Annotated in this window: 47 protein-coding genes, 1 tRNA gene and 1 pseudogene; 23 read left to right on the top strand and 26 right to left on the bottom strand. The window is 66.6% G+C overall.

What is annotated here, in order from left to right; all coding sequences use genetic code 11:
* Positions 1-120 precede the first annotated feature (120 nt).
* The 3 genes from ACFW3F_RS19400 to ACFW3F_RS19390 form a co-directional block, all read right to left on the bottom strand.
* Positions 121-828 (bottom strand): methionine ABC transporter permease, encoded by a 708-nt coding sequence (locus tag ACFW3F_RS19400; RefSeq protein ID WP_086536661.1) that lies wholly within the window; start codon positions 826-828, stop codon positions 121-123.
* Positions 825-1,880, bottom strand: a complete 1,056-nt coding sequence (locus tag ACFW3F_RS19395; protein WP_388060247.1) for a methionine ABC transporter ATP-binding protein — start codon at positions 1,878-1,880, stop codon at positions 825-827. The genes ACFW3F_RS19400 and ACFW3F_RS19395 overlap by 4 nt, the downstream gene beginning before the upstream one ends.
* A gap of 116 nt (positions 1,881-1,996) precedes the next feature.
* The gene (locus tag ACFW3F_RS19390; protein WP_388060251.1) at positions 1,997-3,400 is read right to left on the bottom strand and encodes an LLM class flavin-dependent oxidoreductase; all 1,404 of its coding nucleotides are present in this window, start codon (positions 3,398-3,400) and stop codon (positions 1,997-1,999) included.
* A gap of 117 nt (positions 3,401-3,517) precedes the next feature.
* On the opposite strand from ACFW3F_RS19390, the gene ACFW3F_RS19385 reads away from it, so the two are divergent.
* Positions 3,518-4,021, top strand: a complete 504-nt coding sequence (locus tag ACFW3F_RS19385; protein ID WP_388060245.1) for a DinB family protein — start codon at positions 3,518-3,520, stop codon at positions 4,019-4,021.
* Positions 4,022-4,109: 88 nt separating this feature from the next.
* Here ACFW3F_RS19385 and ACFW3F_RS19380 read toward each other — a convergent pair whose 3' ends face one another.
* A complete protein-coding gene (locus ACFW3F_RS19380; protein ID WP_388060243.1) occupies positions 4,110-4,523 on the bottom strand; it encodes a DUF6764 family protein in 414 nt (137 codons plus the stop codon).
* 128 nt (positions 4,524-4,651) lie between these two features.
* On the opposite strand from ACFW3F_RS19380, the gene ACFW3F_RS19375 reads away from it, so the two are divergent.
* The 3 genes from ACFW3F_RS19375 to ACFW3F_RS19365 all read left to right on the top strand — a co-directional run bounded on the left by ACFW3F_RS19375 (position 4,652) and on the right by ACFW3F_RS19365 (position 6,919).
* On the top strand, positions 4,652-5,581 hold the full coding sequence (locus tag ACFW3F_RS19375) for an LLM class F420-dependent oxidoreductase (RefSeq protein ID WP_388060241.1): 930 nt from the start codon (positions 4,652-4,654) through the stop codon (positions 5,579-5,581).
* An 89-nt stretch (positions 5,582-5,670) separates the two neighbouring features.
* Complete coding sequence (locus ACFW3F_RS19370; protein ID WP_388060239.1) at positions 5,671-6,060, top strand: hypothetical protein; 390 nt, start codon at positions 5,671-5,673, stop codon at positions 6,058-6,060.
* A gap of 22 nt (positions 6,061-6,082) precedes the next feature.
* Entirely contained in the window at positions 6,083-6,919 is an 837-nt protein-coding gene (locus tag ACFW3F_RS19365; protein WP_388060237.1) for an alpha/beta hydrolase, read from the top strand.
* A 16-nt stretch (positions 6,920-6,935) separates the two neighbouring features.
* On the opposite strand, the gene ACFW3F_RS19360 is transcribed toward ACFW3F_RS19365, so the two are convergent.
* From ACFW3F_RS19360 to ACFW3F_RS19340, 5 genes are all read right to left on the bottom strand, one after another.
* Positions 6,936-7,382: a hypothetical protein gene (locus ACFW3F_RS19360; RefSeq protein WP_388060235.1), complete on the bottom strand. Its 447-nt coding sequence runs from the start codon at positions 7,380-7,382 to the stop codon at positions 6,936-6,938.
* A gap of 110 nt (positions 7,383-7,492) precedes the next feature.
* On the bottom strand, positions 7,493-8,974 hold the full coding sequence (locus ACFW3F_RS19355) for an alpha/beta hydrolase (RefSeq protein WP_388060233.1): 1,482 nt from the start codon (positions 8,972-8,974) through the stop codon (positions 7,493-7,495).
* A gap of 75 nt (positions 8,975-9,049) precedes the next feature.
* Complete coding sequence (locus ACFW3F_RS19350; protein ID WP_388060231.1) at positions 9,050-9,850, bottom strand: alpha/beta fold hydrolase; 801 nt, start codon at positions 9,848-9,850, stop codon at positions 9,050-9,052.
* Positions 9,851-9,894: 44 nt separating this feature from the next.
* The gene (locus ACFW3F_RS19345; RefSeq protein ID WP_388060229.1) at positions 9,895-10,872 is read right to left on the bottom strand and encodes an alpha/beta hydrolase; all 978 of its coding nucleotides are present in this window, start codon (positions 10,870-10,872) and stop codon (positions 9,895-9,897) included.
* Positions 10,873-11,127: 255 nt separating this feature from the next.
* Positions 11,128-12,552, bottom strand: coding sequence for an aldehyde dehydrogenase family protein (locus ACFW3F_RS19340; RefSeq protein ID WP_388060227.1), 1,425 nt, complete (start codon positions 12,550-12,552; stop codon positions 11,128-11,130).
* Positions 12,553-12,736: 184 nt separating this feature from the next.
* Here ACFW3F_RS19340 and ACFW3F_RS19335 point away from each other — a divergent pair, with 184 nt between their 5' ends.
* On the top strand, positions 12,737-13,057 hold the full coding sequence (locus ACFW3F_RS19335) for a putative quinol monooxygenase (RefSeq protein ID WP_388060225.1): 321 nt from the start codon (positions 12,737-12,739) through the stop codon (positions 13,055-13,057).
* Between the two features lie 6 nt (positions 13,058-13,063).
* Here ACFW3F_RS19335 and ACFW3F_RS19330 read toward each other — a convergent pair whose 3' ends face one another.
* The 3 genes from ACFW3F_RS19330 to ACFW3F_RS19320 all read right to left on the bottom strand — a co-directional run bounded on the left by ACFW3F_RS19330 (position 13,064) and on the right by ACFW3F_RS19320 (position 17,217).
* A complete protein-coding gene (locus ACFW3F_RS19330) occupies positions 13,064-15,424 on the bottom strand; it encodes an MMPL family transporter (protein WP_388060223.1) in 2,361 nt (786 codons plus the stop codon).
* Position 15,425: 1 nt separating this feature from the next.
* On the bottom strand, positions 15,426-16,109 hold the full coding sequence (locus ACFW3F_RS19325; protein WP_388060221.1) for a TetR/AcrR family transcriptional regulator: 684 nt from the start codon (positions 16,107-16,109) through the stop codon (positions 15,426-15,428).
* 94 nt (positions 16,110-16,203) lie between these two features.
* Complete coding sequence (locus ACFW3F_RS19320) at positions 16,204-17,217, bottom strand: LacI family DNA-binding transcriptional regulator (RefSeq protein WP_388060219.1); 1,014 nt, start codon at positions 17,215-17,217, stop codon at positions 16,204-16,206.
* 119 nt (positions 17,218-17,336) lie between these two features.
* On the opposite strand from ACFW3F_RS19320, the gene ACFW3F_RS19315 reads away from it, so the two are divergent.
* Positions 17,337-18,794 carry an MFS transporter gene (locus ACFW3F_RS19315; RefSeq protein WP_388060217.1) on the top strand — a complete coding sequence of 486 codons (1,458 nt, stop codon included), beginning with the start codon at positions 17,337-17,339 and terminating at the stop codon, positions 18,792-18,794.
* Positions 18,795-18,867: 73 nt separating this feature from the next.
* On the opposite strand, the gene ACFW3F_RS19310 is transcribed toward ACFW3F_RS19315, so the two are convergent.
* The gene (locus ACFW3F_RS19310) at positions 18,868-19,833 is read right to left on the bottom strand and encodes an AraC family transcriptional regulator (protein ID WP_388060215.1); all 966 of its coding nucleotides are present in this window, start codon (positions 19,831-19,833) and stop codon (positions 18,868-18,870) included.
* 81 nt (positions 19,834-19,914) lie between these two features.
* Here ACFW3F_RS19310 and ACFW3F_RS19305 point away from each other — a divergent pair, with 81 nt between their 5' ends.
* On the top strand, positions 19,915-20,751 hold the full coding sequence (locus tag ACFW3F_RS19305; protein ID WP_388060213.1) for an NAD(P)H-binding protein: 837 nt from the start codon (positions 19,915-19,917) through the stop codon (positions 20,749-20,751).
* A gap of 83 nt (positions 20,752-20,834) precedes the next feature.
* Here ACFW3F_RS19305 and ACFW3F_RS19300 read toward each other — a convergent pair whose 3' ends face one another.
* From ACFW3F_RS19300 to ACFW3F_RS19275, 6 genes are all read right to left on the bottom strand, one after another.
* A complete protein-coding gene (locus ACFW3F_RS19300; protein ID WP_388060249.1) occupies positions 20,835-22,073 on the bottom strand; it encodes an alpha-hydroxy-acid oxidizing protein in 1,239 nt (412 codons plus the stop codon).
* 20 nt (positions 22,074-22,093) lie between these two features.
* Positions 22,094-23,581, bottom strand: a complete 1,488-nt coding sequence (locus tag ACFW3F_RS19295) for a rhamnulokinase family protein (protein ID WP_388060212.1) — start codon at positions 23,579-23,581, stop codon at positions 22,094-22,096.
* Positions 23,578-25,614: a bifunctional aldolase/short-chain dehydrogenase gene (locus ACFW3F_RS19290; protein WP_388060210.1), complete on the bottom strand. Its 2,037-nt coding sequence runs from the start codon at positions 25,612-25,614 to the stop codon at positions 23,578-23,580. The genes ACFW3F_RS19295 and ACFW3F_RS19290 overlap by 4 nt, the downstream gene beginning before the upstream one ends.
* A 46-nt stretch (positions 25,615-25,660) precedes the next feature.
* Positions 25,661-26,821, bottom strand: coding sequence for an L-rhamnose isomerase (gene rhaI / locus ACFW3F_RS19285; protein WP_388060208.1), 1,161 nt, complete (start codon positions 26,819-26,821; stop codon positions 25,661-25,663).
* Between the two features lie 112 nt (positions 26,822-26,933).
* Positions 26,934-28,307: an MFS transporter gene (locus ACFW3F_RS19280; protein ID WP_388060206.1), complete on the bottom strand. Its 1,374-nt coding sequence runs from the start codon at positions 28,305-28,307 to the stop codon at positions 26,934-26,936.
* Positions 28,308-28,437: 130 nt separating this feature from the next.
* Complete coding sequence (locus tag ACFW3F_RS19275; protein WP_388060204.1) at positions 28,438-28,785, bottom strand: L-rhamnose mutarotase; 348 nt, start codon at positions 28,783-28,785, stop codon at positions 28,438-28,440.
* Positions 28,786-29,032: 247 nt separating this feature from the next.
* Here ACFW3F_RS19275 and ACFW3F_RS19270 point away from each other — a divergent pair, with 247 nt between their 5' ends.
* The gene (locus ACFW3F_RS19270; RefSeq protein ID WP_388060202.1) at positions 29,033-29,890 is read left to right on the top strand and encodes an SDR family NAD(P)-dependent oxidoreductase; all 858 of its coding nucleotides are present in this window, start codon (positions 29,033-29,035) and stop codon (positions 29,888-29,890) included.
* Here the strand turns inward: ACFW3F_RS19270 and ACFW3F_RS19265 are convergent.
* Entirely contained in the window at positions 29,887-30,105 is a 219-nt protein-coding gene (locus tag ACFW3F_RS19265; protein ID WP_388060200.1) for a hypothetical protein, read from the bottom strand. The genes ACFW3F_RS19270 and ACFW3F_RS19265 overlap by 4 nt on opposite strands.
* Before the next feature lie 101 nt (positions 30,106-30,206).
* Entirely contained in the window at positions 30,207-31,646 is a 1,440-nt protein-coding gene (locus ACFW3F_RS19260) for an MFS transporter (protein WP_388060198.1), read from the bottom strand.
* Between the two features lie 115 nt (positions 31,647-31,761).
* Between ACFW3F_RS19260 and ACFW3F_RS19255 the strand changes: the two genes are divergently transcribed.
* Positions 31,762-32,328: a TetR/AcrR family transcriptional regulator gene (locus tag ACFW3F_RS19255; RefSeq protein ID WP_388060196.1), complete on the top strand. Its 567-nt coding sequence runs from the start codon at positions 31,762-31,764 to the stop codon at positions 32,326-32,328.
* Between the two features lie 53 nt (positions 32,329-32,381).
* Here the strand turns inward: ACFW3F_RS19255 and ACFW3F_RS19250 are convergent, their stop codons facing one another.
* A complete protein-coding gene (locus ACFW3F_RS19250) occupies positions 32,382-32,942 on the bottom strand; it encodes a hypothetical protein (RefSeq protein ID WP_388060194.1) in 561 nt (186 codons plus the stop codon).
* A 5-nt stretch (positions 32,943-32,947) separates the two neighbouring features.
* Entirely contained in the window at positions 32,948-33,841 is an 894-nt protein-coding gene (locus ACFW3F_RS19245; protein WP_388060192.1) for a DNA/RNA non-specific endonuclease, read from the bottom strand.
* Between the two features lie 701 nt (positions 33,842-34,542).
* Between ACFW3F_RS19245 and ACFW3F_RS19240 the strand changes: the two genes are divergently transcribed.
* Genes ACFW3F_RS19240 through ACFW3F_RS19230 form a run of 3 tightly spaced genes read left to right on the top strand, consistent with a single transcriptional unit; the run spans position 34,543 to position 36,292 of the window.
* Positions 34,543-35,745, top strand: coding sequence for a hypothetical protein (locus tag ACFW3F_RS19240; RefSeq protein ID WP_388060190.1), 1,203 nt, complete (start codon positions 34,543-34,545; stop codon positions 35,743-35,745).
* A gap of 56 nt (positions 35,746-35,801) precedes the next feature.
* On the top strand, positions 35,802-35,936 hold the full coding sequence (locus tag ACFW3F_RS19235) for a hypothetical protein (RefSeq protein WP_388060189.1): 135 nt from the start codon (positions 35,802-35,804) through the stop codon (positions 35,934-35,936).
* Positions 35,933-36,292, top strand: coding sequence for a hypothetical protein (locus ACFW3F_RS19230; RefSeq protein WP_388060187.1), 360 nt, complete (start codon positions 35,933-35,935; stop codon positions 36,290-36,292). The genes ACFW3F_RS19235 and ACFW3F_RS19230 overlap by 4 nt, the downstream gene beginning before the upstream one ends.
* Before the next feature lie 305 nt (positions 36,293-36,597).
* On the opposite strand, the gene ACFW3F_RS19225 is transcribed toward ACFW3F_RS19230, so the two are convergent.
* On the bottom strand, positions 36,598-37,068 hold the full coding sequence (locus ACFW3F_RS19225) for a hypothetical protein (RefSeq protein ID WP_388060185.1): 471 nt from the start codon (positions 37,066-37,068) through the stop codon (positions 36,598-36,600).
* A 679-nt stretch (positions 37,069-37,747) separates the two neighbouring features.
* Between ACFW3F_RS19225 and ACFW3F_RS19220 the strand changes: the two genes are divergently transcribed.
* The 7 genes and pseudogenes from ACFW3F_RS19220 (at position 37,748) to ACFW3F_RS19190 (ending at position 45,156) form a co-directional block, all read left to right on the top strand.
* A complete protein-coding gene (locus ACFW3F_RS19220) occupies positions 37,748-37,885 on the top strand; it encodes a hypothetical protein (RefSeq protein WP_388060183.1) in 138 nt (45 codons plus the stop codon).
* A 1,284-nt stretch (positions 37,886-39,169) separates the two neighbouring features.
* Positions 39,170-41,218: a bifunctional DNA primase/polymerase gene (locus tag ACFW3F_RS19215; protein ID WP_388060181.1), complete on the top strand. Its 2,049-nt coding sequence runs from the start codon at positions 39,170-39,172 to the stop codon at positions 41,216-41,218.
* Between the two features lie 289 nt (positions 41,219-41,507).
* Entirely contained in the window at positions 41,508-42,314 is an 807-nt protein-coding gene (locus tag ACFW3F_RS19210; protein WP_388060179.1) for a hypothetical protein, read from the top strand.
* Positions 42,315-42,534: 220 nt separating this feature from the next.
* Positions 42,535-43,248, top strand: coding sequence for a recombinase family protein (locus ACFW3F_RS19205; protein WP_388060177.1), 714 nt, complete (start codon positions 42,535-42,537; stop codon positions 43,246-43,248).
* Positions 43,248-43,397, top strand: a pseudogene (locus ACFW3F_RS19200) (GIY-YIG nuclease family protein); the annotation flags it as partial. The gene ACFW3F_RS19205 and the pseudogene ACFW3F_RS19200, both read left to right, overlap by 1 nt.
* A gap of 33 nt (positions 43,398-43,430) precedes the next feature.
* Complete coding sequence (locus ACFW3F_RS19195; RefSeq protein ID WP_388060253.1) at positions 43,431-43,727, top strand: hypothetical protein; 297 nt, start codon at positions 43,431-43,433, stop codon at positions 43,725-43,727.
* A 1-nt stretch (position 43,728) separates the two neighbouring features.
* Positions 43,729-45,156, top strand: coding sequence for a tyrosine-type recombinase/integrase (locus ACFW3F_RS19190; protein ID WP_388060175.1), 1,428 nt, complete (start codon positions 43,729-43,731; stop codon positions 45,154-45,156).
* On the opposite strand, the gene ACFW3F_RS19185 is transcribed toward ACFW3F_RS19190, so the two are convergent.
* Both ACFW3F_RS19185 and ACFW3F_RS19180 read right to left on the bottom strand, forming a co-directional pair.
* Positions 45,142-46,197, bottom strand: a complete 1,056-nt coding sequence (locus ACFW3F_RS19185; protein ID WP_388060173.1) for a DUF4062 domain-containing protein — start codon at positions 46,195-46,197, stop codon at positions 45,142-45,144. The genes ACFW3F_RS19190 and ACFW3F_RS19185 overlap by 15 nt on opposite strands.
* Positions 46,198-46,328: 131 nt before the next feature.
* Positions 46,329-46,402, bottom strand: a tRNA-Leu gene (locus ACFW3F_RS19180).
* Positions 46,403-46,595: 193 nt separating this feature from the next.
* On the opposite strand from ACFW3F_RS19180, the gene ACFW3F_RS19175 reads away from it, so the two are divergent.
* The 4 genes from ACFW3F_RS19175 to ACFW3F_RS19160 all read left to right on the top strand — a co-directional run bounded on the left by ACFW3F_RS19175 (position 46,596) and on the right by ACFW3F_RS19160 (position 51,930).
* The gene (locus tag ACFW3F_RS19175) at positions 46,596-47,849 is read left to right on the top strand and encodes an oxygenase MpaB family protein (RefSeq protein ID WP_388060171.1); all 1,254 of its coding nucleotides are present in this window, start codon (positions 46,596-46,598) and stop codon (positions 47,847-47,849) included.
* Positions 47,850-47,903: 54 nt separating this feature from the next.
* Positions 47,904-50,177, top strand: a complete 2,274-nt coding sequence (locus tag ACFW3F_RS19170) for an MMPL family transporter (RefSeq protein WP_388060169.1) — start codon at positions 47,904-47,906, stop codon at positions 50,175-50,177.
* Between the two features lie 55 nt (positions 50,178-50,232).
* On the top strand, positions 50,233-50,919 hold the full coding sequence (locus tag ACFW3F_RS19165; protein ID WP_388060167.1) for a TetR/AcrR family transcriptional regulator: 687 nt from the start codon (positions 50,233-50,235) through the stop codon (positions 50,917-50,919).
* A 144-nt stretch (positions 50,920-51,063) separates the two neighbouring features.
* The gene (locus ACFW3F_RS19160) at positions 51,064-51,930 is read left to right on the top strand and encodes a Bax inhibitor-1/YccA family protein (protein ID WP_388060165.1); all 867 of its coding nucleotides are present in this window, start codon (positions 51,064-51,066) and stop codon (positions 51,928-51,930) included.
* Positions 51,931-51,954 lie beyond the last annotated feature (24 nt).

The following is a 51,954-nucleotide window of genomic DNA, read 5'->3' as shown; positions in this document are numbered from 1 at the left end:
GGCTCGCAACGTGTCTCACCCGGCCCTTCGAGGCTCGTCGCTTGCGCTCCTCGCACCTCAGGGAGCAGGGGTTGTGCAGTTCTTTCGGATCAGGGACCGCAGGGGTCGTCGGTTGGGGGCTCAGTGGTTGACCCGACGGGAGGTGACCGGGTTGAGGCTGCGGGCGAGCGCGTCGCCCGCGACCTGGATGATCGCCACCGTCACGATGAGCACGATGATGGTGGCGACCATGACTCCCTGGTCGAATCGCTGGTATCCGTAGGTCACCGCGACGTAGCCGAGTCCGCCGGCGCCGATGGTGCCCGCGATGGTCGAGTACTCGATCATCGCGATCGTGTTGATCGTCAGACCGCCCACGATGCTCGGCAGTGCCTCGGGAACCTGTGCCTTCCAGATGATCTGCGCGTTGGAACCACCGGAGGCGCGCGCCACGTCGATGGTCGACGCCGGGACCGACCGAAGCGAGTTCTCGACAATGCGTGTGAAGAAGGCGATTCCGGCGATCGACATCGGGACCACCGCCGCGGCGATGCCGATGTTGGTGCCGGTGATCAGACGGGTGAACGGGATGATCGCCGTCATCAGCACCAGGAACGGCAGCGAACGACCGATGCTGATCACCCACGACAGGGGAGTGTGCAGCGACCGTCTCGCGAACAGACCGCCGGGAGCCAGATTGTGGATGAGCGCACCCAGCGGGACGCCCACCACGAGAACGACGACCATCACGATGCTCACCATCAGGACCGTGTCGATCGCCGCCGGGATGAGCAGGTCGGGAATCTCATCGAGCGGCACCGTGATGTTGGCCGAGTACGTAGTGCTCACGCCGCCACCCCCGCGTCCTTGGTGGCGGCCCCGGTCTTCGCCGCAGCGAGGCGATCGTCCGGCGGGGTGTCGGCGAGAAGTCTTGCCGCCAAGCCGAGTTCGCCCGCGGCGCCGATGAACGCCGACGCGTGCCCGGTCGGCACCGACACGGTGAGGTCGCCGAGGACGGTTCCGTCGATCGTCTGGACAGTGGCGCCGAGCACCGAGATCGACAGGTCGAGTCGCTTGCCGAGCAACGTCAGCCAATCTGCGGGGACCGTGGACGAGTTGTAGACCACCGACACCGGTGTCTCCGCGGGCGCCGGTTCGGCGCTCGGACCACGGGGTCGGAGTGCCCGCCCCAGAACGGAATCCGGGTCCAGGACGAGTTGTTCCAGACGGCCGTGCTCGACGATGCGGCCATGGTCGAGACGGCCGACCGTGTCCGCGACCCGCACGATCGTGTCCATCTCGTGGGTGATGAACACCACCGCGAGGTCGAGTTCGTCCCGCACGTCGGTGAGGAGTCGCAGGAAGGTGTCCGTGGCCGCGGGGTCCAGACCCGAGGTCGCCTCGTCGGACAGGAGGACCGAGGGTTTGAGCGCCAGGGCCCGCGCGATGCCGACCCGTTGTCGCTGCCCCCCGGACAGCTGATGCGGATACAAGTCGGCCTTGTCGGCGAGGCCGACCAGGTCGAGCAACTCGCCCACTCTCGCCGTGGTCGATCGCTTTGTCGCGCCCAGATATTCGAGCGGCAGCGCGACATTCTGCGCTGCGGTCCGGCGGGACAACAGACTCGCCGACTGGAACACCGTCCCGATTCGACGACGGGCATCGCGCAGTCCCGAGGTGCCCAGGGCGGTGAGGTCCTCGCCGTTGACGACGACCTTTCCCGACGTCGGGCGCTCCAGCAGGTTCAGGCACCGGGCCAACGTGCTCTTGCCCGCCCCCGACGGCCCGACGACGGCGAAGATCTCCCCGGCATCGACGGTGAAGTCGACTTCGTCGAGCACCGTCGTCGGGTTGGGTGAACCGACCCCGAACACCTTGGTCAGTCCGACTACCTCGATCACGTGAAATCCCCCCTCACATCCATCCCCCTGTCCACCTATTCGGCACTATTCGGCCCGCTCGCTACGCTCCCGGCGCCGGTTCACTTCGGCCCGCTCGCTACGCTCCCGGCGCCGGCTCACTTCGGCCCGCTCGCTACGCTCCCGGCGCCGGCATACCGAATGGAATCATCGATGGTCGAGTTGACCCCGCCGACCCGGTACGTGGACCCGCGATGGTTCTCCGGCAGCTGATCTCCGCGCCCGAAGAGCTTGTGGCGCAGGGTGCCCGGGGCGTAGGCGCGGTCGTAGAGTCCGCGTCGTTCGAGAGCCGGCACCACGTGGGTGATGATGTCCTGGAACGATCCGGGCGTCACCGCGTAGGCGACGTTGAAGCCGTCGACGTCGGTCTCGCTCACCCAGTCCTGCAAGGCGTCGGCCACCTCGTCCCCGGAGCCGATCAGGACGGGACCCATCCCGCCGATCCCGCCCCACTCCGCGATGTCGCGTACGCGCCATTCCTCGCCGGTGTCACTGGCCTGCTGGAATGCCGCCACCGCCGACTGGATCGCGTTGCTGTGCACGTTGCCGATCGGTTCGTCGATCTCGTAACTCGCGAGGTCGATACCCATCCAGCCCGACATGAAGACCAGCGCGCCCTCGTCGCTGGCATACGACCGGTACTCCTGCGCCTTGGCCCGCGCCGCCTCCGGAGTGGAATCGGTGATGATCGTCAGCAGCGTGTAGATCTTCGCGTCGTACGGGTCGCGCCCGGCGAGGATCAGCTCGTCGCGCACCTTGCTCACGACATCGCGCAGGATGGCCTTGGTCGGCGCCGCGACGAAGATGGCCTCCGCGTTCTCCGCGGCGAAACGCCGCCCGCGCGGTGAGGCGCCGGCCTGGTAGATGACCGGTGACCCCTGAGGCGACGGCTCGGCGAGATGGATACCCGGCACGGTGAAATGCGTGCCGCGATGCCCGATGTGATGGACCCGGTGCGGGTCGGCGAAGATGCCGGCCTCGCGATCCCGACGGACCGCATCGCGCTCCCACGAACCCTCCCAGAGCTTGTACAGCACGGTCAGGTACTCGTCGGCCTGGTTGTACCGCTCGTCGTGTTCGAGCTGGTCATCGGCACCCATGTTGCGGGCCGCGGCGGGCAGGTATCCCGTCACGACGTTCCACCCGATGCGACCGCGGGTGAGGTGATCCAGCGTCGAGAGGCGTCGCGCGAATGGATACGGATGCTCGAAGCCGGTACCGGTGGTGACCCCGAAACCGAGGTGTTCGGTGGCGTGCGCCATCGCCGAGACGAGCAGCAGGGGGTCGTTCACCGGGATCTGCGCACCCTGGCGGATCGCGGCTTCGTCGTTGCCGGCGAAGACGTCGTAGGTGCCGAGGACATCGGCGATGAACAGCCCGTCGAATCCGCCGGTCTCCAACAGTCGGGCGAGATCCACCCAGTAGTCGATGGCGTTGTAGTCCCATGACCGGTCGTCGGGGTGACGCCACAGACCAGGCGACTGGTGCGCAACGCAATTCATGTCGAAGGCGTTGAAGCGGATCTTGCGTGGGGTGTTCGGTTCTGACACCGGAGGAATGATGCTGCGGGAACGGTGGAGTCGCCATCGTTGCGCCCACGGCGAACCTAAACTTGCTCCATGCGATCTTCAGAGGTGTTGCTCGACGGTCTGGGACGAGTGGCCGAGAACGTTCACGCTGTACTCGACGGGGCCACGCCGGAGCTGCTGAACACCCCGCCGGCGCCCGGTGCCAACACCATCGCGTGGCTCGTCTGGCATCTGACCCGCGTGCAGGATTCCCATGTCGCCGACGTCGCCGGGACCGACGAGGTCTGGGTCACCGCGGGATGGGCCGACCGTTTCGGGCTGCCGTTCCCGCCGGAGGAGATCGGGTACGGGCACTCGGCGGATGAGGCGGCGCAGGTTGTCGTCGACGACGCCGGACTTCTCCGCGATTATTATGCCGCGACACACGCGGTCAGTGTCGACTACATTGGCGCGCTGACGGATTCAGATCTCGACCGCATCGTCGACCACAACTGGGACCCGCCGGTCACGCTGGGCGTGCGGTTGATCAGCGTGATCGACGATGACACCCAGCACATCGGTCAGGCGGCGTACGTGCGGGGTTTGCTGTCCTGAGCTTCGGGTCCCCCCACCAGGATTTCGTAGCGAAAGATGATAAATAACACGGACTTTCGCTACCGAATCCCGGTGGGGTGCGAGCCGGTCAGGACAGGCAGCCCTTGAGGGTCTGGAAGTCGCCTGCGAAGGCCGGCCCCTTGCAGGTCGGCCCGTTCTTGCCGTCGACGACGACCTCACCGCCGGGGCCGGCGATGCCGATGGCCAGGCCGGGGCGGACGCCGTTCATGGTGACCGTCGCGCCGGGGCCGAGGGCGATCGCGGCGGGTCCGGCGAAGTTGTCGGCGGTGGAGGTGGCGACGCCTCCGTTGTCGGTGATGGCGAGCGAGAGGCCGGTGGGGCCGGATTCCGCGCTGCAGGAAGCGGCCGAGGCGGACTGACCGGGCAACGCCGGGCAGATGGTGGGTGCAGCACTCGCGGACGGGGCGGCGGCCAGGGACACTGCGGCCGCACCGGCGGACGCGACGACGAAACCGAGGGCTGTGCGTGTGACTGTCTTCATGATCGGACTCCTTGTCGAGGAACGATGTGTCATGCGTTGAGCGATTCGGAGTGACCGTAGGGCTGGATGGGAGCGATAGGGGCCCCGCCTCGCAAGGCACGGGTGCCCATTCGGCGTAGGTTGAAAACGTGCAGCTGCGAATTTTCACCGAGCCCCAGCAGGGTGCCACCTACGATGACCTGCTCACCGTTGCCAAGGCGACCGAAGAACTGGGTTACGACGCCTTCTTCCGTTCCGACCACTTCACGGGGATGGGGGGTGACGGCCTTCCCGGACCCACCGACGCGTGGATCACGTTGGCGGGCTTGGCGCGTGAGACCTCGCGTATCCGGCTGGGAACCCTGGTCTCCTCGGCCACGTTCCGCCTGCCCGGGCCGTTCTCGATCGCGGTCGCCCAGGTCGACCAGATGAGCGGTGGCCGTGTCGAATTGGGGATCGGAACGGGTTGGCACGAACGTGAACACGAGGCGTACGGGATACCGTTCCCGCCGTTGAAGGAGCGATTCGACCGGCTCGAGGAGAACCTCGAGATCATCACCGGTCTGTGGCAGACCCCGGTGGGCGACGAGTTCGACTACGAGGGCACCCACTTTCGTCTCTCGCGGTCGCCTGCCCTGCCCAAGCCTGTACAGAGCCCGCGTCCGCCGATCATCATCGGAGGCAGTGGCAAGAAGCGGACGCCCGCGCTGGCAGCACGTTTCGCCGACGAGTTCAATGTCGTGTTCCAGCCGCTCGACGTCGCCGGGGACCTGATCGGTCGAGTGCGGACGGCCTGTCTCGACACCGGTCGTGACCCCGAGTCGCTGACTTACTCCGCGGCGCTCGTATTGTGTTGTGGCCGCGACGAAGCCGAGTTCCGCCGACGCGCCGAGGCGATCGGCCGGCAACCGGAGGAGCTGCGCGAGAACGGCGCTGCCGGGACCCCGGACGAGGTGGCCGCGAAGATCGCGACCTATCGAGAGCTCGGTGTCACGCGGATGTACCTGCAGACCCTGGACCTGACGGATCTCGATCATCTCGAACTCGTCGCCTCGAAGGTGGCCCCGCAGCTGACCTGAGTTCTGCCCCCCCCCGGTGTCGGAGCGGCGGCCCAGATGTTCGCCCGACCCGGCACCGGGAGTGGCCCCGATGGGTCATAATCCACCTCATGGCCGACAGGGGCGAGCACGCATCATCCAGACCGCCGGAACGTCAGCGCATCAAGAAGCTGGCGCAGGCCGCGCTCAACGCCGACGTGACCGTCGAGCAACTCGAGGGCATCCTCGCCGACATGGGCGAGACCCTCGACGGTCTCGGACCGACGATGGACGGCCTGAACTCGACGATCGCGAAGCTCGACTCCACACTCGTGCGCCTCTCGGGGACCCTGGACCAGGTCGACGCCACCGTCGACCGCATGTCCGACGTCGTCGGGCGGCTCGAGCGGGTCGTCGGACGGGTCGAGGCACTCGTCGGTATCGGCGAAGCCGCACTCCGCCCCCTCGGCGCCCTGGAGTCCGCGGGCAAGTCGGTGGTCGCGCGACTCGGCTGGCGCTGAAACACCGAAACGAGATCAGGGAATGACACCGGAAGAACACAGTTTTCGCGGCCGGCACGGGCACACCATCGTCTACGACATCTACCGTCCCCGGGAGAGTCCTCGCGGCGTCGTGGTCGTGGTGCACGGCCTCGCCGAGCACGGGCGGCGGTATCTGCACGTGGCCGAGCGGCTCGTCGCCGAGGGCTACCTGGTCGCGATCCCGGACCATGTCGGCCACGGACGGTCGGGTGGTAAGCGGCTACGGCTGCGACGCTTCGGCGACTTCACCGATGACCTCGACACCGTCCGCGGCCACGTCGCCGACGGGAGCGTCCCGACGTTCCTGATCGGGCACAGCATGGGCGGCTGCATCGCCCTCGACTACGCGCTCGATCACCAGGACAAGCTCGACGGCCTGATCCTGTCGGGAGCGGCCGTGCTGCCCGGTGACGACCTGCCGGATCTGGCTGTGCGATTCGCGCCGCTCATCGGCCGGATCGCACCAGGGTTGCCCACGACCGAGCTGAGTTCGTCGAGCATCTCCCGGGACCCGGCCGTCGTCGCGGCCTACGACGCCGATCCGCTCGTGACGCGCGGCAAGATCCCGGCCGGACTCGGCGGCGCCATGATCGGCACCATGCGGTCGTTTCCCGAGCGCCTGCCGTCGTTGCAGTTGCCCCTGCTGGTGATGCACGGCAGCGAAGACGCGCTCACCGACCCGCGCGGCAGCGAACTCGTGGAGAAACTGGCCGGATCGTCGGACAAGACGCTCGTCATCTACGACGACCTGTTCCACGAGATCTTCAACGAGCCGGAGCAAGCGGTGGTGCTCGACGCGGTCACGACGTGGCTGCGGGGTCACATCCCGGCTGGATGAGCCAGCGGGCGACTGCTCACATCACCCGCAGCAGAACTCCGGCCACCAGGACCAGCACGCCGCCGATCTCGCCCACGATGAGGGCGAGCATGAACAGGTAGGTGCCGGGAGTCGGGTCGACGAACTGATTCGTGGTGTCCCGCAGTGCCCCGTGCACGCAGTACGCGGCGATCGCGGCGACGAAGAAGACTATCGGGACCGCAGCGGCGATCACGTTGACTGTGGTCGGAAAGGCGCTGAGTTCGACGAGCGCCGCGAGCACGAGGGTGGCGAAGGAGTACATCAGCGCCGCCCGGTGCGCGATGTCGACGTAGACGTGAGCCGTCCGGTCCGGGGAGGTGCGGATGCCGTGGTACTTCCACACACCCAGCGCGAGTGCCCAGACGAGGATCACCCCGGAGGCCACGACCACGACGGTCGTGTCGACGCCGACGAGATCGGCGAGATCGTGGTCGTCGGTCATGGCTGAACGCTAGCAGCAGGCGCGGCCGGCGGAATCGATCGCTCACGTGTTCCGTTCCCGCGCACACAATTTTGGTGAGCGGGAACGGAAGTTGTGAGCGCGAGGATTGCTCAGCGCGACGGAACCGGGGTGCTGCTCGAGGGAGTGGACGACGCCGGGCCCTTCGGAGCGAGCCGGGGTCCGGTGGGAGCGCTCGTCCCGGAGCTGGTGGCCGCCTCCGGGACGGACGCGTCCACAGACTCCGACCCCGACACCGCGGACGGTGCGAGTCCGGCCGAGGATGACTCGGACGAGGACGACTCGGCCGACGAGGACTCCGAGGACGAGGACGCCGACTCCGAAGCGGATTCGCTCGCCGAGGAACCGGCCGCGGACAGACCCGAGAGGTCGAGGGCAGGCGACTCCTCGGCTGCCTTCTTGGCCGCGAGGGTCACCTTCGCGGGTCCCTCGGGATCGGGACTACCCGACGCGGAGACGACGGTCGTCTTCGCGGTCACCGGCGGGTTGTTGCGCAGTGTGGTCAGCACGTGGTCCTTGCCGTCGCCGAGTGCGCGTCCCCAGTTCTCCCAGGTGTGGCCGCCGTAGTTCGGCAAGGAGATCACCGATACGCCGGCCTGCTTGGCCTGCAGCTGCATGAGCACGGTCGACACCGCGGACAGGATCTCCAGCGCCATCGCGCTGAGCTGGTCCTGCGGCGACAGCTTGGCCATCTCCGACGGGGTCAGGAATCCGTTGCCCGAGGAGATGATGAGAACCTGGCCGTTGTCGGCCAGCTGCGTGAGATTCTTCGACGGGTCGTTGTCGGTCCAGCGGGTACTTCCCGGCGCACCCCACATGTTCACGACACCGTTGACGTAGTTCGACACCATCGTCTGAGTGGCCATGACGCCGAGGGCGCCGACCGGGTTGTCGGTCTGGTAGTAGCCCGACATCGCCTGGACCACCTTGAACTGCTCCGGGTGACGCTCGGCGAGGGTCACCGCCGGGCCGCCGGACATCGACAGTCCGACGATCGCGTTGTTGTTGCGCGCCACGCCGAACTCGCGCTCGAGATAACCCGGCAGCTCGGAGGTCAGGAACGTCTCCTGCTTGATGACGGTGTTCTTGTCACCGGCGCCGCCGTCCCAGTCGGTGTAGAACGACGACGCGCCGCCCACCGGCATGACCAGAGTGGTGTTGGCCTTGGCGTCGTAGACCTTGGCTGCCTGGACGTCGGTGGTCCACGCTGAGCGGGTCTCGCTGGCCCGCATGCCGTCGAGCAGGTAGACGCCGCTGTCGCTGCCGCTCGAGGCGCGAATCTGGACGATCACCTCGCGTTTCTGCGACTCCGACCACACCTTGCAGTTCTGGACGTAGTTGCCTGAGGAATCCCAGGTACAGCCCTTGCGCAGGACCTCGGGGTGCCCGCGCAGAGCGCTGGCGGTGTTCGACGAGTTGAGCAGGGTGCTCGCTCCGAACAGGCCGAGCGTGAGGATTGCGACCACCGAGATCCCGGTGAGGATGCGGCGGCGAGGTGAGAGTCTGCGCGGCGACTCGGGCGTCTGGCCCGCGGGGGTGGAGGGAACGGGCGGTTCGCTGTGCGAGTGCGACATGGAGCTCCTGACATACGCGGGCACCCGATCACACGGTGCCGATGTCAGGGATGTCGTTCGGAGAGGGGACCGGCGTTACCGCACGAGCGCATTTTTCCGGACGACCTCGGCGGTCTCCTCCGGACGTTCCCACCAGAACATGTGCCCGACGCCGGCCCATCGCGCCAGGGCTGCGTGCGGAATGAGGTCGGCGAGACGCTCGCCCTCGGCGACCGCGATCACCTCGTCGACGTCACCGTGGATGACCGCCGTCGGCACGGTGAGTGAGCCGATGCGGTCGCGGGTGTCATGTCCCGCGCATGCGCCGGCCTGCCACGCGACGACGGCCGACGGCACGCGTCGCTGCGTCGACATCGAGACGAAGAGGTCGAACGCCCCGGGGCGGGCGGTGAAGTCGGGTGACAGATTGACCTCGAAGGCGGTGCGCGCGACGCGTGCGGCGTCGCGGGAGGAGATCGCCTCGACGAGGCGGACCGCGCCGGGTGAGCCGATCGCACCGGGGCCGCCGGCCGTGGTGCATCCGAGGACGAGACTGCGTACGCGGTCCGGGACGCTCAGGGCGAGTTCCTGAGCGATCATGCCGCCCATGGAGGTGCCCAGGACATGGGCGCTGTCCCACCCGAGTCCGTCGAGGATTCCGCGGGCGTCGGCGGCGAGGTCGGCGATGGTGAACGGTCCCTCGGCCCGACTGCTCGTGCCGATGCCCCGATGGTCGTAGGTGGCGACGGAGAAGTGTGGCGTCAGTGCGTCGAGGAGCCCCTCGGTCCACATCCCGCGGTGCGCGGACATCCCGCCGATGAGCAGGAGAGGTTCGCCTTCTCCGAACACCTCGACGTCGAGGACGGGACCGGCGTCGGACGCAACGGGGATCTGCATGCGGAGATCGTAACCAGTCGGATACGGGGACACGGGGATTCGCCTTACAAGGCCGGCGAGATCGCCTTCCACATGTTGGGGAGTTCCTTTTCCCAGTAGTACCAATGGTGGGTTCCGACATCCTGCAAGGCGTCGGTGAAGGGCAGACCCGCGCTGCGCAACTGTCCGGCGAATCGGCGCGAACAGTCGCTGGTCGCGATCTCGAATGCCGACGACGCGGCGAGTACCACCTGGTACAGACCCTCTTCGGGCGTCACGTCGCGCTTGATGTCGGCGGGCCCGAGCCGGCCGGCGCCGGAGTACAGGTACAGGGCCTTGCCGCGGAGATTCTGCAGACGCAGCGCCGGGTCGTGATCACTCCATCCCGGGGAACCGACCGGTCCCCACAGGTTGTCTGCGTTCGCCCCGCCCCGGGCGAGCGTGGCCCGGACATACGCCTCTCCCTGTGGGGAGGACACCGGAGGACATCCACTGATCGAGGCCACCGCGCGGTACAGCTCGGGTGCGCGCGATGCGAGCGTGAACGCGGCCTGTCCGCCCATCGAGACGCCGGCGATCCCGCGGGAACCGTCGGAGTCGAAGCGTGCGTCGATCAGGGGCGGCAGCTCCTTGGTCAGGAACGTCTCCCACATGGGTCGGCCCACCCGCGGGTCCCGCGCCTGCCAGTCGGCGTACTGACTCCCGTATGCACCTGTCGGGAGTACGACGGTCACGTCCTTGTCGGCGAAGAACTCATCGACGTTGCCCGCTCCACGCCAGCCGCTGTCGTTGCCGCGCGAACCCGCGCCGTCCAGGAGGTAGAGCGTCGGCCTGGGTCCGGTCTCGGTCCGTGGCGTGAGGACGAAGAGCTTGATGTTCTTGGTCATCGCTGCCGAGTAGACCCAGACCGCTGCGCGGGTCGGCGTCTCCTGCACGACCGAGACGATGCGCGACTGTGCGGGCGCCGCGGCGGCGGGCGCGGCGGCCAGACACAGAACCACCAGGCACGCGGCACCGGCCGCACGAATGAACCCTCGAAACACTTTCCCCCCGTTTGCGTCACCTGGACGCTCTTCCCCCGAAGAACGCGGAATCGACCCGGCGGGTCGATTCCGCCGGACCGAAGTCGTTCGGCCAGCTTAGGACGATCGCGCGACTCTGTCCGGACTTGCGAGATATCGAACGCCGGCGCACACGGGCCGGCGACAGTCATGCGGTTGAGCCCCCGACGACGACGCCGGGCGCATCCGTCGGGATGCGCCCGGCGTGGTCACCGGGTGTGTGAAGGGTCAGCGCTCTCAGGCGCCGAAGCCGAGCAGCGACTTCACCTCGAGGAACTCGTCGAAGGCGTAGTCGCTCCACTCTCGGCCGTTACCGCTCTTCTTGTATCCGCCGAAAGGTGCGCTCGGGTCGAGTTGGGCGCCGTTGAGCGAGATCGAACCGGCCCGGATCTGCGATCCGATGCGGCGGACCTCGTCGACGTCCTTGCCCGACACATATCCGGCGAGGCCGTACTCGGTGTCGTTGGCGACCTTGACCGCTTCGTCGATCGAGTCGTAGCCGATGACCACGAGGACCGGGCCGAACACCTCGGTGCGGGCGATCTCCATGTCATTGGTGACGTTGGTGAAGACGGTCGGCTTCACGTAGTAGCCGGTCTCGAGGCCCTCGGGACGTCCGGCGCCGCCGACGACGGCGGTGGCACCGTCGGCGATGGCACGTTCGATGAGGCCCTGGATCTTGTCGAACTGTGCCTCGGAGACGACCGGGCCGAGCTTGACGTCGGTGGTGGGATCGCCGACGGTGAGCTCGGCGGCCACGCCCTTGGCGATCTCGGCGACCTCGTCGACGCGACCGGCCGGGACGAGCATCCGGCTCGGCGCGTTGCAGGACTGGCCCGAGTTCATCATCATCGTCGCGATTCCGCCCGCGACGTTCTTCGCGAAGTCGTCGTCGTCGAGGATGATGTTCGGGCTCTTGCCGCCGAGTTCCTGGGCGACGCGCTTGACGGTCGGTGCCGCGCTCTTGGCGACCTCGATACCGGCGCGAGTGGACCCGGTGAACGAGATCATGTCGATGCCGTCGTGGCTGGACAACGCTGCGCCCACGCCGGGTCCGTCACCGTTGACGAGGTTGAACACGCCTGCGGGCACACCTGCGGCGTCGAAGATCTCGGCGACGATCGCCGCGCTGAACGGCGCGACCTCCGACGGCTTGAGGACCATGGTGCAGCCCGTGGCCAGGGCAGGCGCGACCTTGCACATGACCTGGTTGAGCGGCCAGTTCCAGGGGGTGATGAAGCCGCAGACGCCGATCGGCTCCTTGGCGATGCGCGAGCTGCCCCGATCCTCGACGAACGTGAAGTCGGGGAGCTGTGCGGCGGCGGTCATGAGGTGCCCCAGGCCGATGGGGACCTGTGCGGCATTGGTCAGGCCGACGGGCGAACCCATCTCCTCGGTGACCGCGGCGGCGAGATCGCCCATGCGGTTCTGGTACTCGGCGATGATCCGGTTGAGGACCTCGAGGCGCTCGGAGACGGTGGTCTGCCCCCAGGTGACGAATGCGCGGCGAGCCGCGTCGACCGCTGCGTCGACATCGGCGGCACTACCGATGGCGACCTGACCTGCCGACTTCTCGGTGGCCGGGTTGATGACGTCGATGAGGTTGAGCTCTGCGGGCTCTACCCACTGGCCGTCGATGTAGAACTTGGTGATGTCCGGCATGGTGCCTCCGTTGCAGCCTGAAGTGAGGACAATTGTTGTCTGTTTCACACTCTAGGCGCTGCCGCGACCGGGGTCTCGTGAATCCCCGCCATCCGGCCGCGACAGTTTGAGACCGATTCTGGAACAGCCGTCCCAGTCGCATTCTGCGACACTCGGTACTCCGACGGGGGACTAGGGTCGAGCCATGATCCTCATCGTCGTGAAGTTCCCGATCAAGCCCGAATTCGCTGACGAGTGGCCCGAGCTGTCGCGCGAATTCACCGAGGCGACGCGTGCCGAGCCCGGCAACAAATGGTTCGACTGGTCGCGTTCGCTCGAGGACCCGAACACCTATGTCCTGGTGGAGGCCTTCGACGACGACGCTGCCGAGGCGCACGTCACGGCTCCGCACTTCAAGCAGGCCCAGCAGGAACTCCCCAAGTACCTCCAGCGCACACCCGACGTCATCAACACGACGATCGACGGGGACACGTGGTCCGAACTCGGGGAGTTCCGGGTCGACTGACCTTCCTCAGCGGCCGGCGCGGACCTCGGCGTCCGTGTCGGCGCCGTCGGCAGCTGCCGCGGTGGTGGGGTTGCCGAGTCCGAGCTTCTCGCCCTCGATGTCGACGTCGGGCAGGAGCCGGTCGAGCCAGCGCGGCAGCCACCACGCCTTGTCGCCCAGCACGGTCAGCACCGCCGGCATCAGGGTCATGCGGACGACGAAGGCGTCGAAGAACACCGCGGCCGCCAGAGCGAAGCCCATGACCATGATGAAGGCCATGTCCTGCAACATGAACGCGGCGAACACCGAGATCATGATGGCCGCGGCGGCCGCCACCACGCGGGCACTGTGGCGATATCCCTCGACGACCGCGGTCTTGGCGTCGGCGCCGTGCACATACGCCTCCCGCATTCGGGTCACCAGGAACACCTGGTAGTCCATCGCGAGTCCGAACACGATGCCCACCAACATGATCGGCAGGAACGACACCAGCGGTTGCGGGTTGTCGATGATTCCCAGGGCGCCGTCGGTGAACAGGGCGACGGTCACGCCGAAGGTCGCGGCGACGCTCAGCAAGAAGCCGAGGGCGGCGGTGAGCGGCACGAGGATCGAGCGGAACACGATGATCAGCAGGATGAACGCGAGACCCACGACGACGAGCAGGTAGGGGATCAGCGAACTCGACAGACGGTCGGAGATGTCGAGCTCGATCGCGGTCTGGCCGGTCACGCCGTAGGAGATGCCCATCGTGCGTTCCACCTGGGACTCCATCTCGCGCAGAGTCTCCACGAGGGCGGGGGTCGCTTCGTCGGCCGGCGCGGTCGACGGGATGATCGTGATCTTGGCGGTGTCCTGGGCCTCGTTGAGCCCGCCCGCGCCGATCTGGGCGACCTCGACGTTGTCCACGCGACCGAGGTCGTCGACGAGTGTGTCGAAGGCGCGTAGGCGCTCGCCGGTGTTCTCGATGCTGCGACCGTCCGCGACGACAACGAGCGGTCCGTTGAAGCCCGGCCCGTAGCCCTCGGCGACCATGTCGTAGGCCTGACGCTGTGTCTCCGACGGATCGGCGGTGCCGTCGTTGGGCAGCGCGAGCTTGAGTCCGGCCATCGGGATCGCGAGGACGACGAGGATGCCGACGATCGCGACGGTCACGGTGCGCGGGCGCGCCACGATGCGCTGGACCCAGCGCTGGCCGTTGTGCACCCGGTCGGGGTCGTGCGGTCCGACGTCGGGAGCGTTGAGGCGCGGCACGCGTCCGGCGAACGCCTTGCCGCCGAAGAGGCCGAGAATCGCCGGCAGGAGTGTGAGCGCGACCAGCACGGCAGCCACGACCGTGCCTGCCGCGGCGATACCCATCGCGGTGAGGAACGGGATGTTGACGATCGCCAGCGCGGCCAGCGCGATGACGACGGTGCTGCCGGCGAACACGACGGCCGAACCCGCGGTGCCGACCGCTCTTCCCGCCGCGTCGGCCCGGTTCGCGGAGCGATGGATCTCGTGGCGATAGCGGGAGACGATGAACAGCGCGTAGTCGATGCCGACCGCGAGTCCGATCATCGTCGCGAGGATCGGGGTCTCGTTGCTGAGGTCGAAGAAGTGGGTGCCCATCTGGACACCGAGCATCCCGATCGCCACCCCGACGATGGCGGTGATGATTGGCATGCCCCACGCGACGAGGGACGCGAACGTCAGGATGAGGATCAGCGCGCCCACGCCGATGCCGATCAGCTCAGAGGTGATCCCGAGCGCGAATTGCTGTGTGGCCGAACCCTTCATCTCGACGGTGAGGCCTGCGGCGCGCGCGTCGTCGGCGATCGTGCCCATCTGTTCGCGCATGGTCTCGGTGACGTCGGACGAGGCCTCGACGTCGAAGGAGGCGCCGAGTTGGGCGACGGTGCCCGCCGCATTGATCGGTGAGGTGGCCTGCGCGTCGGCGGCCGCCTCCTCGGCGTTCTTGCCGAAGGTCTCCTCCTGGAAGGTGGCGGACAGTTCGCGGAGCTGACCCGGTGACTGCTCGGTGCCGTAAGAGACGAACGGATTGGTGATCGAGTCGGGGCTCTTCACGTCCTCGACCGACTTCAGGCCGGCGACCATCGAGTCGATGGCCTCCTGATACGGGGGCTCGGTCAGCGTCGAACCCTCCGGTGCGCGAACGACATACGTGACACCGATGTCGGAGCCGAAGGTCGCTTCGCCGGGGAATCGCTCGACCATCAGGTCCTGCGCGCGCTCCGACGGGATGCCGGGAATGGAGAACGACTCCGACGTCGGCTTGGCCAGCAGGCTCGCGCCGATGCCCAGCCCGATGAGGACCAGGACCCAGATCGCGATCGTCTTGAGGCGATTCTCGAACGCCCATCGCCCTAGTCGGTACAGGTGTGTTGCCACGTCAAAGCTCCTCAGGGGATGGGTCGGCGAGATCGTTCATGGGTGGGATGTTCATGGGTGGGATGGGTTGCGACATACCGGATGCCAGCTGGTCGAAGGCGGACTCCAGCATCGTGGCCAGTTCCACGGTGGTGCCCGGGGTGTCGTCGTGATGGGTCACCCAGAATTCGAGGGTGACGCGGATGGTGGTGATCGCGTTGTGCAGGACGAGTCGCGGATACAGCGTGTGCGCCGGCTGCCCGCGCTGCGCACACAGTTCGGCGAGCCGTGCCTCGACGGTGTCGCCCAGCTCCATGTCGCGGGACCTGGCCGTCAGTCCCGGATCGGTGTCGAGGAGACGCAGGAGTGCGACGATCTCGCTCGGTTCGCCGACCTCGGGTGAGGTGGCCGCCGAGATGAGGGCCGTTCGGACCGAGCAGAAGAAGCTCTCGTCGGACGGCCGGGCCTCGATTCGTTCCACGATCGTGTCGAACAGCGACGACACGAAGTGCAGCAGCGCGTCTTCCTTGCCACTGAAGTAGTTGTGGAACGTGCGAACGGACACGTTGGCCTCGGCCGCAACGGCGTCGATGGTCACATGGTCGATGCCGGCCCGAGTCGACAGCCGCAGCACGGCGCGAGCGAGCGCCGAGCGGGTCGCTGCCTTTTTCGCCTCGCGGAGTCCGGTGGAGTGCACGACGTCCACGGTACGGAACTTGCAGGAACCTGCAAACTTGCAGAACCCTGCAAATATAGGAGAGTGCTCACAGTGGGCCGGACCTGGTGTCGGCAGTCACACCTCACCCCAGCGTCGACGCCCGAGCGACGAGTTCGGGCTGGAACACCAGGTTCGACGGGACATGGCGTTCGGCAGGGTCGTTTGCCGCACTGATCAGCAGATCGACCGCGGTGACGCCGATACGGGAGGTCGGCTGCCGAATCGACGACAACGCGACGACGGCCGACCTGGCGAAGTCGATGTCGTCGTACCCGATGATCGCGATGTCGTCGGGAACGCGCACACCACCGGCGAGCATCGTGAACGCCTGCAGGACACCGATCGCGAGGAGGTCGTTGGCGCAGAACACCGCCTCCGGTCGTTCGCGGGGATCTCTTGCGAGAAGTGCGGTCCCGGCGTCACGTCCGGCGAGCACGCTGAGATTCGGCGTGTGCAGGACCTCCAGCGTGGCATCGGCGACACCGTCGACCGCGGCCTGCGCACCTCGCCTGCGGTCGGCGACCTGACGCAGTCCCGGTGGTCCGCCGACGAAGACGATCCGGCGACGCCCGGTCTCGCACAGGTGCGACACCGCGAGCCGTCCACCCGCGATGTCGTCGACGGCGACGGAATCGAAGGGAGAGCCGGCGGCGTCGCGGTCGACGAGGATGACCGGGGTGCCGCGGCGGCGCAGCGAGTCGAACCGCCGCAGGTCGTCGCCGATCGGGGAGACGAGCAGACCGAAAACCCGCTGTTCGTCGAAGGTGTCGAGGTAGACCTGTTCCCGCGACTCGTCGTCGTCGGATGTACCCAGCAACACCGTGAGGTCGTGGTCGCCCGCGCGTTGTTCGGCGGCCCGGGCGATGTCGGTGAAGAAGGGGTTGCCCACGTCGAGCACCACCATGCCGACACAGCGCGAACGGCCCGCCCGTAGTTGACGCGCGGCGTCGTTGCGCACGAAACCCAACTGGTCGATCGCCGCCTGGACCCGGGCGACCGTCGAAGGGGACACCTTTCCGGGCGCATTGAGCACGTTGGAGACGGTCCCGACCGACACCGAGGCCGCTGCCGCGACGTCCCGCATGCTCACACCCATGTGTCCATCTCACCAGACGAGGGGACGGTACCTGCGGTACGCGGACTCGGGAGGGTCGCCCATCTCGCGGACTGATTGACTACGAACAGCGCGGTATCTCCTGAATGAAAGGCGGCTCGATGTCGACTCCGGCCAGCCCGTTCTCCGCGGACTACCAGCCAGACCCGCGACGATGGAAGGCGCTCGCGGTGTGCCTGGTCGTCGGCTTCATGACGCTTCTCGATGTCTCGATCGTCAACGTCGCGCTGCCCTCGATCGAATCCGGTCTCGGTGCCGATTCGGCAGACCTCTCGTGGGTGGTCTCCGGCTACGCACTCGCCTTCGGGCTCGTCCTGGTGCCGTCCGGTCGGATCGGTGACGCCCGCGGTCGCAAGGTGACGTTCCTGATCGGACTGACCCTGTTCGTGGTCGCTTCGGCGGCATGTGGCTTCGCTCAGGGGCCGACGCAGCTCGTCGTCTTCCGCCTGATCCAGGGAGTCGCGGGCGGCATTCTCGCGCCGCAGGTCTCGGGGCTGATCCAATTGCTGTTCCGCGGCGCGGAGCGCGGCCGGGCGTTCGGCATGTTCGCCGCGACGATCGGCATCTCGACCGCGGTCGGGCCGCTGCTGGGTGGCGTACTCATCCAGCTGGGTGGGTCCGCGGAAGGCTGGCGCTGGATCTTCTTCGTCAACGTGCCGATCGGCATCGCGGCCTTCGTCGCCGCCATCCGGCTCATCCCGGCCCGGCCGCCCGAGACCAAACAGCCTCTGCGGGGGAGCTTCGACCCGGTGGGCGTGGTGCTGCTGGGTACCGGCGTGTTCGCGCTGATGCTGCCGATGGTCCAGGAACAGGAGTGGCCGGGCGGGCAGAAGTGGCTGCTGCTGATCGTCGCCGCGGTGTTGTTGGGGGCGTTTGTGCTGTGGGAGCGGCGCCAGGGGCGCGTCGGACATCAGCAACTCGTCGACCTCTCGCTCTTCTCGATGCGGTCGTACTCGCTCGGGTGCGTCATCGCCATGGTCTACTTCGCCGGTTTCACCACGGTCTTCTTCATCTACACGCTGTTCGTCCAGCAGGGCCTGGGCTACTCGGCTCTGCAGGCCGGACTGGCCGTGACGCCCTTCGCACTCGGGTCGGCCGTGTCGGCGAGCATCGGCGGCAACATCGTCAACCGCGTCGGGCGCTCGCTTGTCCTGCTGGGACTGGGACTGGTCGTCGTGGGGATGGTCGCGACGATCATCGCCGTCCAGTTCGTCCCCGGCCACAACGCCGGCTACGCGGCCGCCCTCCCGCTGCTGGTCGCCGGTATCGGCTCGGGCCTGGTGATCTCGCCCAACCTGACACTGAGTCTCGACCAGGTCCCGGTCACCCAGGCCGGCATCGCGGGTGGAGTCCTGCAGACCGGGCAGCGGATCGGGGCCGCCGCCGGGATCGCGCTCGTCGGTGCGGTGTTCTTCGCCCAGGTGGCCAACAGCGGTGGGGACTGGGCGCGGGCCTTCCAGATCGGACTGGGGACCGCGACCCTGCTCGTGCTCGTCGCGCTGGTGGTCGGTCTGGTCGATCACTTCGCGCATCGCCGGGAACGCGCGGAGGTCGCGTAGACACCGGATCCGGCGCCTGCGCGACCTCGTAGCCTCCAGTTCGTGAGGAACGCGCCAGCGCACCGGGTTCCGATCATCGGGACGCCCGCGACTGCTCCGCCCGAGCGACCTCCTCGCGCCGCGACGCTCGGTGGGTACTCGGGTTGCTGCCCTTGATGCGTTTGAACGCGGAGCTGAACGTGAACGGGTCGGTGTAGCCGACCTCGCGTGCGACGTCGGCGATGGTGAGGTCCGGCCGCTCGAGGAGCCGGTCGGCCGCGACGGTCATCCGCCATCGGGTGAGATAGGTCAGCGGAGGCTCCCCGACGAGGTCGGCGAATCGTTTCGCGAACGCCGCCCGCGACACCCCCGACCGCCCGGCCAGTGCCGCGACCGTCCACGGCTTGTCGATCTCGGCGTGCATGATACCGAGCACCGGCCCGACGACATCGTCGTGCATCGCCGAATACCATTGCGGCGCTTCGTGCTGATGGCCATCGAACCAGGTTCGCAGTGAGCAGACGAGCAACCAGTCGAGAAGCCGGTCGAGCACGACCTGCTGGCCGGGACGGTCGGCCTGTAACTCGGTTGCCAGATACCGGGTGACCGCATCCGCCTCGTCATCGGCAGGGATCAGGATCACCGGCGGGATGACCTCGAGCAGGCGGTCGCCGATCTCACCGTGCACCGGGTAGGCGCCGACCACGATGGACGTCGACGCGGACGCATCACCGTGGTCGGTCCACCCCTGTCGATGTCGGGCGCCACCAAGCTCCGGCGTCGAGCAGTGCACGCCACACGCCTCCGGCGCAGCGTCGGTGTCGACCTCGTCTCGGAACGAGAAGGTCTCCGGACCACGCACGACGACGGTGTCACCGGAGGTCACGCGAACGGGCTCCACGCCGTCGCGCACGACCCACCCGACGCCGTCGACGACGGCACACAGGGTCAGCGGCGCGCCGTCGACGAAGTCGAGCGACCACGGGGTGGACAGGCGGGCGTATCCGAACACCGAGCCGTGAGAACGAACGCCCCGAAGGAGGTCGCCGAATGCATCCATGGCCCCAACATAGACGAATCAACAGGGAAAGTGGCGTCTGAACCATGGAATCATCCACCTGGCAGGCGTCAGATGGAGGTCATGAGTGATAACACAGTTCTCGTTCTCGGAGCCACCGGCAAGACCGGACGTCGCGTGGCCACTCGCTTGCGGATGTCCGGTGTCGGGGTTCGTGCGGCGTCACGGTCGAGTGACACCCGCTTCGACTGGTCCGACCCCGACACCTGGGATGCCGCGCTCACCGGGGTGGCCGCGGTCTACATCGTGCCGCCCGACATCATCGGACCCGTCGACGATTTCATCACCAACGCGGAGCGGGCCGGCGTCCGACGCGTGGTGCTCTTGTCGGGCCGAGGCGCGGACACGTGGGGCGACTCCGCGTTCGGACAGGACATGATCGCTGCGGAGAAGGCGGTGCGTTCCTCGGAACTCGAGTGGACCATCGTGCGCGCCAACAACTTCGCGCAGAACTTCACCGAGGACCCGCTCTTCGTCGAGGCGCTCGCCGGTGGTGAGGTGGCAACCCCGGCCGGCGTCGTGCCCGAACCCTTCGTCGACATCGAGGACGTCGCGAGCGTGATCGTGAAAGCGTTGACCACCGAAGGACATTCGGGAAGGACATACGAACTCACCGGTCCGCGGTCGATCACGTTCGCCGAGGCGGTCGGCCTCATCGCGGGGGCAAGCGACCGGACGATCGATTACCGGCAGATCAGCGTGTCGGAGTACGCCGACGCCGTCGAGACAACCGGGTGGCCACGCGCGGCGGCCGAAGGCGTCGCCGCGATGTACGAACTGATGTCCCGTGGCCTGATCTCGACGACCACCGACGATGTGGCGCAGGTGCTGGGCCGACCGGCCACACCGTTCGAGGACTACGTCGCGCGCACGGCGTCGGCCGGCGGCTGGCGGGTATGAGACCCAGCGCTGAGTTCGGGCTGGCACTGGTCCCGTCGGGCCGCATGGTCCGGGGGCGAAAAACGCAGCAGTGTGCGCCAGGGTCAGCGCGGCCGCGCCCGGGGCACCAGCCGCTCGAGCTGGGTCACGTGCGCCGGTGTCAGTTCGTCCAGCGAGGCGACGCCGAGCAGTCGCATCGTGCGGGCGATCTGCTCACCGAGGATCTCGATCATCCGGTCGACCCCGGCCTCGCCGCCGGCCATGAGGCCGTACAGGTAAGCGCGGCCGACCAGGGTGAACCGGGCGCCGAGCGCGACCGACGCGACGATGTCGGCGCCGCTCATGATGCCGGTGTCGAGCATGACCTCGGTGTCCGCGCCGACCTCGCGGGCCACCTCGGGCAGGAGGTGGAACGGGATCGGTGCGCGATCGAGCTGGCGCCCACCATGGTTCGACAGCACGATGCCGTCGGCCCCGAGTGCCGTGACCGCCCGGGCGTCGTCGACGGTCTGGACGCCTTTCACGACGAGCTTGCCCGGCCACTGTGACTTGATCCATGCCAGGTCGTCGAAGGTGACGGTGGGGTCGAACATCGTGTCCAGCAGTTCGGCCACCGTTCCCGACCACCGGTCGAGTGAGGCGAACGCGAGCGGCTCGGTGGTCAGGAAGTCGATCCACCACTGCGGCCGGGGAATCGCGTTGAGCACGGTCTTGGTGGTCAGCGCCGGCGGGATCGACATGCCGTTGCGCTTGTCGCGCAGGCGGGCTCCGGCCACCGGGACGTCGACGGTCACCAGGAGGGTGTCGTACCCGGCCTCCGCGGCGCGGTCGACCAGCGCCATCGAGCGTTCGCGGTCCTTCCACATGTAGAGCTGGAACCAGTTGCGCCCGTGCGGGTTCGCGTCACGGACATCCTCGATCGACGCCGTGCCCATCGTCGACAGCGAGAAGGGGATGCCCGCGCGTCCCGCGGCGCGCGCGCCGGCGTACTCGCCCTCGGTCTGCATCATCCGGGTGAACCCGGTCGGTGCGATGCCGAACGGCAGCTCCGAACGCCCGCCGAGGACCGTGCACGAGGTGTCCACCTTGGAGACGTCGCGCAGGATGGCCGGATGGAACTCGATGTCGGAGAACGCCTGACGGGCACGCTCGATGGACAGCTCCGCCTCGGCAGAACCGTCGGTGTAGTCGAAGGCGGCCTTCGGGGTGCGTCGCTTGGCGATCGTCCGCAGGTCCTCGATCGTGAGGGCGGCGTCGAGGCGCCGCTTCTTCGCATCGAACTGCGGCTTCTTGAACTGCATCAGCGGCGCGAGGTCACGCGGCTTGGGAACTCGACGCTTCATGGGGGATGTGCGTTGCATCGTCATGCCTTTCCTGCCCCGACCGCGGTGCGGGATAGTGTGCCGCGGGAGTGCCGGGGTGCGTAGTGTTGCGGCGGGAACCTGTCGGCGACGATAGACCTCATCGCCTCCAGATCGCCATCGATCAGGCCGTGCGCGCGTGCGGTGATCAGCACGTTGCCCAGCGCGGTTGCCTCCACCGGTCCGGCCTGCACCGGTAGGCCGAGACGATCGGCGGTGAGCTGGCACAGCAGCCGGTTCTGCGAGCCGCCGCCGACGAGATGCACGGTTTCCACCCTCGTCCCGGACAGGGCGGCCGCCTGCGCGACGCCGGCGGCAAAGGCCGACGCCAGGCTGTCGACGATCGCGCGCACCATCTCGGGCCGGGTCATCGGGGCGCGCATGCCGCGCTCGTCGTACCAGGCGCGGATGCGTCCGGGCATGTCGCCGGGTGGCAGGAACCGCGCGTCGTCGGTGTCGAAGATCTCGACGGTCGGCGGCGCCTCGGCCGCCTGCGCCAGCAATTCGCCGAGGTCCGCGCGATAGCCCTCGCGCTGGTACTGGCGCACCGTCTCGCTGAGAAGCCAGAGACCCATCACGTTGTGGAGGTAGCGGATCCGGCCGTCGGCGCCGACCTCGTTGGTGAAGTTGGCTTTCCACCCGTCGCGGGACACCACCGGCTCGTCGAGCTCGACACCGACCAGACCCCAGGTGCCGCAGGAGATGTAGGCCGAGGTGGTCGGGTCCATCGGGATGGCGGCCACCGCCGACGCGGTGTCGTGGGAGGCGACGGCGGTGACGCGGGTCGACGCCGACAATCCGAGCCGCTCGGCGACGTCGACGAGGAGCGGTCCCTGATCGGTGCCGGTCTCCACGATCTCCGGGAACAACCCGACGGGCAGCCCGAGCCGCTCCATCATGGCGGTGTCCCAGCGCCCGTTGATGCCGAGCAGGCCGGTCGTCGAGGCGTTGGTCCGCTCGGTGCCGCGCTGACCCGTCAGCCAATAGGTGATCAGGTCGGGGATCAGCAGCGCGGTGTCGGCCTGATCGAGCAGTCCGTCGGTCTTCTCGGCGGCCAGCTGGTACACGGTGGTGAACGGCAAGTGCTGTAAACCGTTGCGTACATACAGATCTGCTGGACCCAGCTCGGCGTGTACGGCCTCGACGCCGGTTGCGCTGCGGACGTCCCGGTAGTGGTGTGGCAACCCCAGCATCCGACCCTCGCGAAGGAGCGCGTAGTCGACCGCCCACGAATCCACCCCGATCCCGACCAGATCGTCGGACTGCCTGCCCGCCTCGGCCAGGCCGGCAGAGGCAGCCCGGAACAACCCCGGGAGGTCCCAGTGCAGAGCGGACCTGCGGCCGTTCCAGATGTGCACCGGATCGTTGGCGAACCGCGCGATCTGTTCGAGTTCGAGACGTCCGCGGGAGACGTCGGCGAGCATGACCCGGCCGCTGGTCGCGCCCAGGTCGATCGCGGCGACCTGGGCCGACCGAGTGGAGCGACTCATCGGAGGAAGGCGGCGGCGACGCCCGCGTCCACCGGCACGTGCAGACCGGTGGTGTGCGAGAAGTCCGAGGTGCACAGTGCGAACGCCGCATTGGCGATGTTCTCCGGCAGGACCTCTCGCTTCAGCAGGGTGCGCTGGGCGTAGAACTTGCCCAGGTCCTTCTCCTCGACGCCGTACACCGCGGCGCGCTTGGCGCCCCAGCCGCCGGCGAAGATGCCCGAACCCCGCACCACGCCATCGGGATTGATGCCGTTGACCTTGACGCCGTGCTCACCGAGCTCGGCGGCCAGCAGGCGGACCTGATGGGCCTGGTCGGCCTTCGTCGCCGAGTAGGCGATGTTGTTGGGCCCGGCGAACACGGAGTTCTTCGACGAGATGTAGAGGATGTCGCCGCCGAGCTTCTGGTCGATGAGGGCGCGGGCGGCGGCCTTGCTCACCAGGAACGAGCCGCGTGCCATCACGTTGTGCTGCAGGTCCCAGTCGGCAGCGGTGGTGTCCAGCAACGACTTCGAGAGTGACAGGCCGGCGTTGTTCACGACGAGGTCGATGCCGCCGAAGGCGAGCACGGTGGCATCGATCGCCGCCTGCACAGCTGCCTCGTCGGTGACGTCGGCGGCCACGCCGATGGCGACGTCACTCGAACCGATCTCCTCCGCGGCGGCACGTGCCTTCTCCGCGTCGAGGTCGGCGATCACGACGCAAGCGCCTTCGGCGGCGAGACGCGCCGCGATGGCCTTGCCGATGCCCGAAGCCGCGCCGGTGACGAGCGCGATGCGGGTGGCGAGCGGCTTCGGTTTCGGCATCCGCGCGAGCTTGGCCTCTTCGAGCAGCCAGTACTCGATGCGGAACTTCTCCGACTCGTCGATCGGCGCGTAGGTCGAGATGGCCTCGGCGCCGCGCATCACGTTGATCGCATTCAGGTAGAACTCGCCTGCGACGCGCGCGGTCTGCTTGTCCTTGCCGAAACTGAACATGCCGACGCCGGGGACAAGCACGATGGCCGGGTCGGCGCCGCGCATGGCGGGGCTGTCCTCGGTGGCGTGGCGCTCGTAGTAGGCGCGGTAATCCTCGCGGTAGGCCTCGTGCAGCGCCGTCAGACGTTCCTTGGACTCCTCGACGGTCGCGGAGGCCGGGAGGTCGAGGACGAGCGGCTTGACCTTGGTACGCAGGAAGTGATCCGGGCAGCTGGTGCCGAGTGCAGCCAGGCGCGGGTGTTCCTGGGCGGCAAGGAAGTCGAGCACCGGGTCGACGTCGGTGAAGTGGCCGACCTGCGGCTTGTCCATCGAGGCCAGACCGCGGATGAACGGGGCGAGAGCCGCGGCCTTGGCGCGACGTTCGGCGGCCGGAAGTGCGTCGTACCCGTCCAGCGGTGCGCCGAACGGCTGCGACCGGCCGTTGGCGGTGATGTACTTCTCGGCGGTGTCGATGATCTCGAGCGAGTTGGCCTCGGCGTCCTCGGACGTGTCACCCCACGCGGTGATGCCGTGTCCGCCGAGGATGCAGCCGATTGCCTGCGGGTTGGATTTCTTGATCGCCGAGATGTCCAGGCCGAGTTGGAAGCCCGGACGCCGCCACGGCACCCACACGACGCGGTCGCCGAAGATCTTGGTGGTCAACGCCTCTCCGTCGACGGAGGTCGCGATGGCGATACCGGAGTCGGGGTGCAGGTGATCGACGTGTGCGGCGTCGACCAGTCCGTGCATCGCGGTGTCGATGGACGGGGCGGCACCGCCCTTGCCGTGCAGGCAGTAGTCGAAGGCGGCGACCATCTCGTCCTCACGGTCGAGGCCGGGATAGACGTCCACCAGGGCGCGCATCCGGTCGAGTCGCAGGACCGCGAGGCCCTGCTCGGTCAGGGTGCCGAGGTCGCCGCCGGATCCCTTCACCCACAACAGTTCGACGTTCTCACCGGTGACCGGATCGGTGTCGGTGCCCTTGGCAGAGGTGTTTCCGCCGGCGTAGTTGGTGTTCTTCGGGTCGGAGCCGAGCCGGTTGGAACGCGCGATGAGCGCTGCGACTGCGGGGTTGGTCATGTCGGGAGATCTCCTCGGATTCAGGGAAGCTGGGGCGGGGGAGCGCTCAGGCGCCCCAGGACGACTGGGTGCCGCCGACGCGCTCGGCGACGATGCGCTCCCGGTAGCCGGACTCGGCGTAGGCGGTCATCGGGTCGGCGGGCAGTCCGCGTCGCGTGCGGCGCTCGGCGAGCATGGGGCGGACGTCGGTGTAGAAGGCATCCATCAGGATGCCGTTGGCGCCCAGCACGTCTCCGGCTTCCTGGGCCGCGGCCAGAGCCTCGGAGTCGACGAGCAGTACGCGTGCGGCCATCTCCTCGACGTTGAGCACCGAACGGATCTGACCCGGGATCTTCTCCTCGACGTTGTGGCACTGGTCGAGCATGAGGGCGACCGGTGAACCGGTGTCGAGACCGCCGCCGCGGATCACCTCGAACAGGATGCGGAAGAGCTGGAACGGGTCCGCCGCCCCGACGATGAGGTCGTCGTCGGCGTAGAAGCGCGAGTTGAAGTCGAAGGAACCGAGCTTCCCGAGGCGTAGGAGCTGCGCGACGATGAACTCGATGTTGGTACCCGGCGCGTGATGGCCGGTGTCGAGGCAGACCATCGCCCGCTCGCCGAGCGCGGTCACGTGGGCGTAGGAGGTGCCCCAGTCGGGAACGTCGGTGACATACGTCGCGGGCTCGAAGAACTTGTATTCCAACACGAGTCGCTGGTCGTCGCCGATGTGCTGGTAGATGGCTGCGAGTGACTCGGCCAGGCGGTCCTGGCGTCCCCGGATGTCACCCTGGCCGGGGTAGTTGGTGCCGTCGGCGAGCCAGATCTTGAGGTCGCGCGAGCCGGTCGCGTTCATCACCTCGATGCACGCGAGGTGATGGTCGATGGCCATCTGCCGCACCGTCTTGTCGGTGTGGGTCAGGCTGCCGAACTTGTAGGCGTCGTCCTGGAAGGTGTTCGAGTTGACCGTGCCGAGGCCGACGCCGAGGTCTTTCGCGTAGGCGGCGAGATCGGTGTAGTCATCGACGGTGTCCCAGGGGATGTGCAGGGCGACAGTGGGTGCGAGGCCGGTCAGTTCGTTGACCTTTGCCGCGTCGGCGATCTTCTCGTGGATGGTGCGGGGGGTGCCCGGGGTGCCGAACACCTTGAACCGGGTGCCGGAGTTGCCGAACGCCCAGGAGGGGAGCTCGATCTCGAGGTTGTCGAGGATCGTCTCGTCAAAGGTGACCATGAGGTTTCTTTCGGTTGGGATTCCCCGCCGCCGGCGTCGGGGAACAGCCGGCGGCGGGGAGGTCGGTCGGTTGATACGTTTCAACCAAGCTCGAGCGCTCGGTCGGAGCGTGTCAGGCCGGAGCTTTGGTGATCGTCTCGGCCACTGTGGTGTCGCCGGTGGCCGGACGACTCGTGGGCGCCGGGGTCTCGATGATTTCGGGTGACATCGGTGCGCCGTAGCGCTCGACCTCGATCTGCTGCAGCGTCTTGCCCTGCGTGTTCGGAGCCGCGATGGCACCGATGATCAAGGCGACGGTGAGCAGCGCGACCAGCAGGATGCCGACCGTGGTGAGTCCGGTCGCCGCCAGCATGGTGGGGAAGAAGTAGCTCAGCAGGCCGGTCGCGGTGCGGACGGCGAAGAACATGACGCCCTGCGCGCTGGCCCGGTACGGAGTGGCGAACATCTCGCTGGCCCAGAGGCTGTAGAACGCCTGTGCGCCGATACCCGCGGAGATGCCCCAGAGGATCGCGAAGGCGAGCATGGTGGTGAGGCCGCCGTCGGTGAAGGCGACCAGCACGATCCAACCGACGATGCCGAGCGCCGCGCCGAAGACGTAGAGCGCACGCTGGGAGACGCGGTCGGCGTACCGCATGAATCCGAAGTAGGTCGCGAGCACGGTGCAGCCCCACACCAGCACCTGCAGCAGGTTCTGCTGCACGGCGCTTTCGAGTCCGGCGGTTTCGTAGACGCGCGGCATGAAGATGCCGGCCTGTCCGGCGACGGTGTTCCAGAAGAGATAGATGCCACCGAGCAGGAGGAGCGCGGTGATGTTGACCTTGCGCGAGAACAGGCCCTTCAGACCGCGGGCGCCGACCGATGCGGTGAGCTGACGACTCTCGTTGACTGCCTCATCGGTCCAGATCTTGGACTCTGCAAGACCTTGCCGGATCCACCAGACGACTGCGGCAACGACGAAGAGGTGCAGGAAGATGATCCTCGAACCCAACAGGCCCATCGGGGCGAGTGCGGCCGCGAGTGCGAATCCGATCAGCGGCCCCACCGACCAGGCGAGCTGTGCGGTGCCCACATGCTTGGCGCGTTCGACCGACGGCGCCTCTTCGGCGATGTAGGTCCACGACGCGGGCACTCCGGCGCCGACCGCGAGACCGGTGATGATGAAGGCGGCGAGCAGCATGGTGAAGTTCAGTGCGAAGGCCGCGAGCAACACGCCGACCATGTAAACCAGCAGGTCGTAGGTGTAGATCGCCTTGCGGCCGTAGCGGTCACACAGTGGTCCACCGATCGCGGCGCCGACGGCTGCGCCGAAGGCGTTGGCGCTCAGAGCCGCCAGGAGGCCGACGGCGAAGTTGCTGATGCCGAACTCGTCCTGCCAGAAGGTGAGACTGGTGGCGATCGCGATGATCGAGCCGGCCTCGATGTAGTTCGACATGGCGACCGAGATGGTCGCCCGCCAGCCGGTGGTGGAGCGCGCTCCTACTTTCATGGTGATTCCTTGCGTCGGAGATCAGTACAGAGGGTCGGGATCGGAGAGGTCAAACCGGAGTTCGTGGATGTCGGTGCGCCCGTCAGTACGTGTCGTGTGCCTGGGTCGTGTCGGTGTGGTGCCGGAGGGGTCAGTCGAGGTGGAAGTACTCGGTGAGCTCGGTGCGGATCGTGTCCGGGTTCGCGCCGTCCGCGTCGGGTCCGGCCGGCGGGCGGAAGTACTCGGACATGTGCGCCTGCCAGCGGGTGTTGACGTCGGTTGCCTCCATCGCGGCGCTGGTCGCGGCGAAGTCCTCGGCCTCGAGGTAGCCGACGACCATGCCGTCGTCCTTCCGGAGGAAGAGGGAGTAGTTGCGCCAGCCCGTCTCGCGCAGCGCGTCGAGCATCTCCGGCCAGACCTCCGTGTGGGCCTCGAGGTAGTCCTCGACGCGCTCGGGCCGGAGGTGGAGCACGAAGCAGACGCGCTGGGGGTCGGACATTGCTGCTCCTGACGAGACGTCGTGAAGGGAAACGCAGATCGTCGGACATGGGGTGGACCGGCGAATTAAAACGTTTCAATTTGTGATTGCAGCAACATTAAGAGCGAGCTGTGAGGATGTCAAGACCCGGTCCCGGCAAAGCGGTCCCGGTCGAGTCGGGATCGGTCATGATCGTCTGAGCCCGCGTGCGGCGGCAGTTGTCGCCGCGGCGTGAGCGGGACCCGGACAGCCGACGACAGGGGTGGACGTGCTCGGACGCCGAAAGACGCGGGGTCGACCCGACCTCGTGGGCAAGGTCGCGATCGTGACCGGAGGCGGTTCCGGTATCGGGGCCGCGCTCACCCGAGCGCTGGTCGCCGAAGGGGCCCACGTCACCTGCGCCGACATCGACCTCTCCGCGGCGCAGCAGGTGGCGTCGTTGCTGCACGGCGGGCCGGGCACGGTGCGGGCGGTGCGTCTCGACGTGACGGACGGAGCTGCGGTCCAGCGGGTGGTCGACGATATCGTCACGGAGTCGGGATGCCTGGACCTGCTGTTCAACAACGCCGGGATCACATGGGGTGGTCCTACGGAGATGCTGTCGCCGGATCAGTGGAACGCCATCATCGACGTCAACATCCGGGGCGTCGTGCACGGGGTCGCGGCCGCGTATCCCGTGATGATCGAGCAACGTTCCGGGCACATCGTCAACACGGCGTCGATGGCCGGGCTCGTCGCCGCCGGTCTGATCACCAGTTATGTGATGACCAAACACGCCGTCGTCGGACTGTCGCTCGCGCTACGCACCGAGGCTGCGGGCCGGGGGGTCAACGTGATGGCGGTCTGTCCGTCCGCTGTGGAGACGCCGATCCTCGACAAAGGGTCTGTCGGCGGATTCGTCGGTCGCTCTTACTACCTCGCGAGTCAGGGCTCGTCGACGGCGTATGACGCCGATCGTCTCGCGCAGGACACGCTCGCCGCCATCGGGCGGAACCAGCCACTACTCGTCGTGCCTCGGCGCTCTCGGATCACCTGGCGGGTTCAGCGTTTGGCTCCTGCCCTCACGAATCGTCTTGCCGCGCAGTTCATCGACCGCCAGCGCGGTCAACTCCGGCCGGAGGGTTAACCGCCGACGACGCTGGACAGGATGGCCACGATGACGCCCGCCACCGTCAGCACGCCGACCACCCACGCCATCGCGACGGCAACGCGGCGACGTCCGAACCGAGCGGCGTTGATCGCGACGCCGAGGCAGACCAGGATCGCGATCGAGTACACGGAGATGCCGAGGGTCAGAAGGGCGACCGAGGAGTCGGCGAGCAGGACAACCCGAGTGGACATGACACCGAGTACATCACCAGTGGGATTCGGGGGTGCACGCGGATCGCGTCGAACGTGATGTCACGCGGTGGACATCGTGACCGACGATCCGGCGTTGTGCATCATGCCTGGCCGGCGCGCGTCGGTCGATAGGCGACGACGAGCACGAGGAGTGCGACAACGGCGAACGAGGAACCGACGAGAATCGTTGTGCCGGTGGCTGTACCGGACGGATCGCTGCGTTGTAGCGGGCCGAACACGGTCATCAAGGTGGCAAGTCCGAGCGCCCCGCCGACCTGGAGTAGCGCCTGCATGAGGCCCGAGGCGGCGCCGGCGTCGGCCGCGGGGGAGTTGTCGACGATCAGGACGTTGGCGGGGACCACGGACAGGCCGATTCCCGCGCCCATGATCATCGACGGCGCCAGAATCGCACTGACGAAGGTGGATTCCGGACCGACGAACGACAGCCACAGCAGACCGACGATCGCCAGGGACAATCCCGCCATCAACACCGGTGCCGCACCGAGGCGGGCGACGAGGCGGGCGGTGATCCCGGTGACCGTCAGTCCGATGTTGAGGACCATGAACGGTAGGAATGCGAACCCGGACGCGACGACGCTGTAGCCCATCACGTCCTGGAGGTGCAGGGTCATGAAGGTGAACATGCCCATCATCGCCCCGGGCAACAGCAACATCACCACGAAGGGCGCGGCCTTGCGCGCGGAGTTCACCAACCGCGGTGGTAGGAGGGGGTGGCTCGTGCGACGCTGCCGGACAGCGAAAGCCACGAGAGTCGATGCGCCGACGGCGAGAGATGCGATGGTCACCGGGTCGGCCCAGGAGACCTCGGAGGCGCGGATGAAGCCGAAGACCACGGCGGCGACGCCCGCCGCGGACAGAAGGGTATCGGTGAGGCCGAGGTGACCGGGTTGCCGAGGCGTCTCGTCGACGGTGAACGGTGCGGCGAGGAGGATTGCTACCCCGATCGGCACGTTGACCAGCATCACCCAGTGCCACGACAGTTGTTCGGTGAGTACGCCGCCGAGGAGCAGGCCGAGTGCTCCGCCCGACGCGGCGCCCAGCGAGAACCAGCTGATCGCTTTCGCGCGATCGGGTCCGGGAGGGAAGTTCGCGACGATCAGTCCCAGAGCGGTGGGTGCGGCCAGCGCGGCGCCCACACCCTGCAGGACGCGAGCGGCGAGAAGCATCCACGCGCTGGTCGCCAGTCCGCCGAGGAGCGACGCCGCGGTGAACAGTGCGATGCCGTAGAGCAGAGCGCGACGGCGTCCGATCAGGTCGCCGAGACGTCCGCCGAGCAACAGTAATCCGCCGACCGCCAGCACGTAGGCGTTCATCACCCACGACTGGGACACCTCGCTGAAGCCCAGGTCGTCGCGGATGCGGGGAAGGGCGACGGTGACGATCGTGCCGTCGAGGATCACCATCAGCTGGCTCGCCACCACGACGATGAGTCCGATCCAGGTGCGACGGTCGATGGTCGATTCGCCGGCGTCGGACGTCGATGTCGATGTCGGGGCTGCACGATCGGAGATCTGGGACATCGGGGCCTCCCGGGCGGGGTAAGGTCGAAGAGGAGAGTCCCTCCAATTGGAGGCTGTCTCCGCTTATTCAAACGGAGATGTTCTCCGTTTACAAGCTTTTTCTTCGGGAGGTGTCATGACCAGCGCATCTGCGCCGGCCAAACCGATGCGAGCCGACGCTCGACGCAACTACGAGAAGGTCGTCGCCACCGCGGCGGAAGCCTTTCGTGAGTCGGGGATCGACACGTCGCTCGATGACATCGCCAAACGGGCCGGTGTCGGGGCCGGAACCTTGTACCGCCACTTCCCGTCTCGCGAGGCGCTCGTCGCGGCCGCGATGCGACAGGACAACGCTGCCCTCGTGGAATCGGCGCAGACCGGAGACAGGGAAGAGCCGGGGGAGCGGCTCGTCGACTGGGTACGTGCTCTCGCCCGCCACATCGGGGCGTATCAGGGCCTGCCCGAGATCATCATCGCGGCGGCGGGCGATCCGGAGAGTCCGCTCTACACCAGCTGCGCCGACATCCGCGTGGCCGGCGCCGACATCCTCGGCGCCGCCCAGCGGTCCGGCGGGATCCGGACCGACCTCACCGTGGACGAACTGTTCACCCTGGCCAACATGATCGCGCTCGGGCGGAATTGCGTTGAATCGCAGCGACTCCTGGAACTCGTGATCGAGGGTATCCGCGGGCCCGGTGCGTGAACCGCGCCCGCGGGTCCGTCCGTCCATGCTCGGCAGGACGGACCCGCGGCCGACTAGGAGCCGACGGTCACCTGCTCGAAGGTCAGCCGTTCCGGTGCTTCACGCCCGGCGAAGACCTGCCGATTGGGAAATCCGCCCGTCCAGAGGTCGTAGAGATACGACACCAGACCACCGGAGTGGTAGTCGCACACCATCACCCCGTCGGTGACCAGCACCGGCCACTCGTCGGGGTCCTCGCCCGTCAGATGCCAGAAGCCCTTGTCGCCATCGGTCGACCGGCCCCATCCGAAGAACGAACCGCCGGTGAGATCGACGGCCGTGTCGGTGCCGTCGTCGCGCGCCCACGTCACGATGCCGGGCTCCTCGAGGAGCGGGTCGAGATTTGCCACGGCTTGGCGCCCTGCTTCCTCGATCGTCGAGTCGGGCCAGGGGAGTCCGGTCCAGACGAGGAAGTCGTCGCAGAAGACTCCGGGCCCGTACGTGTCGGCCAGTTGCTTGTAGTCGGTCGGCAGCCGAAATCCGAGGCGCTGCTCGACCTGCGCCCAGTCGACGGTCGCAGGACGTGCGGCGGGTGGCGGGATCAGCGTCACCAGGTCGTCGATTGTCTTCTTCATGACGCTCACCTCACGTTGGGGATGACTTCGAATTCGATGACACCGCCGCGGACCCCGAATGCTCCGACAGCGATCTCGGTCGGCGGCCGGTGGAATCCGTTCCCGTATATCGGGGTGACACTGTAGTGCACGGCCTCGCCTCTCGAGACGGCACGAGCGACCTTGTTCTCGAAGTGCTGCATACGATCGTTCGCCCTCGTCGTCATGGCGACGATGTTCCGGGCATCGCGTCCGAGTCCGCCGAGTCGGTTGGCGAGCAGGTGACCTCGTTCCAAGCCGGGGCGGTAGCCCGGCGGAGTGACCGATCCTCTACTCGCCGAGCCGGTCTTGAGCATGTTCGGCGTGACGAAGGCCGTCATGCCGGTGGCGGCACGGCCCTGCGTCCGTGACAGCGTGATCACCCCGCCGTCGCCGAATCGCGTTGTCCGGGCCAGCGTGCTCCGGTCGGTGCGGTCACTGATGATCTTGCCGTTGGGCTTGTAGCGCTCGGGCGCCGGGTATCCCGGCGTCGGATTGGTCACCGAGGGTGCCGGCGTGCCGGGCCGCTGCGGCGGCGGGGGTGTGCTCGGCCGGTGGGGGCCGCCCGAGCCCGGGCCCATTCCCTGGAGGTGAATGCGGCATCCGTTGGCCCAGGCGACCAGCGCCGCACGTTCGGTGTTCAGTCGATTGGCCTCGGCCTGGTAGGCGGTGGCCTGTAGTTGCTGCTCCGGTATGCGGAACTGCCTCGGCTTCGCGTTGTGCGCTGCGATTCGCGCGTTCAGCGACCGGGCCTCGGCATTTCCCTGAGCGATGTCGCGGTCACTGCATCCGGTCGGTACGGCATTCGCCGCGTGGACCGGCGTGACAAGTGCGACGACGAGAAAGAGGGCGATCATCGCCCCACGCATCAATATCTTCATCTGTTCCCCCGACGGGTCGTCTGATTGGTCTCGATGGGCCGCGACGGACTCGGAAGGTGCCGAGTGTCGTTCGGTACCACCGGCAGTCATGTAACCGTGGGGATCGGAGCGGTGTCCACGCACGTATTCGGCTGAACGGCCATACGTTTGATCGACGCAGCTTGTGTCGAAGAGTCCGCGCGGGCGCCGGATGCGGCGACGGTATAACGGCGCAAACGCCTGGTCAGAAGTGCCCCCAGTCGGACTCGAACCGACACTGTGCCGATTTTAAGTACTGCCAGGCCGCTGGTTGGCGGGCAGTGCCACCTGCACCTACAGCCTTGGCATCTCGTCATCGTTGCAGGTGAGAGGCACAGTTTCGCCACCGGTTGCGCACTAGTGGCCACCGGCGGCACACCGCCAATTCAGCGCCGGTGGGTAGCACGGGGGTAGCACGGCAGCGATTCGCTGGCGGCGGCGGACATTGACCGCACGCCCTGGCGCGGCAGCGCGTGGGGGCATACGGTGGCGGCAGTACCGGCACCGTTGGGCAGTGCCCCGCAGCCGGTGCGTACTCGTTCAGCGGGCGAGCCGCAGTTCTTTCTGTCGGGTTGGGCCTGGCGTCTAAGTGAATAGCGCAGTTCGGTTCAGAGGACCGACTTTTGTCGCAGGGCAAGAGCCCGCGATTCTGTCCTGTCCCTTTGTCCGAATTGGAACTCAGCATGACCACCACCCACCCGGCCGACAATCGGCCTTGGAACACCCGCCCCGTCTATTCGCACCCGGCCCGCAAGACGCTGTTCATCTTCGGCGGCGACCCCGCTTCCGGGTATTCGTCGCAGGGCGACGTACTTGTTTCGCAGACCGCGGACGGCGTTGACCTGAACCGCATCTGGGACGAAGCCGCCACCCTGATGACCGCATGGAATCAGAAACGCTCCGCCTTGGCGTCGCTCATCAGCTACAGCACCGTCAACATCGGTGACGCGATTCCGCAAACCGTCGGCGGCGACCACTTCGAGAAGGCCAGCGAGTACGGCGAACCGACCGGCCTACGCGCCGAACCCGACGCGCTGATCCTCGGCTACGACTTTGAGGACTACGACCTCGCCAGCCGCATGACATGGAAGTTCCTGCGCAGCGCCACCGCCGAACAAGTGCGCTCGGTGATCAACCGCGCCTTGGAAGCCGACAATCGCAAAGTCACCGGTACCATTCTCCGGCGGCTCTACGATCCCACCGAGGGGCTGAACGAGTACTCGCACAAGGTCTATGGCCTCTACAACGGCACCGACGGAATGATCCCGCCGCCGTATGCAGGGCGCACGTTCACCAGCGACCTGTCGCATTACTTGGTGTCGGGCAATGCGGCGATCGATCCCGGCGACCTGCTGGACGGAATCAATCAGGTGCGCAGCCACGGCTTCGGCACCACGCCCAGCAGTCGCCTATTGGTGCTGTGCCACCCCAACGAAGCCGAAACCATCGCCACCTTCCGCCGGGGCGTGGAGACCAACGGGGTCGAGTCCAAGTACGACTTCATCCCAAGCGCCAGCGCCCCGGCATACCTCACCGAAGAGAACGTCGTCGGCCAGGTCGCGCCGGGCGAATTCGGCGGCTTGGAAGTACTCGGCAGTTTCGGTCCAGCGTGGATCGTGCCCAGCTACTTCCTGCCCATGGGGTACGTGGCCGTCGTCGCGACCGGCGGACCGAACTCGCCAACGAACCCGGTCGCGTTCCGCGAGCACTCCCTCCCCGCCTATCGCGGTTTGCGGATCATCCCCGGTCGCGACCAGCGCTACCCCCTGCAGGACAGCTTCTTTGCACGGGGATTCGGTACTGGCATTCGGTATCGCGGGGCGGCGTGCATCGTCCAGGTGAAGGCCTCAGGCGCGTACGAAGCGCCCGAGTGGGACTGGACGTAGTGATTGCGCCAGACTTCGGCCCAGAGGCCGGCGAATATTCGTGGGGTCCTGGTCTCGTGCCGTCTGGTCTCGAGGACGCGCTGCCGCGCCAGGGCGGGCGCTACCGAGGAAAGACGCCGAAAGTCGCCGACGACGACGGCCTCCGCGCCTTGGCCGACGAGCTGGACCAGCGGCACCGGGGCCGTCAGTGAGTAGGGCGTATCGCCGCGACCGGATGGGTAGGTTCGCGGCGAGTCCTGGCAGCAAGGTCACCAGCGCGCAGGGCGCAGCTGAGGCAGCGACACATCGTGCGCAGGTCGGCGTCCAGCAGGTAGCCAAGGCGGATCGGTCGGAGGCACAGCAGCGCCACAAGACGGTTCGTCGCGCCGCGCTGACCGGAGCTGTGGTGGGTGCTGTGGTGCCAGCCCCGGCAGCTGTGAAGGTCACCGCGACCCGCGCAACGGCGTTCGCCACCTTGAGCACTGTTACCGGATATCGGGTGGGCAAGGCGGTCGGCACTGCGACCGCCAACCGCCGAGCCGCCGCCGGTAGCCGCGTACGGCGTTGACCACGCAGCCCGGTCACCGGCACACCCATAGCGCTGTGCCGTCGGCGGTGCCGAACCTCAGGCCCCGGCGATAGCTGTCCTGGCAGCTTCAACTACAACCGCACAATCCGGCGAGCACGCGCTCGCCGTTCAGGACAGCCCGGTTGACTTGTCCCGGGTGAGACGGGGTCGACTTGACCCCCCGCACGAGCGAGGACCGAGCCTCACCCCACAGCGGGTTCGCCTCGCTCAACCCCGACCCCCGTCGAGCAGACACCCCGTCGACCTCGGCGGGGGTCGGTCTATGCGACGGGTTCGCTCTTCGACTACTCGTTGGCTGCTTCGCGCTTGACGTTCGTCGACACGACATTCAGTCCACCGCTGACGCCGATTGCTTTCACTGTGCAGTCGATGTCAGAAGGAGTCAGCGGGCACATGGCGTCGCTGTATTCCTCGTAACCGTCCCTGATCATGTTGATGCCGGTCAATACGTTGGCGCGTGGCTTACCTACTGGCAGCTCCATCACGTCGACCTCGAAGGAGCCGAGACGGGAGTTCAGCGTCGCCGCACAATCTGGAAACGCGCTGGTGTTCGGGTCGCAGTTCGCGTTGATGACCTCCGGGTACGTGGAGAGGAGGTAGCCCCACGTGACTGCCTGCGTCGGCGGATCTGACTTGGTCGCAGGAGTCGAGGCGGACTGGCCTGTGTTCGACTCGTCGTTGACAGAGTCGCCGCTACATCCTCCGAGCGTGAAAGCGAGTGCCGCCGCCGCGAAGATGACTGAGGTGCGGTGCATACTGCATCCCGTCTGTACGTAGGTACTAGGTTCGTCGACTGATTGAACACCACCGCGGACGGAAACACTGCGGGTTTGGACGTGATGCCAGTTTGAGGAAACAGCTCGTTGACTTCATCTCGCGGCTAGTCAGTGACAGGCGACCGAAGATCGGGCGCTAGCGTTGAGATGAGGCCGATGCGGGCGGATGCCGTTCGTTATTCGATTGCGCAACAATAGTTCTCGATGCGCAAACAGTTGCGGTAGCTGGCTGCCTTGTGCATACTTGGGTGCAGCACCGCAGCGGCAATGCCGCACCTGGTGCGGCAAAAGTGCGACTGGGAAACTGCCGGGACTGCCGGGCAGCCTTGAACGGGCGAGTATGGATCACCGCTCCCGTGAGGTCGGACGCACCAGCCGGGACAACCAGTACCCCCAGGTCTCCATCCCATCCGATGGATTCTTGGGTCGAACTGCCTCAGGAATCCGCCCGACAGGAGGTTTCCTGACGATGTCCAACGTTCAAGCTCGGGCTACTGCGGCTGTGCATCGGCCTACCGCACCCAGCCCCGATACGCCAAGGCGCGAACATCTGCGGCGACCCGCCGACGAGACTTGGTCCGAGCATCCGACGCTTGTCGGCGCTCAGGCTGTAATTGATTTCGCGCGAGACGAACTCGGCGTTACGCTGACCAACTCGATGATCAGGCACGCCACCGAAGGCCGGCGAATCCAAGTGTTCAAGCTGTCGGCCCGCAACGCCTACGCCCCCGCCGGAGTGGTCCGCTTCGTGCAGTCGCTCGCGCGCCCGGTCTCGGATCAGCAGGTGTCGGCGTGAGCGGGCAGTGGCAGACAGAGTTCGACCAGTTCTCGGCGCTGCGATCCCTCCGCGACAACGATCACGCGGCGATGTTGGTCTCTGCCGCAACCGATCCCATGGTCGCCCAATATCGAGCGGCGCTAGCTGCAGACCATTTCAGGCGCGATGGTCGGGCTGTCCGCGACTCGCCAGACGCCCGGCTGCATCCCGAGGTCAGTGACGCGGTCGACCGTTCCCGGGAGATGCGCCTAGACCCGTCTGGGGTGATAGCGCCGTGGGTCTACTCGAACTGTGGACGGCGGATGGCGCGTGGTGGTTCCCCGGCGCATCTGCGTGAGGTGACTTTCGCTCAGGCCGTAGAACTGCACGGTTCGGAGGCGGTACCTGAACTGCAACAGCGCGAGCGCAACTACGAGATGGCTGTTGAAGTTGCTGAGTTCGGCGGAAGCCCTGTGGCGACGGTGATCTTGTTCAGTCCGCGCGGTGTGGGCAATGTCGAGTACCTCGTGGCGCACGGATGGAGCAAGGGCCGAGTGGCGCGCCTTGCTACGCGGTCTCATCGCGTCCCGGACTGCTTCTTCTGTACGTCATACTCGGACACTCGCGCGATCGACACCTTCTTGAAGGTGGAGTGCGGGGCGGTATTGCGGGTCTTCCCAGTCTGTGATCGGTGCGAACCGCGACTAGCTCGGGGAGACCAAGGCCTCGCTCATGACTGGGAACGTACGTGGGACACGTGGGACAAGTCGCACGGCTGGCCAGACGACAGGTTCCGCTGATGAATGTCACGGGCTCGGCTGCGTGCCTGCTTGAGACGCCCCACCTGGGCATGGTGGGCGCCCTTGCGCGGCTGCTACAGGGGCATTCGCTGATGTCTGAGCGTCGCCACGTCGGACGTGCTGCCCCTGGCGGGTGTGCTGGGGTGGGCGCCGCAGGGTCAACGGCGGGTGCGGCGTGTGCACCGACGTCGAACACGCGTGAGGGACGCGCCGACACCGCCGACGCGCCCCCTTCTTTCACACGGTGAGCTGGGCTCTCCTACCAACAACGTCGCCAGCCGGTAGCTGACGCGGTACATCCTAACCTGTTGCCGGGCAACGGGTTACCTCACGCAACGAGAACGCCGGAACCGAGTTCTGGGAGATCGGTTCCGGCGTTCTCTGATCGACAAGAAGCTTGGGAGGGCCTCTTATGACCAACCTTACCTCACCCACCAAACCGAAGCCACCGCGTAATACGCAGCAGCACAGACGAATCCGACCAACTCACGCAACAGATGCCGACGGTTGCACCGTGTGGCGGATGTTCGCCCCGCGAGTGCCCGACGTGTCGGGTTTGAGTCTGCGCGAAACCGCCCTGGCTTACGCCGAGGCTGGTTTGTACGTGTTGCCGCTCGCGCCGGGGACGAAGGTCCCGCACCGCGGCGTGAACTACAGCACCGATTCCAGCTGCGACCCCGCGCAGATTACCGAGTGGTGGGACGAGAACCCCGACTTCGGAATTGGCCTGCACATGAAGCGCAGCCGCCTGGTTGCCTTCGACCTGGATAGTGCCACCCTCGCCCAGCTTCCGCCTGAAATGGCCGAAGGCCTCCGAGCCGGACTGGTGCAGCGGTCGCGCCGTGCAGGCGGCGACAACCCCGACCGAGGGCACTACGTGTTCTTTGATGACTTCGGGGCGAGCAACGCAGCCGGGGCGTTCGGGTCGTTCGGGGAGGTCCGCGGAGGCAATGCCTACATCGTCGTCGAGCCGACCCCGCACACCAAGCCTGACGGCGAGTATCGGTGGTTGCAGACCGGCGACGTACCCGACCTGCCAGCAGTGCTGAGGGCGTGCCTGTCGCAGGCGTCCAGCAAGGAGGTGCCCCCGCTCTCCCACGAGGAACTGCAAGCCTTCCTCGACGACCCCGCGCACTGCCATGCCGACAGCCCCGGCCGGATGAAAGGTCCGCTGGAGGCGTTCGTCAACGGAGTAGTTGGCGGCGCGAGCATCCACGAAATGACCCCCAAGACGTTGTGCTGGTTGTTCCGCGAGAGCCGAGGCGGGGCATACCCGGCGGTAGAGGCAATGGTCGCCTTGCAGACGGAGTTCTTGAACGCGTTTGCGTCGCGGTCGGGTGGAGCCGGCGAGCGTACCGCTCCAGGATTCAACGAGTTCCAACGGGCGGCGGCGTGGGCGGCGGCGCAGGTCAAAGACGACGACCCCGACGAGCTGCGGCAACGGATGGACCGGGACGCTCTCACTGGCGACCTGGACGCCGACGTTGAGCGCGAGCTCGGCAAGCTGCGGGTACGGGACCGCGCCAAGGCGGCGTACGCCGAAGAGAAGGCCCGCGACCGCTTAATGGTCAACGCCGACCGCGCCATGGACGGTTTGGCGTTCCTCACCGAGGCGGTAGACGAAACCCCTCTATGGGGCGAGGGTGACCGAACGCTGTGGGCTCCCGGCGAAGGCTTGATGATTTGCGGGCCGCAAGGGGTGGGCAAGTCGACTATCGTCCAGCAGCTCATGCTGGCGCGGCTGGGCCTGACCGACCCAGAGTTCTGTGGGTTGCCGGTGGTCGTGGATGAGCGGCCGATCCTCTACTTGGCGATGGACCGCCCACCGCAGATTCGTCGGTCTATCAACCGGATGGTGAACACCGCCGACGAGAACGTAGCCGCCGTGCTTAAACGGCAGCTTGTCGTGTGGAAGGGGCCTCCGCCGGTCAATGCCGCCGAAGCGCCGGAGGTCTTCGCCAAGTGGGTGGCCATGCACGGACGCGACCCAGGGCTGGTGATTGTGGATTCGCTTAAGGACCTTGCGAGTGGTCTGGGCGAAGACGCAGTGGGGTCGGGGATCAACACCGCGATGCAGACGGTTCTGGCCAACGGCACGGAGTTCATCGACTTGCACCATCAGCGCAAGGCCACCGCCGACAATCGCAAACCCGACAAGCTGGCCGATGTGTTCGGCAGCACTTGGCTGACGTCGGGGATGGGGTCGGTGGTGTTGGTGTGGGGTGAAGCCGGTGCGCCCACGGTCGAACTGTCGCACCTGAAACAGCCTGCGGCGCCGGTCGGCCCGCTGATTGTCAATCACTCTCATGGGCAGGGCTTGTCAAGTGCCAACGATCTCGGCGTGATGCTGATGCAGCTCGCGGTGCAAGCCGGGGCGGTAGGCATCACCGAGAAGGACGCAGTGGCGGGTGTGTTCCAGCTGGAAGAACACGACACGGACTACGCCCCGGCCAAAAAGCGCGTGCGTCGCCGCCTAGACAAGTTCACCCGCGAGGGGCAACTGACCTACACACCGGGCGCGAAAGGTGGCTCAGGCGGTGGAGGGAGGCCCGCCACGTGGGTTGTCGTGTAGCGGTGAGCGTAGGCGCGGGTATCGGATGGGCTGGCCAAAAGTGTTGTGGCAGGGCGTTACCCGCGCGGGTATCGGACGTGCTCCGATGCCCGGCACGATGCCCGGCGATGCCCGCTGCGCAGCCGGGTTACGCAAAACCGCAGGTAGCGGGCGATACCCGCACCTGGTGCAGGGCCGGGTATCGGAGCAACGGCCAAGGGCGATGCCCGCCCGCCTATGCATATAGGCGGGCATCGTCCGCCCCGTTGGGCGCTGTGGACGTTCGGTAGATCGGAGAAAAGAGGAAGAAATGATGAATGATAACGATTCGAACGCTGAGGGTTTGGACGAAGTCCAGGACCCTACTGAGAGCGAGCGACAGGAACACGAGCGACAGGAGCACGAGCGAGCAGAGACCGAGCCAGTCGTCGCGACTCGCGGGTTTGACGCCAACCGGAAACCCAAGGAAGTGGTCTGGGGCGACGGACGCCGACCCAATCCGGATCGGGTGTGCACCGCGCGGAGGACCAACGGCCAGCCGTGCACGCGCATCGCTATTGCGGGCGGCAACGTCTGTCCGGCGCACGGGGGCCTCGCGCCAGCCATCCAGGCCAAAGCGAGAGCTCGTCTGCAGTCCGCCGCCGACCGAATGGCCAAGGAGCTGCTGAAGATTGCCGTCAGTGACGACGCGCCCGACAACGTGAAGCTCGCCGCCATCCGCGACGCGCTGGACCGCGCGGGCCTCAGCGCGAAGACCTCGATGGAAGTGGACGTGACGCCCAAGGGATTCGAGCAGGTGTTGACCGCCGTGATTGGGGGCGGGTCGCGCGCTGAGAGTCGTTCGCGCCGAGGGGCAACCGACGACGAGGCCAACGATCCGGACGGCTGGATGGACGACGAGATTTTGGAGGCGCAGGTAGTGGACAGCGAGGACGGATATTCGCCGGCTCCGGCGCTCGCGCCAGTAACGCCACCGCCCGCCACGCCCCTGCCCTCACATGAAGCGCCCCCGGCAAACGGATCGGGACTGCTGCCGTTTGAAGAAGCGCTGGACCGGCTGCACAACACACCACCGCCCGCGCAGCAGCCCGCGCCCCGCCGCAGGACCGGCCATTAGACAGGCCCCACGGCCACCAGGGCCGACGTACGGCACCGCTGCGCCCACGGGCACCCTGTGCAGTGCGGCAACGCCCCGCGGTGCGTCAAACATCAAGCGAGACAACGGCAGTCGCGTAGTGACGTACATCACGGTGCCGTAAAGTGGTGCTTGGTTTACAAACACGGCTGCACCGCAGGTAGCACGACTTCGGCGGTCAGCGCCAACACAGGAGCACGACATGAGACTGGTTGCGTATCTACGGTGTTCAACCGCTCGGCAGCAGGAAGCCTTCGGTCCGGAAGTGCAGCGCGAGGTAATTCGTAAGTGGGCCAAGGCCAACGGACATCGCATTGTCGCGTGGTGTGAAGACACCATCAGCGGCACCAGCGAGCTGAGGGACCGCGCAGGATGGATGCAGGCTGAGACGCTGGTGAAGACCGGCACAGCGCAGGGCATCGTCGTGCCGAGGCTGGACAGGCTCGCTCGCGACGTCATGATCCAAGAGCTTCTACTCCGTAAGTCGCCGGGTGTGGTGCTGTCGGCTCGTGAGAGCGAGAACGAGCTACTGACCGGCACCACCAGCGACCCGAGTCGCAAGCTCATCCGCACGATCCTCGGAGCCATCGCCGAGTACGACCGCGAGATGATCGCCGACAGGTTGGAGGCCGCACGCAAGGCCAAGGCAGCATCCGGTGGATACGCCCACGGAGGACTGCCCTACGGCTACGAGAGCAAGGACGGCGCACTCGTGCCGGTTCCTGCAGAGCAACACGCCTTGGCCAGGATGCGCGAACTCGCAGCGCAGGGCATCGGCACTCGTGAGATCGCCCGCGTTCTGACCGCCGAAGGCCATCCCACCAAACGCGGCGGCAAGTGGTGCAGCGCCACCGTCGGCCGGATTCTGAACCGCACCAACGCAATCGACAATACCCACAAGGAAGAGGTGGCGTGATGGAAGGTGAGGTTTGGACCTGGAATCCACACGCAGGGCATCGCTACGACCCGCAGTGTTGCGTCTATCGCATTTACGACCCTGAGACAGACGAACTCCTGTACGTGGGGCAGACCTGCACGAGCCTCAGAGGGCGCATTCGGAGTCATTGGACTTCCAAGTATTGGTTTAGGTGGCACTGGATGGACGCGTTGGTGACGTACGAGGAATGCGCCGATCAGTGGGCATCGCTCATTGCCGAGGCTGAGGCGATCCGGGACGAGCATCCGCGTCACAACGTGGACCGTCCCGACCCGGTCGCGCTCCGTCAGTGGCGCGCAGTTGAGCTCGCACGCGCAGCGGCACCTGAGGCATTCTCCGACGGTCCCGGTTTGATTGCGTCGAGTCAGCGTGCGGAGGCCGCAGCCGACGAACTCGAACGGCAAGGCAAACCCGTTACCGCCGAAGCGATTCTGGAACTGACGAGAAAGGTGGCCTGACATGGCCTGGATCAAGACTTACGAGACCAAGGACCGCAAGCGCGGCAAAAGAATCCGCACCTACCGGGTGATCTGGAAGGAAGTTGAGCGCGACTCGTACGGCCTGCCAATCCCCGTGGACCCGCAGCACCCCGAAGGCCGCAAGCGCACTCGTAACCGGCAGGAGAGCTTCGCTACCCGTGAGGACGCCGAGGCCCGCCGCGACGAACTGAACGCCGCCAAGCACACGGGCCAGACCAGCGCCCTGGCCGAACAGAAGAAGGCCGGCGACTTACCGTTCGGGTACTACGCGCAAGCGTGGATAGAGAGTCAGCAACTGAAGGTCGCTCAAGGACGGCTGAAGCAGCGAACGCTCGACGGTTATGAGAAGGAAGTGAAGTGCTACCTACTGCCGCCGTTCGGCAGTAAGGCGATCGCCGCAATCACACCCAAGGATTGCGAGCAGTTCCTTACGTCGTTGGTGGGCAAGCGCTCCCGGCAGAACGGCGGCAAACCAGTTAGTCCCGGCACTGTGAAGCACGCCTGGGGCACGTTGCGCCGAGTGATGAAGTACGCGATGCAGCACGGGGCCATCGTCAGCAACCCGTGCGACCGCGTCGACTACGACGGAGGACGCGCCACCGGCGACCGCGAGAAGTTCCAGCACCATCCGCTGACGGCAGAACAGGTCGGCCGGGTGTCGGCGGCGGTCGCTGGCAACGTGGACGGCCTCCCGGCGTACTCGGAATACGCGCTTATGGTTGAGTTCCTGGCGTACAGCGGGCTGCGAGCTAGCGAGAACAGCGGCCTTGAGATCGGCGATCTGGAGTTCATCACACGGCCAGGCCAGGCCACGCGCTGTACCGTGAGCGTTCGCCGGACGAAGGACCGCAAAGGCGGTGAGTGGGTGACGACCACGCCGAAGAGCCGTAAGTCTCGGCGGACGGTGCCGCTACCGCCCTGGCTCTCGGAGAAGATGCGCGCGTACGTGGCCGACCATCCCCGAGCCGACGAGCCCGCCGCGCCCCTGTGGCCCAGCCGCACGAACGGCGGCGGTCATCGGGCGGCGGGGGAGCGTTACGCGGTGCCGCTGGACTGGTCGCAGCCGCTATTCATGGGCACCTTCTACGAGTCCATCCTGAAGCCTGCGCTAGAGGCCGCAGGGCTCCCCGCCAGCCGACCCGCCACCAACACCGCCCCGGCACAGCAGGGCGTCCGGCTGCATGATCTGCGCCATACGTTCGCGGTGATGCAGCTGATGGCGGGGGTGCACTTCATGCAGGTCAGTCGGTGGATGGGTCATAGCACCTTCACCCTCACGCTGGACACCTACGGCGACTGGATTCCGGAGGAGGACGGGGGCGCATTGAGCGACCTACCGGAACCTAGTGCGCTACAGGTTCCCGCCGAGCCGGAGCCGTCGAATGTCGTGCAGCTATTCGGCCGGTGAAGACTCTGGACGCTTTATTGCCCGGAGGATCGCCAAGTGGCGTAGGCCCTTTTCGGTTAGTCGCAAGTACTTGTTCGTATCCTGCACCCCTCGTTTCTTAACCCCTGTATCGATTAATCCGAGAGCACGTAATTGGAACTCAATGGTCTCCCAGCTCTCGTTGAACAGCACCGTTTCGACATCGGTTGCTTGTTCGGGGACGCTCTCCAAGTCTTCGGCATCGATATGATGGGATAATTCATTGTCGCACCGTTTCCGAGTCTGCTGTACTGAAGCTTCATCAACAAGGATCGCGCCAAGTGCGGCGAATAGAGTATCCCATGTTATCGAAACATCGATGTCACGGTAGTAGCGCTTTCGTTCCGACGGTACCCACCATTTGATTCGATAGGGAACGACCGTGAGGTCATCGCCTTGAGCGAGCTTCGACGTGTCTTCTACCAGTGAGCTTTCAGCCTCGGCCTGTGCTTTGCGGGCCTTCTCTAACTCTTTGCGAAGGTCTAAGAACTCCTTCTCGGTTTCAACAGTCATCGCTTTGTCGCCGCGGACCCATCCAACCCCCGGCTTCTTCTTGATCGCCTGCATGAGACTTGTAACTACAAGCCCGCCGAGTTCTGCTGGCGATTCGAAGAAGTTTACTGGTCGAGATTTAACCTTTTCGCGGAACTTATCAAGAAGGTCCTGCGCCTCTTTATCGAGATCGGTGTGCTCTGCTGCGATCTGACCCGGATTCTTATGAACAAATCCGAGAACTGGGATGCCGGAATCGACGGCGTAATCGTATTCCTTCTCGGTATAGCTGATCCCCTCGGCGTCGATGATGCTGCCATACCGACCTGCGACCACTACGACGTAGTAATCGCTCTGATCGATTACTTGTTCGATTAACTCCCACTGACTCTCGTCGGCGGAGGGAAACATTTCCATCCCGGCTGGCAGATGATCCATACGCAAGATTGCCTGTATCACAGCTGCGCGTTCGTCGGCCAGGTCTGTGTATGTCGAACTAACGAACACCTGATAACGCTTCTCATCCGCCACCCGCTAATGATGACAGCGTGGCCCGGCAAATCGAACATCGCCATACTGTGTTGGGTAGCACGGGGGTGGTATTTCGCCTGTTCGCACTACGCAATGAATCTAGATAACGGGTCTCACCTGCGGTTTTGCGGTGCCCCCAGTCGGACTCGAACCGACACTGTGCCGATTTTAAGTCGGCTGCCTCTGCCAATTGGGCTATGGGGGCGCGGGGTCCGCTCGACGACGGTGCCCCTGGTGAGCATAGTCAGCGGGCGCAGTGCTGGCGGTGGTGTGGTCCGGCGTCGCCACCGACAGACCTCGACTCGACCGCCGGACTTCGATCGACGTCTGGGCAGTCGAGTCGAAGTCCGGCGATCGAGCCTCCTTGACCGACCCCGGCGCCGGGGGGACCATGGGGCATGGATGCAGCAGCAGTGACCGGAGCACGAAATTGGGATGTCGTGCGCGAGCGGTATCCCGATATCGTCGAGCGCCTCGAGGCCGGTCTGATGCAGGGTGACCCCCTCGCCGACGCGGTTGTCGTCGAGGCCCGGGAGCAGGGGATCTCGTTCTCCACCCTCGTCGCGCTGCTGGAAGAACACGGCGTCGCCTGCACCTCCGCCGGCGTCTCGTCCGATCCCGACCATCTCGAGATGCCCGCTTCGATGACGCGGTTGCTCCGGGTTGCGGGCACGCCACCGACTTGGTTCGACGCCGCCTGGGTTGAGGCCGGCGCCCGCGCCTGGTGGCGCTTCGGGACCCTGCAGTCGTCGACGCTGTATCAGTCGCTGATCTACGGCTTCAAGGCACAGGGATTCGTCCGTCCGCTCGTCGCCACCGGCCGGCTGGGTTCGGGTACACGGGATCGGGTCGAGTCGACGGCGCGTTGGGTGGCCGAGGCGACGACCCCCGGGTCGATGCTGCCCGGCCATCCGGGTTGGGTTGCCACGCTTCGCATTCGGCTCCTGCACGCCTATATCCGCGACATCTTGCTGCACCCGCCGGGTGACGAGATGGCCGAGCACGAGGACGCGGGCTGGGACGAAGGCGAATGGGGGACGCCCATCAACCAGACGTACTCGGTGATGACCATCTCCTGCGGCTTCCTCGCCCTGCCGCTCGTCGTCGCAAAGGATTTCGGAATCCGTTACAGTAGCGCCGAATGCGAAGCGATCACACATCTGTGGCGGTGGATCGGCTGGGTGATCGGGGTCGACGACGACCTGTTGCCGCCGAGTTACGACTCTGCAACCGAATTGTTCAGGGTGGCGGGCGAATTCGAACTCCGGCCCGACGACTCGTCGAAAGTCTTGATCAAGGCGCTGCTGCGCGAGGGCTACGACCTTCCGCGCGTCGTACACGGCGCCGCCCCGATACCGGTACCGGGACTGCTGGTCTCCGCGGTGGATGCGCTCACCCGGCCGCTGCTCATGTCGTCGTTCTCGGCCATCAGTACCCGATGGGTCGAGCGGCCGGTCGCCCGGCGGATGGGTCTGCGCCGGACGCCGCTGCATCATCTCGTCGATGTCGCGCGCCCCGCGGTCAGGCTGCGTGAGATCGCCCGGGCGACCGGACTGCTCGGATCGGAGTCGACGGTGATCGAACGCGAACTGCGTACCGTCCGACGAGGACTCGGCATGCCCCAGGCTGCGGAAGTGCCCTTGACCGCCTAAATTACTGCTGATAACTTAACGCCGTAAAGTCGACCGACGCGACGAGGGGTCCGCATGCTGGTCAGAGTGACACGGCTGGTCATTTCCATGCCCAAACGAGTGCTGCTGGGTGCGCTCATCCTGTTGGTCGTCTGCGGCGCTTACGGCGCCACCGCGGCCCAGCATCTTCTGGCCGGCGGCTACAGCGATCCGAATTCGGGGTCGGCTCGAGCCCAGCAGGTACTCGACGAGACCTTCAACCGCGGCGGAATCCAGGTCGTTCTCAAGCTCGACGGACCCGAAGGCGTCGACATCTCGCGCGACCCGACGGCCAGAGCCGTCGGCGACGCGCTGATCGCCGACCTGAACCGCAACGAGTACGTCCAGGACCAGATCCTGTCGGTGTGGGCCGATCCGGCGCTCGACTCCGCCCTGGTCAGTCGTGATCGGACGTCGACGCTGATCATCGCCTCGCTTGACGGTGGTGAGGACTCGGCGCCGGCCCATGCCGAGGAGATCGAGGAGGCACTCGCCGGTGAGCGCGACGGGATCATCGTCCAGGTCGGCGGCCAAGGACTCGTCTTCGCGCAAGTGAACGATCAGACCTCGTCGGACCTCCTCATCGCCGAGGCGATCGCGATCCCCATCACGTTCATCGTCCTGATCTTCATCTTCGGCGGGTTGCTCGCCGCGGCAGTGCCCGTGGGCATCGGAATCGTCTCGATCATCCTCACCTTCGCACTGCTGCGCGTGATCGGATCGCTCACCGACGTCTCGGTGTTCGCGTTGAACCTCACCACCGCACTGGGTCTGGCGCTCGCGATCGACTACACGCTGCTGATCCTGACGCGCTACCGAGAAGAGGTCGAGCACGGATCGAGCCGGCCCGACGCGATCGTGCGAACCCTGGCCACGGCCGGACGGACCGTCGCGTTCTCGGCGGTGACCGTCGCCCTGTCGTTGAGCGCGCTGGTGTTGTTCCCGCAGTACTTCCTCCGATCGTTCGCGTTCGCGGGACTCGGCGTCGTGGTCGTGGCGGCGGTGTCGGCGCTCGTCCTCACCCCGGCGGTGCTCATGCTCCTCGGCGATCGCATCGACGCGTTCGATGCGCGTAAGCCGCTGCGGCGTCTGCTTCGACTGCCGCCGGCCCGCCCCGTCGAGCCCGAGGACAGCTGGTGGTACCGGCTCGTGCAGTGGGTGCTTCGTCACGCCCTGCCGGTCGCCGCGGTGGCCACGGTCTTCCTGCTGGTGCTCGGAGCGCCCTTCCTGTCGATCAAGATGGGATTCCCCGACGATCGCGTGCTGCCCGAATCGGCGAGCGCCCATGCCATCCAGCAGGAGATTCGCGACGACTACGAGGACGACCTGTCCGCGGCGGTCACCGTCGTCGTGCGGGGCCCCGTGGACGATCAGACCCTGGCCGCCTACACCCGCGCCCTGTCGGAGGTCGACGACGTCAACTCGGCGGGCTCGTCGGCGGGAACGTTCGTGCGCGGAGCGCCGGTGGCGCCCGGCAGTCCGGATGACAGTCGGGAGAACGTGCACGTACTGAACGTCTCCACCGACCGCGACCCGATGAGTGACGCCGGGATCGCCCAGCTCGACGAATTGCGCGCGGTGGCGTCACCGACGGGAACGGACACCCTGTTCACCGGCCTCGCTGCCACCACCGACGACACGGTCGGGTCGATCTATGCACACCTGCCGTGGGTACTCGGCCTGATCGCGATCGCGACCTTCGTGCTGCTGTTCCTGTTCACCGGCAGCGTCGTACTGCCCCTGAAGGCTCTCGTCCTCAACATCCTGTCGCTGTCGGCGACGTTCGGGGCGATGATCTGGTTCTTCCAGGAGGGGCACCTCGGAGGTTTGGGGACCACGGCGACGGGCACCCTCAACGCGACGATGCCGGTGTTGCTGTTCTGCGTCGCATTCGGCCTGTCGATGGACTACGAGGTGTTCCTCCTGGGACGGATTCGTGAGGAGTGGTTGCGATCGGACCGGACACGAGCGGCCAGCGACCACGCCGTGGCCCTGGGCCTGGCCCGGACGGGTCGGGTCATCACCGCGGCGGCACTGCTGATGAGCATCGTCTTCGCCGCCATCGCGGCGTCGGAGGTGTCATTCATGCGGATGTTCGGAGTCGGGCTCACCCTGGCCGTCTTGATGGACGCGACGCTCATCCGGATGTTCCTGGTCCCTGCGTTCATGCGGCTGGCCGGCCGGGCCAACTGGTGGGCTCCGCGACCGCTGAGGCGCCTCCACGATCGGATCGGATTGTCCGAGGAGGCGCCCGCGATCGGGCACCCCGTCGAGAAACCGGTGCCCGACACCGCGCCGACGAGGGTCTGACACCGAATACGTGATATCGGCAGATGAATGACGGCGGCACGGATTCAGGAGTGCAGTGACGACACGCAGACGAGCGAGATCACCACGCGGGTCCGGGGAGATTCTCGCGGAGGAGATCATCGAGGCCGCCGGCGACTTGCTGGTGGAGAACGGCGACGACACCGCGATGTCCATCCGCGCGGTCGCCAACCGTGTCGGGGTCACGCCACCGTCGATCTACCTGCACTTCGCCGACAAGGAGGCGTTGCTCGATGCCGTGTGCGCCCGCTACTTCGAGCGACTGGACGACGAGATGGCCGCCGCCTCCGAAGGGGTCGGCGATGCCCTCGAACGTGCGCTGAGCCAAGGGATGGCCTACGTGCGTTTCGCCGTCGCGACACCCGTGCTCTATCGGGTGGCGTTCGGCAAGCCCACCTCCGAGGGGCATCCGTCGAAGGTCGACCAGGTGCTCGCGGCCAGTGCGTACTCCAGGTTCGCCGGAACCGTCACCGAGCTCGCCGACGACGGTGTGTTCGACCGCGGGGAGATCGCCGACGTCGTTCTGGAGTTCTGGGCCGCTGCCCATGGGGTCGCCTCGCTGATGCTCGCCAAGCCGGGTCTCGCCTGGGGAGACGACTTCGCTCGTGCGGAGTCGATGCTCACCGCCATCTGCCTGGGCCGGGCCGCGCTCGGGACCGGTGACGGGGTCGACCAGACCGCGGTTCGCAGTCGGCTGAGGACACTGCGCGAGCGGGTGAACTGACAATCGGGCGGGTGTTCGACGACAGAAGGGTCAAGAGTAGGTAAAGTCGTCGTCGACTCGGTCGTTCCACGTTCTCGTCAGGGAACTCACAGGAACGACCCGACGTTGAGACGGTATACATCCGTACCGATTAAGGAGCGCTTCGTGCGAGAAAGCAGCAATCCGGTGATGCGCGGCGTGGTCCGCGACAATCAATCCGGGTACGCGGGTTTCGGGGCCGGCATGGCCGGCGCCGGCGCCGCAGCCAATCAATACGGTCAAGCCACCGACCCCTACACCCAGCCGGCACCACCGGCCACTCGTCAGCTCACGATCGACGACGTCGTCACGAAGACCGCGATCACCCTCGGGGTGCTGACCCTGGCCGCGGTCGCCACGTACTTCGCCATCAGCAGTCGCGCGACCGAGTCCGCTCAGGCAGCTCTCGCCACACCGCTGATGCTGGTGGGCGCCATCGTCGGTCTCGTCCTCGTCCTGGTGGCGAGCTTCGGACGCAAGCAGGACAACCCGGCCATCGTGCTGGCCTACGCCGCGTTCGAAGGCCTCTTCGTCGGAGCCATCTCGTTCGTGTTCGCGAACTGGGCAGTGGCCGGAGACACCTCGGCCGGCGCTCTGATCGGCCAGGCAGTTCTCGGTACCTTCGGCGTGTTCTTCGGCATGCTGTTCGTGTACAAGGTGGGTGCCATCCGCGTCACGCCGCGTTTCACCCGTATGTTGTTCGCCGGCATGATCGGCGTCCTGGTCCTCATGCTCGGCAACCTGGTCATCGGTCTCTTCACCGGTGAGGCCGGAGTGCTCCGCGACGGCGGACCGATCGCGATCATCTTCTCGCTGGTCTGCATCGCGCTCGCCGCGTTCAGCTTCCTGCTGGACTTCGACGCCGCCGATCGCCTGATCCGCGCCGGCGCACCCGACCGCGCCGCCTGGGGCGTTGCTCTCGGTCTGACCGTCACCCTGGTGTGGCTCTACGTCGAGATCCTGCGCCTGCTGACCTACTTCAACTCCGACTAGTCTGCTCCGACAGCGGCCCCGCAC

The sequence above is a fragment of the Gordonia sp. NPDC058843 genome (assembly GCF_042743165.1).
Taxonomy (GTDB): Bacteria; Actinomycetota; Actinomycetes; order Mycobacteriales; family Mycobacteriaceae; genus Gordonia.
The sequence above is the reverse complement of the archived record's forward strand: the minus strand, read 5'-3'. Positions and strand labels throughout refer to the sequence as shown.

Bases quoted from the DNA above. Each gene is read 5' to 3' on its own strand.
- ACFW3F_RS19350 (WP_388060231.1), bottom strand. From the start codon at position 9,850: ATGCAGATCCCCGTTGCGTCCGACGCCGGTCCCGTCCTCGACGTCGAG.
- ACFW3F_RS19260 (WP_388060198.1), bottom strand. From the start codon at position 31,646: ATGTCCCAGATCTCCGATCGTGCAGCCCCGACATCGACATCGACGTCC.
- ACFW3F_RS19190 (WP_388060175.1), top strand. From the start codon at position 43,729: ATGGCCTGGATCAAGACTTACGAGACCAAGGACCGCAAGCGCGGCAAA.
- ACFW3F_RS19305 (WP_388060213.1), top strand. From the start codon at position 19,915: ATGAGTGATAACACAGTTCTCGTTCTCGGAGCCACCGGCAAGACCGGA.
- ACFW3F_RS19360 (WP_388060235.1), bottom strand. From the start codon at position 7,382: ATGACCGACGACCACGATCTCGCCGATCTCGTCGGCGTCGACACGACC.
- ACFW3F_RS19225 (WP_388060185.1), bottom strand. From the start codon at position 37,068: ATGCACCGCACCTCAGTCATCTTCGCGGCGGCGGCACTCGCTTTCACG.
- ACFW3F_RS19315 (WP_388060217.1), top strand. From the start codon at position 17,337: ATGTCGACTCCGGCCAGCCCGTTCTCCGCGGACTACCAGCCAGACCCG.
- ACFW3F_RS19300 (WP_388060249.1), bottom strand. From the start codon at position 22,073: ATGAAGCGTCGAGTTCCCAAGCCGCGTGACCTCGCGCCGCTGATGCAG.
- ACFW3F_RS19205 (WP_388060177.1), top strand. From the start codon at position 42,535: ATGAGACTGGTTGCGTATCTACGGTGTTCAACCGCTCGGCAGCAGGAA.
- ACFW3F_RS19195 (WP_388060253.1), top strand. From the start codon at position 43,431: ATGGACGCGTTGGTGACGTACGAGGAATGCGCCGATCAGTGGGCATCG.
- ACFW3F_RS19240 (WP_388060190.1), top strand. From the start codon at position 34,543: ATGACCACCACCCACCCGGCCGACAATCGGCCTTGGAACACCCGCCCC.
- ACFW3F_RS19310 (WP_388060215.1), bottom strand. From the start codon at position 19,833: ATGGATGCATTCGGCGACCTCCTTCGGGGCGTTCGTTCTCACGGCTCG.
- ACFW3F_RS19210 (WP_388060179.1), top strand. From the start codon at position 41,508: ATGATGAATGATAACGATTCGAACGCTGAGGGTTTGGACGAAGTCCAG.
- ACFW3F_RS19250 (WP_388060194.1), bottom strand. From the start codon at position 32,942: ATGAAGAAGACAATCGACGACCTGGTGACGCTGATCCCGCCACCCGCC.
- ACFW3F_RS19215 (WP_388060181.1), top strand. From the start codon at position 39,170: ATGTTCGCCCCGCGAGTGCCCGACGTGTCGGGTTTGAGTCTGCGCGAA.
- ACFW3F_RS19385 (WP_388060245.1), top strand. From the start codon at position 3,518: ATGCGATCTTCAGAGGTGTTGCTCGACGGTCTGGGACGAGTGGCCGAG.
- ACFW3F_RS19170 (WP_388060169.1), top strand. From the start codon at position 47,904: ATGCTGGTCAGAGTGACACGGCTGGTCATTTCCATGCCCAAACGAGTG.
- ACFW3F_RS19245 (WP_388060192.1), bottom strand. From the start codon at position 33,841: ATGAAGATATTGATGCGTGGGGCGATGATCGCCCTCTTTCTCGTCGTC.
- ACFW3F_RS19335 (WP_388060225.1), top strand. From the start codon at position 12,737: ATGATCCTCATCGTCGTGAAGTTCCCGATCAAGCCCGAATTCGCTGAC.
- ACFW3F_RS19265 (WP_388060200.1), bottom strand. From the start codon at position 30,105: ATGTCCACTCGGGTTGTCCTGCTCGCCGACTCCTCGGTCGCCCTTCTG.
- ACFW3F_RS19275 (WP_388060204.1), bottom strand. From the start codon at position 28,785: ATGTCCGACCCCCAGCGCGTCTGCTTCGTGCTCCACCTCCGGCCCGAG.
- ACFW3F_RS19340 (WP_388060227.1), bottom strand. From the start codon at position 12,552: ATGCCGGACATCACCAAGTTCTACATCGACGGCCAGTGGGTAGAGCCC.
- ACFW3F_RS19295 (WP_388060212.1), bottom strand. From the start codon at position 23,581: ATGAGTCGCTCCACTCGGTCGGCCCAGGTCGCCGCGATCGACCTGGGC.
- ACFW3F_RS19290 (WP_388060210.1), bottom strand. From the start codon at position 25,614: ATGACCAACCCCGCAGTCGCAGCGCTCATCGCGCGTTCCAACCGGCTC.
- ACFW3F_RS19220 (WP_388060183.1), top strand. From the start codon at position 37,748: ATGATCAGGCACGCCACCGAAGGCCGGCGAATCCAAGTGTTCAAGCTG.
- ACFW3F_RS19365 (WP_388060237.1), top strand. From the start codon at position 6,083: ATGACACCGGAAGAACACAGTTTTCGCGGCCGGCACGGGCACACCATC.
- ACFW3F_RS19380 (WP_388060243.1), bottom strand. From the start codon at position 4,523: ATGAAGACAGTCACACGCACAGCCCTCGGTTTCGTCGTCGCGTCCGCC.
- ACFW3F_RS19175 (WP_388060171.1), top strand. From the start codon at position 46,596: ATGGATGCAGCAGCAGTGACCGGAGCACGAAATTGGGATGTCGTGCGC.
- ACFW3F_RS19320 (WP_388060219.1), bottom strand. From the start codon at position 17,217: ATGGGTGTGAGCATGCGGGACGTCGCGGCAGCGGCCTCGGTGTCGGTC.
- ACFW3F_RS19390 (WP_388060251.1), bottom strand. From the start codon at position 3,400: ATGAATTGCGTTGCGCACCAGTCGCCTGGTCTGTGGCGTCACCCCGAC.
- rhaI (WP_388060208.1), bottom strand. From the start codon at position 26,821: ATGGTCACCTTTGACGAGACGATCCTCGACAACCTCGAGATCGAGCTC.
- ACFW3F_RS19355 (WP_388060233.1), bottom strand. From the start codon at position 8,974: ATGTCGCACTCGCACAGCGAACCGCCCGTTCCCTCCACCCCCGCGGGC.
- ACFW3F_RS19370 (WP_388060239.1), top strand. From the start codon at position 5,671: ATGGCCGACAGGGGCGAGCACGCATCATCCAGACCGCCGGAACGTCAG.
- ACFW3F_RS19280 (WP_388060206.1), bottom strand. From the start codon at position 28,307: ATGAAAGTAGGAGCGCGCTCCACCACCGGCTGGCGGGCGACCATCTCG.
- ACFW3F_RS19255 (WP_388060196.1), top strand. From the start codon at position 31,762: ATGACCAGCGCATCTGCGCCGGCCAAACCGATGCGAGCCGACGCTCGA.